Origin of the sequence: Streptomyces sp. NPDC008121 (assembly GCF_042957155.1) — a bacterium.
Lineage (GTDB): Bacteria > Actinomycetota > Actinomycetes > Streptomycetales > Streptomycetaceae > Streptomyces.
Map to the genome: position 1 here is coordinate 1 of NZ_JBIBHT010000015.1, position 57,671 is coordinate 57,671.

Annotated in this window: 28 protein-coding genes and 2 pseudogenes (1 of these 30 running past the window's edge); 14 read left to right on the forward strand and 16 right to left on the reverse strand. The window is 69.0% G+C overall.

Annotated elements, in window-relative coordinates:
- The first annotated feature begins 2,554 nt into the window (after positions 1-2,554).
- Both ACFZBD_RS32265 and ACFZBD_RS32270 read left to right on the forward strand, forming a co-directional pair.
- The gene (locus ACFZBD_RS32265) at positions 2,555-3,130 is read left to right on the forward strand and encodes an IS607 family transposase (protein WP_391146648.1); all 576 of its coding nucleotides are present in this window, start codon (positions 2,555-2,557) and stop codon (positions 3,128-3,130) included.
- Positions 3,123-4,757, forward strand: coding sequence for an IS200/IS605 family accessory protein TnpB-related protein (locus tag ACFZBD_RS32270; RefSeq protein WP_391146651.1), 1,635 nt, complete (start codon positions 3,123-3,125; stop codon positions 4,755-4,757). The genes ACFZBD_RS32265 and ACFZBD_RS32270 overlap by 8 nt, the downstream gene beginning before the upstream one ends.
- Positions 4,758-5,637: 880 nt before the next feature.
- On the opposite strand, the gene ACFZBD_RS32275 is transcribed toward ACFZBD_RS32270, so the two are convergent.
- Positions 5,638-5,955: a hypothetical protein gene (locus tag ACFZBD_RS32275; RefSeq protein ID WP_391146725.1), complete on the reverse strand. Its 318-nt coding sequence runs from the start codon at positions 5,953-5,955 to the stop codon at positions 5,638-5,640.
- A 283-nt stretch (positions 5,956-6,238) separates the two neighbouring features.
- Positions 6,239-6,466, reverse strand: a pseudogene (locus tag ACFZBD_RS32280) (STAS domain-containing protein); the annotation flags it as partial.
- A gap of 1,343 nt (positions 6,467-7,809) precedes the next feature.
- Here ACFZBD_RS32280 and ACFZBD_RS32285 point away from each other — a divergent pair.
- Together ACFZBD_RS32285 and ACFZBD_RS32290 are read left to right on the forward strand one after the other, a co-directional pair.
- Positions 7,810-8,376 (forward strand): Uma2 family endonuclease, encoded by a 567-nt coding sequence (locus ACFZBD_RS32285; protein WP_391146653.1) that lies wholly within the window; start codon positions 7,810-7,812, stop codon positions 8,374-8,376.
- A gap of 870 nt (positions 8,377-9,246) precedes the next feature.
- Positions 9,247-10,014: a hypothetical protein gene (locus ACFZBD_RS32290; RefSeq protein ID WP_391146655.1), complete on the forward strand. Its 768-nt coding sequence runs from the start codon at positions 9,247-9,249 to the stop codon at positions 10,012-10,014.
- Between the two features lie 973 nt (positions 10,015-10,987).
- Here the strand turns inward: ACFZBD_RS32290 and ACFZBD_RS32295 are convergent.
- Positions 10,988-11,422: an SSI family serine proteinase inhibitor gene (locus ACFZBD_RS32295; RefSeq protein WP_391146657.1), complete on the reverse strand. Its 435-nt coding sequence runs from the start codon at positions 11,420-11,422 to the stop codon at positions 10,988-10,990.
- A 1,007-nt stretch (positions 11,423-12,429) separates the two neighbouring features.
- Complete coding sequence (locus tag ACFZBD_RS32300) at positions 12,430-13,584, reverse strand: D-alanyl-D-alanine carboxypeptidase family protein (RefSeq protein ID WP_391146659.1); 1,155 nt, start codon at positions 13,582-13,584, stop codon at positions 12,430-12,432.
- A gap of 676 nt (positions 13,585-14,260) precedes the next feature.
- Between ACFZBD_RS32300 and ACFZBD_RS32305 the strand changes: the two genes are divergently transcribed.
- A complete protein-coding gene (locus ACFZBD_RS32305; RefSeq protein WP_391146662.1) occupies positions 14,261-15,094 on the forward strand; it encodes a sterol desaturase family protein in 834 nt (277 codons plus the stop codon).
- 625 nt (positions 15,095-15,719) lie between these two features.
- Here the strand turns inward: ACFZBD_RS32305 and ACFZBD_RS32310 are convergent.
- Positions 15,720-20,738 carry an RHS repeat-associated core domain-containing protein gene (locus ACFZBD_RS32310; protein WP_391146665.1) on the reverse strand — a complete coding sequence of 1,673 codons (5,019 nt, stop codon included), beginning with the start codon at positions 20,736-20,738 and terminating at the stop codon, positions 15,720-15,722.
- Between the two features lie 1,025 nt (positions 20,739-21,763).
- Between ACFZBD_RS32310 and ACFZBD_RS32315 the strand changes: the two genes are divergently transcribed.
- The 3 genes and pseudogenes from ACFZBD_RS32315 to ACFZBD_RS32325 form a co-directional block, all read left to right on the forward strand.
- Positions 21,764-22,201: an ATP-binding protein gene (locus tag ACFZBD_RS32315; RefSeq protein WP_391146667.1), complete on the forward strand. Its 438-nt coding sequence runs from the start codon at positions 21,764-21,766 to the stop codon at positions 22,199-22,201.
- Between the two features lie 617 nt (positions 22,202-22,818).
- On the forward strand, positions 22,819-23,187 hold the full coding sequence (locus ACFZBD_RS32320; RefSeq protein WP_391146670.1) for a hypothetical protein: 369 nt from the start codon (positions 22,819-22,821) through the stop codon (positions 23,185-23,187).
- Between the two features lie 378 nt (positions 23,188-23,565).
- Positions 23,566-23,844 (forward strand): annotated as a pseudogene (locus ACFZBD_RS32325) (transposase); the annotation flags it as partial.
- Between the two features lie 111 nt (positions 23,845-23,955).
- On the opposite strand, the gene ACFZBD_RS32330 reads toward ACFZBD_RS32325, so the two are convergent.
- The 8 genes from ACFZBD_RS32330 to ACFZBD_RS32365 form a co-directional block, all read right to left on the reverse strand.
- Positions 23,956-24,417 carry an NUDIX domain-containing protein gene (locus ACFZBD_RS32330; protein WP_391146673.1) on the reverse strand — a complete coding sequence of 154 codons (462 nt, stop codon included), beginning with the start codon at positions 24,415-24,417 and terminating at the stop codon, positions 23,956-23,958.
- An 8-nt stretch (positions 24,418-24,425) separates the two neighbouring features.
- Entirely contained in the window at positions 24,426-25,064 is a 639-nt protein-coding gene (tmk, locus tag ACFZBD_RS32335) for a dTMP kinase (protein ID WP_391146676.1), read from the reverse strand.
- The gene (locus ACFZBD_RS32340) at positions 25,061-26,551 is read right to left on the reverse strand and encodes a radical SAM protein (protein WP_391146679.1); all 1,491 of its coding nucleotides are present in this window, start codon (positions 26,549-26,551) and stop codon (positions 25,061-25,063) included. The genes tmk and ACFZBD_RS32340 overlap by 4 nt, the downstream gene beginning before the upstream one ends.
- Positions 26,520-28,640, reverse strand: coding sequence for a hypothetical protein (locus tag ACFZBD_RS32345; RefSeq protein ID WP_391146682.1), 2,121 nt, complete (start codon positions 28,638-28,640; stop codon positions 26,520-26,522). The genes ACFZBD_RS32340 and ACFZBD_RS32345 overlap by 32 nt, the downstream gene beginning before the upstream one ends.
- On the reverse strand, positions 28,637-29,065 hold the full coding sequence (locus ACFZBD_RS32350; RefSeq protein ID WP_391146684.1) for a DUF6302 family protein: 429 nt from the start codon (positions 29,063-29,065) through the stop codon (positions 28,637-28,639). The genes ACFZBD_RS32345 and ACFZBD_RS32350 overlap by 4 nt, the downstream gene beginning before the upstream one ends.
- Positions 29,062-29,751: a hypothetical protein gene (locus ACFZBD_RS32355; protein WP_391146687.1), complete on the reverse strand. Its 690-nt coding sequence runs from the start codon at positions 29,749-29,751 to the stop codon at positions 29,062-29,064. Before ACFZBD_RS32355 ends, ACFZBD_RS32350 begins: the two co-directional genes overlap by 4 nt.
- Positions 29,752-30,025: 274 nt before the next feature.
- Entirely contained in the window at positions 30,026-30,466 is a 441-nt protein-coding gene (locus ACFZBD_RS32360; RefSeq protein WP_391146689.1) for a hypothetical protein, read from the reverse strand.
- Complete coding sequence (locus tag ACFZBD_RS32365; RefSeq protein ID WP_391146692.1) at positions 30,463-31,302, reverse strand: ATP-binding protein; 840 nt, start codon at positions 31,300-31,302, stop codon at positions 30,463-30,465. Before ACFZBD_RS32365 ends, ACFZBD_RS32360 begins: the two co-directional genes overlap by 4 nt.
- A gap of 885 nt (positions 31,303-32,187) precedes the next feature.
- Between ACFZBD_RS32365 and ACFZBD_RS32370 the strand changes: the two genes are divergently transcribed.
- From ACFZBD_RS32370 to ACFZBD_RS32380, 3 genes are all read left to right on the forward strand, one after another.
- The gene (locus ACFZBD_RS32370; RefSeq protein WP_391146695.1) at positions 32,188-32,766 is read left to right on the forward strand and encodes a hypothetical protein; all 579 of its coding nucleotides are present in this window, start codon (positions 32,188-32,190) and stop codon (positions 32,764-32,766) included.
- Between the two features lie 5 nt (positions 32,767-32,771).
- The gene (locus ACFZBD_RS32375; RefSeq protein WP_391146698.1) at positions 32,772-33,329 is read left to right on the forward strand and encodes an N-acetyltransferase; all 558 of its coding nucleotides are present in this window, start codon (positions 32,772-32,774) and stop codon (positions 33,327-33,329) included.
- Positions 33,330-35,335: 2,006 nt separating this feature from the next.
- Entirely contained in the window at positions 35,336-40,351 is a 5,016-nt protein-coding gene (locus tag ACFZBD_RS32380) for an RHS repeat-associated core domain-containing protein (protein WP_391146701.1), read from the forward strand.
- 1,321 nt (positions 40,352-41,672) lie between these two features.
- Here ACFZBD_RS32380 and ACFZBD_RS32385 read toward each other — a convergent pair.
- On the reverse strand, positions 41,673-46,733 hold the full coding sequence (locus ACFZBD_RS32385) for an RHS repeat-associated core domain-containing protein (protein WP_391146704.1): 5,061 nt from the start codon (positions 46,731-46,733) through the stop codon (positions 41,673-41,675).
- 664 nt (positions 46,734-47,397) lie between these two features.
- Between ACFZBD_RS32385 and ACFZBD_RS32390 the strand changes: the two genes are divergently transcribed.
- Positions 47,398-48,315 (forward strand): glutaminase, encoded by a 918-nt coding sequence (locus ACFZBD_RS32390; RefSeq protein WP_391146707.1) that lies wholly within the window; start codon positions 47,398-47,400, stop codon positions 48,313-48,315.
- Between the two features lie 343 nt (positions 48,316-48,658).
- On the opposite strand, the gene ACFZBD_RS32395 is transcribed toward ACFZBD_RS32390, so the two are convergent.
- Positions 48,659-53,764, reverse strand: coding sequence for an RHS repeat-associated core domain-containing protein (locus tag ACFZBD_RS32395; RefSeq protein ID WP_391146709.1), 5,106 nt, complete (start codon positions 53,762-53,764; stop codon positions 48,659-48,661).
- Positions 53,765-55,053: 1,289 nt separating this feature from the next.
- Here ACFZBD_RS32395 and ACFZBD_RS32400 point away from each other — a divergent pair.
- Positions 55,054-55,452, forward strand: a complete 399-nt coding sequence (locus ACFZBD_RS32400) for a zinc ribbon domain-containing protein (protein WP_391146720.1) — start codon at positions 55,054-55,056, stop codon at positions 55,450-55,452.
- Here ACFZBD_RS32400 and ACFZBD_RS32405 read toward each other — a convergent pair.
- Entirely contained in the window at positions 55,388-55,924 is a 537-nt protein-coding gene (locus ACFZBD_RS32405) for a GNAT family N-acetyltransferase (RefSeq protein ID WP_391146712.1), read from the reverse strand. The two genes, ACFZBD_RS32400 and ACFZBD_RS32405, sit on opposite strands and share 65 nt — an antisense overlap.
- Positions 55,925-56,345: 421 nt before the next feature.
- On the opposite strand from ACFZBD_RS32405, the gene ACFZBD_RS32410 reads away from it, so the two are divergent.
- Positions 56,346-57,671, forward strand: partial view of an amino acid permease gene (locus tag ACFZBD_RS32410; RefSeq protein ID WP_391146715.1) — the 5' portion only. Its footprint extends 72 nt past the window's final position; the window shows 1,326 of its 1,398 coding nt (coding positions 1-1,326); its start codon is at positions 56,346-56,348; its stop codon lies off the right edge, out of view.

Below are 57,671 nucleotides of genomic sequence, written 5' to 3' on the forward strand. Positions count from 1 at the left end.
TCTGCTGTACCTCCGCAGGACGCGGGTTCGATTCCCGCCGCCTCCACGTGTGGGCCCGCCCCGGTTTTCTGGCGATTTCCGGGAGCGGGCCCACGACTGTTTCCCCCTCAGCCCAGCCCGGCCGCCGCCGCAACGGACATGGGGTCAGGACCGTCTCGGCCAGACGCACCGGGATCCGGGCTCCGGCCGCCGTGAAGGTCCGGCTCAGCCGCTCAGCCGCTCAGCTGCGGATGCCGGATGGGGGTGTTCCTCACGATGCTCACCAGCAACGCTGCAGACGCCAGGGGGGGAAGTGAAGCCGTAGACCCCCGCAGCACCTCCCCGAACTGCCCCCCCGAAGCGGGCACGTCAGCGAAGAGCCGGCCCGTAGAGGAAAAGTCTCCCTGAGAGTCTGGCCGCCCGGCGCACGCGGCCACGGTGGGCGCCCCCAGTGTTCTGCGGGCCGGGCTGGCCCGCAAACGCCAGCACGGCATAGAGGAAAGCTCCGGAAAGGAGGAGTCACCCGGACCGTTCACGTCCGGGCCCGGGAAATCCGGGCAGCTGCGCGCTGTGGCCCCCTGCTTCATGTGCTCGCAGTTCAGCGGCGGCTGCCGGGAAAGCAGGCATGTCCCCTCCCGCTCTGCACAGGCGGGGAGGGGACATGCGGGGGAGGACTGGCAGCTCGGGGGGATGAGCCGCTTGCCGGTCCTCCGTGGGAGTGCAGGGACACGCGCCTCCCAACACGCTGAAATCTACACGGCGGCCACAGGGATGATGATCATCCAGTCGGCCTCCTGCCCGGTGGACAGCGGCACACAATCGGATGACGTCCTGCCGGCCCTCACGGGCAGAGCGGAAGGGGCACGCCTCGCGGAAGCCTGCGCACGCTCTGCGCACCGGCTTCCGGGGCTTCTTCGTGGCCGGCACGGCTCTGCCGGACCCCCCGGGCCCAGGGCGGCGCACGGCATGTCTTCTTCCTGACCAGTCCGGGGCGACGGCCGGCAGGCAGCGGATGCGGCCAGGGCGGAGGCGTCACAGGCGGTGTTCGCCTGCCGGTTCCGCGGGACCTTCATGCACGCGGACGGCGCGGCGCACCGCGCTGCCGGACGCAAGGCGGGACAGTCAGCATGAGGCCATGGCCCCGCACCCGTCATGGGCCTGCCCGTGCCGCATGCACTGACGCACAGGATATGAAACGGTGGCCTTATGGCACGACTCCTCTATAAAGGACCGGCACTCCTGCGGGCGGGCGGAATCGAGGCAGACATTGTGGTCTTCCTGTTCGGTGATGAGTCCGCTCCGCTTTCCGGGTGGCGCGGCACTGCAGCCCCCGCCGGGGATGACTTTCCGCTCTTCAGCATCGCGGGACAGGAGTGCAGTCTCCGCATCCCGGGGGCCGGAGATCTGCGTTTTTCAGCAGGCGAAATTGTAGGCAACCGCCGGATCGTCATTACCGGGACTACGCCATATCCCCAGCCTCAGGAAGCAGACGGATGACAGGTGCGGCAGCTCTGCGGATGCAGAGGCGCTGACCGTCTTCAGCCAGTCCCGCTGCATCCGGCAGCAGGTGCCAGTGCTCTGCTGATGCTCCCCGGGAGTGCGCACAGCTCTGGGCACAGCCGCCTCACCGGCATCCGGGGCGGGGGCCCGGTACAGGGCTGCAGCCTGGCCAAGCACGCTTCGGTGCGTCCCGTGTCCGGCCGCTGGCGGCAGCCGGCGGCTCAGCAGCAGCGGGGCCGCCAGCCCCGCAGGGCCCCCGGTCCGTCATTGCCCTGCCCCCCGTACAGGCCAGGGTTCTGCCCCCTGCTGCCCCCGGCTCCGCTCCTGGTTCCTGCCGGGGGACGCTTTCAGCGGAGCGCCCGGAGTGCTTCCCGCCTCAGGTGATCCAGATATGCGTCTTGCAAGTGACTGAAGCTGCTGAAGAGGCGGCTGGCCGCCGGACAGTCGGCGGCAGCCTGGCATGCAGTGCACGCAGCGGTGTGGGCGTTGCACTGATGCGCTGCATGCATGTAGCGCTCATGCAGGTCTCTATCCATGCACGGGCCTGGGGCAAAGAGAAGACGGCTCTTTGCCGTGCCGGGCGGGACACGCACCGGCCCGGAACAGGCTTGGGCAGAGTGAGCCGGGGAACCCTGCGGGCTTCACCCGCAGCTGCTTTTGCCGCCATGCCCGGTGAGGGCAGTCCCGTGCACAGACCCGCATCCGGCGGGCGGCCCTGGCGGCCGGGATTCCGGCTGGCAGCAGGGAATCCTGCACCGTTTTATATGTACATGCATACAGGAGCCTCCGGGCTTGCACACTGGAATCCCGGGATCACATCAGCCAGTTGCCGGTCTGTCACGTCACAGCGTTCACTCTCAGCCAGAAGAGGACGGCCAGCGTAATCTCCAGCAGCTCACGGGTGCGCGGCACGTATCCGCCATTCCTCATTCCCAGAGAGCGGTGCCGGCCCGGCGGACGGGATGCAGGTGACGGCGGCAGCCCGGGCCGGGCCCGTACAGGGGTCTTCACCTGCTGGCCCTTGAGGTCGAGTAAGTGAGCGTAACCATGTATGAGTGGGTGTCGTTGTCAGAGTGTGAATCTGACGGAATGGGCGAAGACGCAGGGCGTACATCCGCAGACCGCGTATCGCTGGTTCCGTGAGGGGACGTTGCCGGTCCCGGCTCAGCGGGTCGGGCCGCGCACGATCCTGGTGAACATCGAGACCAGCGCCGCTCCGGGAGCGGTGGGCGGCCTGGGGCTGTATGCCCGCGTCTCCTCGCACGATCAGAAGGGCGATCTGAAGCGGCAGTTGGCCCGGTTGTCTGCGTGGGCGGCCAAGGCGGGCGGCAAGGTCGTCCGGGTCGAGTGTGAGATCGGCTCGGGTATGAACGGCGGCCGCAGCAAGGTCCGTCGCCTGCTGGCTGATCCGGACGTGATCTGCGTGGTCGTGGAGCACAAGGACCGGCTCGGCCGCATGAACGTCGAACTCGTCGAGGCTGCCCTGTCCGCACACGGCCGCCGTCTGGTCGTCCTGGATGACGGCGAGGTCGAAGACGACCTGGTGCGTGACATGGTGGAGGTGCTGACGTGGTTCTGCGCCCGCCTGTATGGCCGCCGGTCGGCGAAGAACCGTGCCTGCAAGGCGTTGGAGGCCGCCGAGCATGGCTGACTCCGCACTCCGCGAGATCGCGCCGTCGTTCGTGGCCCTCGGCCCGGCCGGTGTGGCGGTCCGGGACCGGCTCAAGTACCTGCCGGCCGAGGACGAGGAGGCTCTTCGTCTGGTCGGCGCGCACATGGGTTCGCTCGCGTCGAAGGACCTCGTGGCCCGCTGCCGTGATGGTCTGGAGCACTCCACTGATACGTGGGCTGCGCGGAAACGCTCGCTGACGCCGGAGTCGTCGGCGCGCTGGGCCGGCGCTGTCACCAAAGCCACTCACGATCAGTGGGCGCTCTCGCGTCGCGGCCAGCTCGCGCACATCCAGAATCTCGAAGCCGGGATCAAAACGATCGCGCACCGTCTGTCCCAGCCGATCGGCGCGAAGGGCACGAAGAAGGCCCCCGGCGGCTACCGTTCCGAGGGCGAGTGGTTCCACAAGACCCGCCGCCTGCGCGTGCTCGAAGACCGGCTGGAGCGCGAACGCGCTGACCGTGGACGCGGCCGCGTGCGCGTGGTGCGGGGCGGCAAGCGGCTCGCCCGGGGCAGGCACAACCTGGCTGCCGCCCAGCTCACCGCCGAGCAGTGGCAGGAACGCTGGGAGGCAGAGCGCTGGTTCCTGGCCGCCGATGGCGAGAGCGGGAAGCGCTTCGGCAACGAAACGATCCGCATCACCCCGGACGGGGAGGTGTCGATCAAGCTGCCCGCCCCGCTGGCTCATCTGGCCAACGCCCGGCACGGCCGGTACGTCCTCGCGTGCAAGGTCTCCTTCCCGCACCGCGGCCCTGAGTGGGCCGACCGCATCGAAGCTAACCGGGCCGTCGCGTATCGCATCCACTTCGATGCGGACCGTGGCCGCTGGTACATCACCGTGTCCTGGCAGTACGCCCCGACGAAGACCATCCCGATCAAGTCCGCCCTGGCCGACGGGGTGATCGGTGTCGACACCAACGCCGGCCACTTCGCCGCCTGGCGCCTCGACGCCCACGGCAACCCGACCGGCCGGCCACGCCGCTTCTCCTGCGACCTGTCGGGCAACGCCGACCACCGCGACGCCCAGCTCCGCCACGCTCTGACGCGCCTGCTGAACTGGGCCAAGACCTGTGGCGTGAAGGCCATCGCCGTCGAGGACCTGGACTTCACCGCCGAGAAGACCCGCGAGAAGCACGGCCGCCGGCGCCGCTTCCGACAGATCATCTCCGGCATCCCCACCGGAAAACTCCGCGCCCGCCTGACCTCAATGGCCGACCAGACCGGTATCGCGATCATCGCCGTGGACCCGGCCTACACCAGCCGCTGGGGCGCCCAGCACTGGCAGAAGCCCCTCACCTCCAAGCACCGAAAGACCACCCGTCACGATGCCGCGAGCATCGCGATCGGACGACGCGCCCAAGGGCACCCGATCCGGCGACGGACGGCACCGCCCCCGCACGACCGGAGTGATCGTGCGGGGCATCGGACCGTCCAGGCCCGACCAGGCACCCCGAGGCGTGAGGGAACCCGCCCTCGTATTCCCGGACCACGGATACGATCCGTGCAGCCAGATACAGAGCGAAAGCGGGAGACCAGGACATCCAAAACCGTTCGGGATGTCCGCAGTGCACAGGCTTGGGTCCAAGACTCACTCCTGCTCACTGATTAGGAACGGTGCAGGACACCGCATGTGGAACCGTGTCCTTCCCCGCATTCAGGCGTTATGCCTGGTGACGCGTGCACAGTCCCTTACCGGGGACAGCCGCCGGCGGTCCCCGGTACCACGCCCGGCTCCCGGGGGCCGCACATACCCGCCCCGCCATACCCCCGTACACGGGTCCGGCAGCCAGATCCCAGCAGCCAGGGCGCGCCGGGGGGAACTTCAGCCGGCCCTGCTCCTGACCTGTATGGCGCCGCAGCCGCGGCCTTGGCCCCGGGAGCTGGCTGACGAGGCAGCCGGCTGGCCTGCCGGTGCGTGCAGCGGGCAGACCGGCCGGAGCGGATACCCAGCTCGACGGCGGTGCTCGCCCTGGCCAGCAGCGGCGAGGGCGTCCAGTGTCTTCTCATCCGCTCATCCAGCCGGCCGGGCCCCGGCCGGCTGCTGGCCATCCCTGATCCTGCAGAGGTATCCCCGGCTGCGGCGGGGAGAAGACACATCCCCTGCCTGGCGCGAAGTTCTCTGTGCTCAAGTACGCCAGAACACCGGAAGCCCGAAGCGCTCTGCCTGCGGGCCAGCCGGGCAGGCGGTCTTCACCGGCAGGGCACCCGCGAGGCGGACGTGCCCGCTGCCCTGACGGGGCGGCATTAGCCAAAGCTGCGCACCTCCGGGGCCTTTGGAGGTGCGCAGAGTGTGACACAGAGCGCAGGGCTGTTGCAGATCCGGCTGTTCCCGCGGAGGCTGTCGGGCCTGGGCAAGAACAGCCGGAGCTGGCCTGGCGCTTTACTGCTGCACTTCCTGCCGCAGCGCGGCCGCAGCCCTCGGGGCTGCGGCCGCGCTGCGGCAGGAAGGAGCCGCGCGAAGTGTCAGGCGCGTGCTGCTGAACCGCTGACTAGCGGCATTCGTGAAGCATGTTGTGGTCCATGGCCACAGCGTCACGGGGGATGTACGCGCTCTTGCCGGTGACCTTGAAGAACGCCTGCGTGTTCGTCGGGTTGCTCCAGCACTCGAAGTCGACCCTCTCGCCGCCACGGTACTGATACACGACCTCACCGAAGGACGCCGTCTTGTACGCGGCAGTTGTGTAGGAGATGGTCCCCCCGACGTTCTGAGGGGACACCTCCTGCGCGCTGGCGGGGACCGCGGCGGCCAGCGAGCCGACGACGGCCGCCCCGGCGAGCAGGGTGGTGGCTTTGGCGCGGAAGTTCATGGCTTCTACCTTTGGGGAGTAGGGAGGTGCAGATCGTGCTGAATTCCCAAGCGGGGCTGTCCAGGCCCGGGGAGTCCGTGTACAGCAAACGTACGTGCCCCGTGACCGTGTGCCCGTCCTGCGATCGGATGATCACCCGGAGGGCGGCCGTGTAGCACAGCACCCGCTCCGCCCCCGGCGGAACGCACCGATACGTGACGTGCCTGCAGGAGCACATCTGGTCCGCGCAGCCCCCCTCTGGGGCCCCGCCCTCTGCCTGCTCAGGTTCGGCCGGCAGCCGGCGCTGAGTCCCGGCCAGGTGCAGAAGCCGTTGCACCTGGCGGCCCGGGGAGCGTACGGCGGGAGTGCGGCCGCTGCGCTCGGCGTGCCTGGGACCTGCCAGAAGATCCCGCAGCCCCGCACAGTCCATGAACGCGACAGCGGACATGTCAACCACCACTGCCGGGCTGCGTTGCAAGAGCGGAGATGATCTGCTCGCGCAGTGCCGGGCCGGTCTCGATGTCAAGTTCACCGCAGGGCCGTGACCGCAGCACGGTCCTGGACGCAGTTCATCCCTTGGTCTCCGCAGGGAATTCCGGCCTTTCAGGCCGGGCCCGCCCGGAGCTGTGAAGCGGCGGGGTCTTTACAGCTTCGGGGCGGGGCTGAGCCTGCAGGCCGCCCTGGCCGGATTCACTGCCGGGCGTTCAGGCCAGCATATTCCGGCGCCAGGAGAGACCAGGCCGGTGCCCGGGGACAGCCCCCCTGCCGGTGTCCACCGCCGGGCGCAGCTCAGGCCGGCCGGTGGGCATGGTGCGCTCCGCCGGCGCCCGGCCCTGCGCAGCCGGCGAGCCCTCAGGGCTGCCGGGCGTGACAGCCCCTGCCTGGGCAGCTTCCGTGCGGGGCCGCAGCAGCTCACCGGTCATGACTCCTGCAGAGGCCGCTTGGAGCGGTCCCCGCGGGCTGTCAGCCGCACCGGCCTGGTCCGTCGGCCACCGCCCTTGACGGCCGGGGGCAGGGGCTGTTCCCGGCACGGCGCCTGGCGCGCTGGGACCAGAACAGCAGGCTGCCCGCGCCCGCAGGCCCCCGTCGGCGTGCCGTATTTCAGGCGCCTGCTGAGCGCGGCGGCCTTGGCAGCACCCGTCCTGGCGCCCGGCGCGGGAGAGGTGCGTGCTGCTGTCCAGCCTGCGCGTGTGGCGGGGGCTGGCGGGGGCCCGGTGAGCGGTCTGCCCGGCGGCGCCGGGCGGGCGAGGGCACAGGAGGCACCGATTCCAGGTGAGCGTCTGCCGTAGGGCGGACCAGTTTGGCCGTGGCTGCCGCTGCAGACCTGGGAACCAAGCCCCGGGCTGGCGGTGCGCTGTGCCCTGCAGGCAGGACGGAAAGTGACGGCAGGTCACCTCAGGGCCCGGGTCTGTCTCCCGGCAGGTTTAGCCTGCCGTGCATGCAGCTGCAAGACCTGCATTGCCCGGCTGTCTTTAACGTAATGCCCGTTGACGGCGCCTGGTTGTGCGGTGCTGTCACGGCTGAGCCCCCTACCCCACGCCCAGCGGCTCAGCCACCGTCCTCTGCGCCGTCTGAGAAGACGGCGCAGAGGACGCCGCAGTGGATTTCCGTGAGAGTGCACCCCTGCCGCCGCCGCTGGCCGGCAGCGGCAGGGGTGCGGCCGTCTGCGGACCCTGCCGCACAGTGCGGCCGGCTCTGTCCCGTGCTGCGTATCCAGCCGGACACGCAGCAGCAGACAGGGCTGTGCGCCTGAGGCACATCACCTTCATGCACCGGCTGTACGTCCCGCAGCGCCCCCCCCGTGCCGGCACCGCCCCTGCAAAGAGATATCGCCTTTCTCGGTACGCTGGTGACGCAGGAAGGGAGCGGTGCCGGATGACGAGTGCCCCCGCCGACTACGGCAGCGGTGTGGACCCCGAGCGGGCCTTGAAATATGCCTTGCAGCACATCCGCGGCGATCGTACGGAAATCATTGAGGGGGTCATCGAACCGGTGTCGCCGACGTGGGACCATGAAGCCGCTGCTGAAGCGATCCGGGACCTGATCCGGTCCCGGGCCCGTGAACTGGGCTGTGTGACCGGGTCCGGCAACCTCGACCTGCCGGGTTCATCGAACTGGTACGTACCGGACCTTGCCGTCGTGCCGAGGGCTGCGGCCAGAGGCGCCGGAGCGCTGCTGCCCGACCAGACCCTGCTGGTGGTCGAGGTGACCTCCGAGTCGAACGCGGAGACCGACCGCGTCGTCAAGCGACGCCGCTATGCGGAGTACGGTGCGCCTCTGTATCTGCTGATTGACCGCCAGGAGCGCTCGGTGACTCTGTTCTCCGAGCCGGGACGGCTGGGCTACACAAGGGCCGACGGGCCGCACCCCTACGGCGCAGTGGTACGGCTTCCTGAACCGTTCGGCCTGGACCTGGACACAGGCGTGCTTGACGGCGGGTGAGCCTTCCCTCCGGCTCCACGGCCGGGCCTGCCCGTGGGGCCGGCGGCGGCCGATGAGCCAGGGCACGGCAGGCGCCGTGCCAGCCGCACCCGGGAAGGCATGAGCGCCGCTGTACTTCCGCGGCAGGGCCTGTTCCGGGTGCGGGGACGGCAGCCACCAGCGCTGGGGGAGCGGCGCAGGGCGCGGCGTGCGGCCGGCAGGCGCGCCCCCTGGCGCTCAGCCCGGCGGGATGGACAGTGCCTGCCCGGACACGCTGCCCCTTCCCCGCTGACCAGTAGTCCGGCTCTGCCTGGCGGGCCGGCCCCGCGGTGGTCTTTGCGGCGGCCTGGCCGGAGTTCAGGACACCCGGGCTCCTGAAGGAGCATGCCGCCGGGGGCCTGGCGTACCAGGCGGTGTGTGAGGCAGCCGGAGCGAAGCAGGCTGGCGCGGCGGCGTTCCGCTCCGGGTTCTCCCTCCGCGGGGCTGCCCTGCCGCGGGGGTGGCGTTCTGGCTGGCCCGGCCAGCGGGCATCAGCGGCAGCACAGCTGCCAGAACGCGTGGCCAGCAGGGCTCCTGCACCGGGCCCGCCGCCCGCTTGGATCACCGGACCCCTGGCAGTGACACCTCAGCTGTATTGCCGCGCATCGGCTTGCAGTCAGGCTGGCCGGCTTCCGTCCCGGCACCCCCCCCGGCCGACCGGTCCGGGCTCCATGGCCGGCCCGGGGACGGCAAGGCAGGGCCGCACGGTGGCGGTCCGCAGGACGATCGGCCCTGCCTTGTGTGGCCGGGGATATCCCTTGCTGGTGGATAGGGCGGACTCGGCGGCCGGGTTAGCTTTTTGCCGGGCCGCGCTGCTGCCGGCTTTCCTTCCGACCTTATCTGAGGTGCCATATGCCCGGTTCCAAGAAGCTGATCACCACTGTGCTCGTCTCTGCGGCGTTTACGCCGCTTCTCTCAGCCGGGTCAGCTTTCGCTGCGGAGGGCGGCCCCGCGCCGCTCGCCGCTTCCTCTTCCCGCGGGCACGACGCCGGGCCCCCTGTGCCGGGCGCCGCAACGGCACCGCAGGGCCAGCCGCCGGAAGCTCTGCCAGGTGTGCCGCCCGGCTGGCATGAGCAGCCAGGGACCGGGGGGACCGGCGCCGCACCCGTGCCTCCGCCGACGGGGACGTTAGCTGCGGAGGAAGACCAGAGCCTTTCCCTGGAAGACGCCCTTGCCAAGGCAAAAGAGGCGATTTCCGGAAATCCGCAGCTGAGGGACTGTACTGAGCTGGCCCTGGTCTCTCTTTACGGAAAAGAAACGGGTGACGTGAACAGCCTGGAGACATGGCAGTTCTCCTTCGCCGCTCCTGGAACGGATGATGCTCCTGTGCACAAAAGTGCCGTAGCCTTCGTCGATTCATCTGCAGGCCAGGTCACTCTGGTCCAGGCCACTTCTCCTCTGCAGGACCGCCTCCCGTCCCCTCTGCCTGCCATGACCCCGGGCGAAGCCGTAAAGCTGGCCCAGGCCCAGGGCCTGGCCAGCTCCTTCTGGCGGATCGACCTGCAGAACAGTGACCCGGTCATGGACGGACACCCGTTCTTCGCCATCTATCCCCGTGCCGGTGCCAGTCAGAGCGTGTACGTAGATACAGTGACAGGCAGCGTTGTCCACAACCCGTAGCAGCCCGGCCGGCTGGCCTTACGGACCAGAGCAGAACGTGTCACTGGCCGCCTTCGTCACGGACTGCGGTCTGGGCCAGGTGGTCTTTCAGCCCGTTCACCCAGCATCAGGGAGGCGCCGTCGAGGCCGACAGCTTTCGGTTCCGCGAGGAGAGGCACTGACCGGGCTCCGTACTCCGGAAGGCCAGCCACACCTGAAACGGCGGTGGCGTTCTCCAGAAGCAGGACCGGCGAGCCGTACCACTTGCCCGTTCCGGAGCCCGTCAACGTGATCAGGGCCGGTGATGTGTCCTACCGCTGTGCCGTAATCATCTGACGTCCGGGGTGCTTTACGGACGCGGGTGAGAACGTCGGCACGCATCTCGCGCAGCTGACCGGCGAGCCCGAAGTGCACGCCGAAGGGCGCGTGCACCGCTGTCCCGGACTGGCGGTGCGCCAGGCTGTACGAGCCGAAGTCCTCGCACCAGGCACAGGCGTCCTCGACACAGCCGAACCGGCCGGCGAAGCCGTGTCGGTACGCCAGCGTCTTGTACTGGCTTTCCGGGTACGGGTTGCCGTTCGAGGTCTCCGGGCGTGAGTGTGACCGGGTGCCGCCGAGTCTTCCGCTGTTTTGCGGAGAACCCGGGCTTTCAGGGGAGGAACCGCATCCTTGGCCCGCAGGCGCGGAGCGCGCTGCCCCGGGCCCGGGGCAGCTCAGTACCGGTCACCGCGCCGTGGCCGGTGCGGCCTGGCCTGAAACGGTTTGGCTCCGGCTTGCGGTCACAGTGCACTCGTCCCTGACCGGAACCGCCGGTGTAGCAGCCGGCAGTCCTGCCGCTGCCCGCGTTCTACCGCCGGCTGCTGCCTGCAGGGCACCCGGGCTGTGATCCGCCGCCCGGGTGCGGCGCCGCGGCGTGCGCAGAGCGGCATGGTCTCTGGTACCAGCGGTGGCTCTGGCGCGCCCGGGGGGTCCAGGCTGCGGTGCACCGGATGAGTCAGAAGCCCAGCAGGCTGGTCTGCGCTGCTGCGCTTTCCATCGCGCAGGCGTTGGCGAAGGTGTGCTTCCAGGAAACGCGGGCTCCCTGCCAGACTCCGTCGACCGTAACGGACACCGGCGCCCAGAATCCTGCACACGCGTACCCGGGGCCGGCCGGCAGGAGCGCGCCGGGCTGTCCGTCTGTGCTGTGCAGATCTGCGCAGGCCGCTGCGGCGGCGGGGTGGGTGCCGGCGGCTTCGGGGGCGCAGCTGAGTGTGACAGCGCGGGCTGCGGTGCCGTCCTCTGCACCTGGATGAGACACCGTCAGGACAAGTGCGGAGGGCGGGTACAGGCCGGCGGGGGCTGCGGCAGCTGTCTGCGGGTGGGTGAGGAGTGCGGCAGCGGCCAGGCCGGCGGCCGTGGCGGCGCCGGCGAAACGCAGGGGCATGCGCATGGAACGCTCCTTCATGAGGGGGGTGAGGCCGTGCTGGCGGGAGAAGCTTGTCGCGGGCGCCGGGCAAAGACCAGCGAGCGGAACATGATTCAGACGTGCCCCGCTGGTGAGCACCACGTGAAGCTGATGTGTGCAGGTCAGATCCAGCGCAGGATGTCCTGAAGATCTCCATACAGTGGGAAGGGGAGTGAATTGGATCAGTCTTCAGGGTGGGAAAACGGCAGGTCGGGCCCGGCTGTGTACTTCAAAGAATGACTGAAAAGGGAGGCCGCGCAGTGGTTTTAGGCTGCAACGGGAACGTTTGAGGGTCCGCCCGCATCCGTCTGGCAGGCCCCCGGCGGTGGTCCCCTCCGCTGTCCGCGCACCCGCACCGGTGGCCAGCTGCGCATCCAGCGCTGCCGTCGGGATCAGGCCGGCAGCCGAGGCCGGTCCGCGCCCAGGTGTACAGCCCGGGTGCGGGCCGTGCACCTCGGAGCCGACGGCACCCCCGGCGCTTCCAGATCACCGACGGGCTTCCGGGAGCCTCAGGCCGGATAGACCTGCGGCTGCGCCGGAGGCGAGGCGATGGCACCACGGCCCGCGGACCCGGCATGGCGAAAGCCCCCGGCCTGATCAGCCGCGGCTTCACCGCCGGGGCGGGCACGGCATACGTCAGCGGCATTGCCTGTCTGCCCCGGGCGGCGGGCAGTTCTGCTGCTGTCGGGCCGTCATTGACCTCGCCTCACGCTGCCTGGCCGGCCGCCGGGGGAAGCGGGAACTGTGACTCCGGACCCATGTACGCCGCCGGTCCCCGCCCCCCGGGACGCTGGCGGATCCCCAGGTGCGCACCCGCTCTTCCAGCGGGTATGGAACCGTCTGCTTCCAGCGCCGCCCAGGCGAAGACCCTGCAGGCAGCGCCAGGGCATGTATCCATGCGCGCCGTGGGCCGGCCGGGTGAAGGAGGACACGGCTGGCGGGGCAAGGTCCGCGCAGACACGGCGGCTGCTCCCGGCAGGGGCCGTGCATGATCACGGACGGGACTGCGAACGGCTGCGCCGGAGCCGCACCCCTGCTGCCAGCAGCAGCACTGCGGCGGCTGCACCCAGTGCGATGCCGGTACCGGAGTAGGAAGCGGTCACAGGCGCGTGCCCCGGTCCGTCCGCGCCTGCGCGGTGCTGCACGGCCTGGGGGCTGGCTCCTGCGGGCTTCGGCGGCACCAGCTCGCCCACCGGCTTGACCTTCCCTGCGGCCGCGAAGCCCCAGTCCAGCAGCCGCGCCGCCTCTTTGTAGACGGCGTAGCGTTCCCCGGATGACGGGTTCATCACTGTCACCAGCAGCATTTTGCCGTTGCGCTCGGCGGCGCCGGTGAATGTTGAACCGGCGTGCGTCGTGCTTCCGTTCTTCACACCGGTGATCCCCTTGTACGGGGTGATGCCGGCGTCACCTGTCAGCAGCCGGTTGGTGTTGGCGATTTCGAAGGTCGGCCGCTTTCCGCCGCCGGGCACGGGCTTTCCCGGGAACTGCGCGCGCGCTGTCGCGCAGTACTCCCGGAAGTCCTTGTTCTGCAGGCCGCTGCGTGCGATGAGGGTGAGGTCATACGCGGAGGAGACCTGGCCTTCAGCGTCATACCCGTCCGGTGAGATGACACGGGTGTCGAACGCCTGGAGCTGGGCGGCGCGTGCATTCATGTCCCGGACGGTCTTGGCGATACCGCCGTTCATCTCCGCCAGGACGTGGACGGCGTCGTTGCCGGAGCGCAGGAAAACCCCCAGCCACAGGTCATGGACGGTGTAGGTCTGCTGCCCCATCACCCCCACCAGGCTCGACCCTTCACCGATCTGTGCCAGGTCCGCCGGCCTGACCAGCCGCGACTGGGTCCGGGGCAGACGGGGCAGGACGGTGTCCGCGAAGAGCATCTTGAGCGTGGAGGCCGGAGGAAGGCGCCAGTGCGCGTTGTGCGACGCAAGGACGTCGCCGGTGCCGGCGTCGGCGACGATCCAGGAACGGCCCGTCACCTCACGGGGAAGCGCCGGTATACCGGGGGCAGGGTTCACCTGTGTGCCCGCCCGGCCGAGCGCCGCGCCGCCAATGGTGGACATAGCGCCAGGAGGTCCGGGCTGCGTGTCCGCCTTCCTGGCCGCGTGCGCCCTCACCGCGGTGCCCGCGGTCAGGGCGGGCAGCATTGCGGCAGCGACCGCCCAAGCGGCCATTTTTATAGCAGTCACGGATGAAAACGTATAAGAAGCCCATATCGTTGGTTACAGCACCGACCTTCCTGCCCGGGTGCCCCCAGACCGCTACCGGACCGCGGCGCCTGTCAGGGCCCCCGCAGGGCGGCAGCCGGCGCGCCGGGCCCCGGCACGACCTATAACGCCCTGCCCTGAGGCAGAAGGGCCCCCGGCACACAGCCCTGCCGCACTGCAGGGATCTGACGGCCCGCCGGCACGGTCCGGGCCGGGAAAACGCGTGCCCCGCCCTGTCCGCCCGTCCCGCAGCCGGGCAGCGGCGGACCGGCCGAGGCCGCACCGGGCTATTTGACCCTCCGGGGGATGCCGCCTCACTCTGTTCGCCATGATCCAGACCATCCTGCGCGAGGCCTTACCCCACACACACGCCGTCCTGCGCGGACGCGGCCCTGGCGGTCCGGCCAGAGCAGCCGCCCTGGGCCTGCGGGCGGACCCCTCCCTGCTGCCGGGGCTCCGCCGCAGCTGTACACCGCACGACGGCCGGGCATCCCGGCACCCGTACGGCCCGCAGAACATGCCGCAGCGCATCACCCGCCGGCGGCCCCGGGGCCCTGTGCGCATGCCTGGCCTGCCGCCCCATGCCTGCTCCCGCCGCAAAGGAGAGGTGAGCTGAGTGATACCCGCTGTGCTCTATGCCGCGCCGGTCTTTGTCCTGCTGGTGGCGGTGGAAGCCCTCTCCTACCGGTTCCGGCCTGATGACACCGAGCGCGGCTATGAACTGCGCGACACCGTCACCAGCATGTCCATGGGGCTCGGCAGCCAGATTGCCGGTGTTCCGTTCAAGGCCTGCGCCGTCCTGGCCTACGCAGCCCTGTACACAGCCGCGCCGTGGCAGCTGGACCCGTCCTGGGTGTGGACCTGGGTACTGCTCTTCTTCGCCGACGATCTTGCCTACTATGCGTTCCACCGTGCTCACCACCGCGTCCGTGTGCTGTGGGCGAGCCACGTGGTGCACCACTCCAGCGTCCGCTACAACTTCTCCACCGCGCTGCGGCAGACCTGGACGCCGGCGACTTCCCTGCCGTTCTGGATGCCGCTTGCCCTGCTCGGCATCCCGCCCTGGATGATTTTCCTCCAGCAGTCTGTGAGCCTGGTCTACCAGTTCTTCCTGCACACGGAGCGTGTCGGCAGGCTGTGGCGCCCGGTGGAGGCAGTTTTCAATACGCCGTCTCACCACCGCGTCCACCACGCGTCCAACACTGTCTACCTGGACCGGAATTTCGGCGGGATCCTCATCGTATGGGACCGGGCCTTCGGGACATTCAGGGCTGAGGGCGACCGGGCCGTGTACGGCCTGACAAAGAACATCGCCACCTGCAACCCCCTGACGGTGGCCTTTCACGAATACCGGGCGGCCTGGCGTGACGTGCGGACGGCGCGGAGCTGGCGGGACCAGGCCGGCTTCCTCTTCGGCCCTCCTGGCTGGGCACCGGGCAATAAGCCCTGAACCCGTGACGCCGCACCGCCCCACGGGAGGGGCCGGACGGCCAGGGGCAGCCTGGTCTCCCATTCTCATGGCGGACCGGGATGCCGGGACGTTCAGGGCCGGGAGGGGCGGGCCGTGTACGGCCTGACGAAGAACAACAACGTCGGCACCCGTAACCCGCTCAGGGCCGGCTTCCCGTGAATACCGCCCCCCTGGCGCGAGGCGCGGACGGCGCCGGGCTGGCGGGGCCGGGCCGGCCCGGCCGCCTGGCCGGGCACCGGGCGCAGCAAGCTCCACGCCAGCTCCGCCGCGGGCCCGGCGGTGTCTGCGGGCGGCGGGCCTGCGGGCCAGCTGGCTGGCGGTGCACGTGCTGGCAGCTGCCCGCCGGCCCCGGGGGCGGAGGCGCTTTCCCTGCGTGTGCTCACAGCCCGCTGAGCCTGTTGCCGGCTGTCTTTTCAGGGGCTGGGCGGCTGCGGCGCAGGAGGGGTGTGTTCTGTGCCCGGCCTGTCTGGGCGGGAGCGCTGTGACGCCCTGTCAGGCAGGGCGGGCAGGGCCCGCGGGAGTGCCGCCGAGGCACCGCGCCCAGACGGACCGGAGCCCGGCGCCCCGCTGCTGTCACGTGACCGCTTCTGCAGCGGGACTCCGGTCACTCCGTAATGAGCGTATTTGCAGCGGTCTCGGTGGGCGGGGTTCTTTCTGATTTCTTGAAAAACGTGCGGTTCAGGAAGTTTATCCGTTCCTGGCTCGCAGCTTTGAGATTCTCCTTTACCGCGGCGTTAGTGCTCTGCCTGGCTGCGGCGTGCAGGTGTGCGGCTGCTCCGGCCTGGTCCTTGATGAGTCCATGTACATCTTGCGGGGCTCTGGCCAGGACAGTCCCGGCGTCGACTTTCTCCTCTTTAGCTCCCCCGGAGATCTTCCGCCATACGCTAGCCGTGGATTTGGCGAGAGCTTCCTCTGTCGGCCGGGCGCTCTGGCGCAGTGCCCAGGTGGCGTAGTTTTCGCCTTCGTTAATGGCTTTGTACGCCCCGGCCTTGGGGATGGCCAGGATTCCCTTTCCGATGCTTGCGACTGCTGCGACGGTGCCGGCTGTCAGGCCTGTCCAGGCGATGATGTCGCGCTGCTGGCGTGTGAGGAACGGGGTGGTGTGCATGGCGTCGGCGAAATTCACCAGGCCCATGGTTGTTGCGGAGAGATCGAGAAGCGTGATGACCATGGTGGCGATCATGACCGGCAGGGTGGCCGGGGTGAGGGCCGTGATGACGATGCCGGCGATGGCTGACAGGATGGAGAACCCTGCCATGGTTGCTCCGCGGAGGGTGTTCACGTCCCATTCTGCGGATTCGCCTGTGGGGTCGGTCTTCATGACCGGGTTGGCGTCGGCGTACTGGTAGCGGTTGTGCAGAGCCGTAGCGTCCCGGGTGATGAACCGGGCCTGGGAGGGGTCATAGATGCGGCTTTTGAGGTACTGGGTGCCGGTTTCCTGGTTGGTGTATTCGCCGGCGTAGGTGAAGGGGTTGCGGGCGGGGCCTGAAGGGCCGGCCGGGGCGGGCTGGCCGGTGCTGGTGAGGTGCTGGCCGTAGTCGCTGTAGTGCCAGGCGGCGCTGATTTCTCCGGTATCGGTGCGGGTGAGTGCGGTGGTGCTGCCGTGCCGGTCGGTGAGGAGATAGCCGCTGCCGGTGGGGGCTGCCTTGTCCGCGCCGGGGCCGGTGAGGGTCCGGGCCTGGCGGGTGCCGGCCATGAGGTAGGAGGCGGTGGTGCCGGCGGTGTCCGTTCCGCCGCTGGTGGTGGAGTGGGTGTCGTTGAGGAGGGAGCCGTCCGGGCTGTAGTAGAAGCGGGTGAGCGCTGTGCTGCCGCCGGCGGTTTCCTCGCTGGCGGAGCGGGTGCCGTCGGCCCAGTAGGTGTAGCGGGTGGTCTTCCCGTCGGGGGCGGTGACGCTCAGCGGCTGGTTTTTGAGGTTGTAGGTGTACTGGCGTCCCTGGGCGTCGGTGAGGAGGTTGCCCTCGTCGTCGAATGCCTGGTCCTGGGTTTTCCCGCCGGCGGTGACGGCGGTGAGACGGCCGGCGGTGTCGATGTCGTGCCGGGCGAGGGCGGGTGCTCCGGCGTCCGGCCCGGTGCCGGGGGTGGTCTCGGTGCGGGTGACGTCGCCGGAGACGTTGAGTGTGTAGGCGGTGGTGGCAAGGACCGCGCCGTCGGCACCGGTGACCTGGGACTGGGTGAGGCGGTTGTAGGCGTCGTAGGTGTAGCGGGTGGTGGTCTTCTCCCGCGGGCCGGGTGTGCCCTCCGCTGTCACCGGGGGGCGGTCATCGGTGCGCTCGGTGACATTGCCGTGGGAGTCGTAGGTGTAGGCGGCTTCCGTGAGCGTCTGGCCGTCCCGGGTGGTCTTTTCGTGCCGGACCTGGCTGGCGCTTGTGTACTCCACCTCGGTGACCACGCCGTTGCCCCGGTCGATGCGCGTGGTGCGGCCCAGGCTGTCGTATGTGAAGGAAACCTCCGCTGCTGCCTGCTGGCTGTCCTGGCCGTGCTGCACCGCCCGGGCGAGGGTGCCGTCGCTGTTGTGGGTGTAGGCGGTGGTGAGCCCGGCGGTGTCGGTGACGGTCCTGAGCTGTCCGTGGGGGCCGAAGGTCCGGCGGATGCTCTTCCCGCCGGGGTAGGTCACGGAGGTGACGTTGCCGTCGGCGTCGTAGGTGTAGCTGATCTTTGTTGCGGCCTCGTCGTCGGGGCTGTACACGGCTGTGACCGCGCCGGAGTGGGGGTCGTAGGTGTAGGCGGTGCGCTCGGTGGCAGTGCCGTCAGCGGAGGTGACCGCGGTTTCCAGCAGACGGCCGGTGGTGTCCTGGTAGGTGTATGCGGTCCTGGTCCCGGCAGGGGAGACCGATTCCTTCACCTGGCCGTCGGCGGTGTAGGTGAAGGAGGTCTTCTTGCCGTCCTGCCGTCGTTCCTCCGTGATGCGGCCGGCCGCATCACGGATCCGGGCAGCGCCCGCACGGCCTTCCCCGCTGCCCGGGGTAAGGGTTTTGACCACGGGCACACCGGCCAGGTCGCGGGGGGTGCTGGCGGTGACGGCCTGGCCGGGAAAGGCCTCGCTCTGCGGCGTGAGGGTGGTGGCGTCGGCCTGCCCGGCTGCGCCGTAGACAGGCACGGAGGCCACGTCCTGGGAGACGGACTGCGCGACCCGGCCCAGCGAGTCATAGGCCTGGCGGGTACCGGTCTGCTGGGTGCCGTCGGTGAAAGCGGAGTCCGTGGCCACAGGCCGTCCGGCGTGGTCGAGGGTTTCGGTGCGCGACGACACGGCCTTTGCCGGGTCGGTTTCGCCGGCAGGCAGGGTGAGAGTAGTCACCGTGGCAGTGCTGCCGGTGGCGGCGTCAGCGTAGACGGCCAGCCGGGTCACGCCGCTGGGCTCCACCGTCCTGACCGGCCGGCCAAGGTCATCGTGGACCGTGACGGTTGTCCGGCCCAGCGCGTCGGTGACCTTCGCGGTGCGGCCCCCGTCCTCGAAGGTCACCGACTGCAGGGTGCGGGCCCGCGGATCACCCGTGTAGGCCCCGTCGCGTACGTTGTCGGTCTTCTTGCTCACCCGGCCCAGCAGGTCGCGCTCTTCGACAGTGATATGCGTGCCGCCGCCGTGGCCGGGAGCAGTCACGGTCGTAGTGACGGGGGTGTATGCCGTGGTGGTGACAAGCCCGTCCGGTGCCCGTTCCTCCACCGGCCGCGCAATGCCGTCGTACTTCGTTTCCACCGTGCGGCCCCCGGCGTCGGTAGCACGCACGACCTGCCCGGTGACCAGGTCCGCGGTCTGGGAGCTGGTCCCGGCGGTGTTCTTCACCGTGTCCGTGCGGGTGTGCGCAGCCGTATCGACCGCCGTCTCATACGTTTCGGTGATCTCCTGCGGGACCTCGACGCCGTCCGGCTTCGCCTCTTCACTGGCCCAGGTGACGCTCTTCTGCGTCACTTCGCCGTGCTCGTTGACGCTGAAAGACGTCACCGTGCGGGCAGAAGGCTGCTGGTTTCCGCTGTTTTTCACCGACTGCCTGGTGGAGGTGATGCTCCTGCGGTCCTGCGACAGAGTGTTCTCGGTGACGGCCTGCGCCCCGTCCGGGCCGGTGACGGTCTGCCGCAGCACCAGCCCGTACCCGCCAGAGGGGCTGCCCGGGCCGCCGGAGTCCAGGGCTGGGGCGTCGTATTCAGTCACGGTGGTGGCCCCGGCGGCATCGGTGCGTTCCACTTCCCGCCCGTGGTCGTCAAAGCGCGTGGTCTCGGCTGTGGTCCGGCTCTTCCCCGATCCGGGATCGTGGAACGTCACCGCCGCCCGCACGGGCCTGGCGTAGTTGGGAGGCAGGGCAGAGGCAGCCGGGGGAACAGCTCCGCCCTCGCTTTCGCCGGCGTATTCGAGCTTCTGGCTGCGGACCGGCCTCAGCTCCCCGCCCAGCTTGATGTGGGCGGTGCGTTCCTTGAGAAGGTGCAGGCTGTTGTAGGTGGAGCGGACAGCGGAGTTCTGGTCAGCCAGCTCGGTGGTGTACCGGTAGCCGGGATCGGCGGAATCAAACAGCTCGTCCGCGCTGGCATACCGGCCGCGTCCGGTGAAGTCATGCCCTGCATGCTCCCCGTCAGGAGCGAGAGTAAAGGTGCGCTCGGCGGTCAGCTGCCGGCTGTCGGGATCGGTCACTTTCACCGAGGAGGTGACAGGAAATCCGTGCGGCTCGGCATATTCCATACGGGCCACTGCACCGGCAGGGGCTTCAACGCGGGTGAGAAGCCGGCCCGGCAGAGCAGGAGGGGCGTAGTCGTACTGCAGCGCAGTGCGCTGGCCTTCAGGGTCGGTGACCGAGACCAGGCGCCCCCCCTCCAGGCCCAGCTTCGTCTGCGGCCGCGTGCGGTCGCTGCGCTCAGGTGAGGTGACCGTGATCTCCTCACGCCCCTGCTGGTCCTGCCCCCAGGCAAACTCGGCACTCTGCCCGTAGGCATCCACCACCCGCGAAAGCCGCCGCTGCTCTGCGTACCGCTCCCACACATAGGCCGTCTCGTGCCCGAACCGGCCGGTCTCGGCGATGAGGTCCCCGTCAGCGGAAAAATACTGCCGCCGCCCGTCGCTGAAGGCGAGCACATACCGGTAGGAACGCTCCGCCTCCCCCAGCCCCTCACGCTCAGGCAGGACACCCGGCTGGGTACGGAAAGCCGCGTCCTTCTGCGGATACCGCTTCAGTCCCGTGCCCCCCGCGTCCCCCGAAGCAATCCCGAACGTGCCCGACCCCGCCGTATACAGCGTGCCGCTGTCGGAAGGGTCCACGTAAGGAACACTGAGGCCCATGCCCGCGCCGAACCCGAAGCGGTCCAGTCCCCGCCCGGCCGCCTGCTGGTCATAGACCAGTGCCAGCGACACAGCCGCACCCCCGCGCCCAGGCAGGCTCACCACAGGCAGAGAAGCGTGCAGAGCGCCGGTGCGCTCATCGATCTGCCCGCCAAGACCGCCCCCCAGGGCCACCGTCCCCGAAACCCCGGCACCGCCCTCTGCGGCCGACGCCGTAGCCGCGCCCAGCACAGGCACGGCGGTGACCGCCAGAACCACGGCCATGGCCAGCGCCCCCCGGCGCAGCCACGCCACCGGACGCGCCAGGATACGGAAGGCAGACAAGGCAGATACTGAACCGCGCATGGCAACCTGCTTCATGTTCCGGAACTGAAGTCAACACGCCCATCGAAATCCATACGCGCCCGGGAAACCATCGGCCAACAGGCACCTCGAACAGGACAGCGTGCCCCCTCCAATCAGCCCGGCAGAAGACGCCAGCGCCCCCATTGACGGACCCGGCCAGCCGCCGTCCGCCAGCTACGTCCAGAGCGCGGCACCAGCTCCTCCCGCGAAAGACTCCCCACAGCTGCTCCCCAGAAAGGCCCTGACCCCGGATTCCGCGCAGGACCCGGATCTTCACGGTCCACGAGCACAGAACCCCCGCGGTCCCAGCACCGCCCGCGTTCCCGGCCCGGGCCGGGAGCGACGGCCAGACCGGACGCCACTGCTCCCGAAAACGCATAACAGAACACTCCAGAACCGGGACCTGACTGCCGGGCGGGCAGCGCTGCCGGCCGCACCGGCATACGGCCCGGCTGCGTACTGCATGCTCCAGCGCCCGCCGCCTCCCCCCATGAGGCGGTGCGGATGCCCGAACGCCTGGGCAAGCCAGTTCTTCACACCCGCCCGCTGCACCGAAGCGGCCGGGGCATACCTCTCGGTGATCACCCTCCGCAGACTCATCCCACAGGCCCGGACCCCGGCCGGCCACCGCCTGCCCTCGCACGCTTCAAAGCGGCTTCCCCGCGGCCAGCCGCGAACCCCACGCCCGCAGCCACCCCGCATGCCCGCCTCAGTGAGCACCTGCCAGGGCAGGCAGCCGCTGCCCGGCAGCTCGCGGCTGCGCTCGCCCCCCATGCCCCGGGCGGATGTGATCCGGAGCAGGTTTTCCGGGCACCGGCGGCCTTCCCCGGCCTTCGGCGGGCCCTGTCAGCGGGTGCTGCGGTCCCTGCGGCTGACGCCGCCGGCACCGGCCGGCCCCCTGCCCGGCGGCCCGCACCCCCCAGCCGGGGGACAAACCAGCCCATCCGGCATATAGCGGGACCGGGTGACAAGGCCGGCGCCTCCCGCAAGGTCCACTGGAATAACCGAAAGCTTTCCCCGCCAAGCGGAAGCGAAAAGCCATGACCAGCGCCCTTGCCCCCAGCCCCACCCAGCACCTCTCCCTGGGTGACTCCCCGGCCCCGGCGCGGCAGGCCCGTCATGCTGTGCAGGCCGACCTGGAAGCACGCGGTCTGGGATGCGCTGACCCCGCCATCGAGGAATGCGCCGGCATGACCATGCTGATCGTCAGCGAACTGGTCACCAACGCCACCCGCCACTCCCACGGCCCCCAGGAAATGCGGATCCGCTGGGACGGCCAGCAGCTGACCCTCGAAGTCGACGACGACACCCCCGCCGCCCCCCGCATCCGGCCCCCCTCCGAGCGCGGCGAGACCGGCGGCTTCGGCATGGACCTCATCGACCAGCTCAGCGACTCCTGGGGAACCCGCCCCCGCCCCGACCACTGCACCGGCAAGACCGTCTACGTCTGCATCATCTTCCCCCCGCTCCCCGCCTGACACCCGCACCACCAGAGCGCCGTCGGCTCAAGGACGCAAAGGCAGCCTCCAGCGCCGCCCGCCCCGGCGGGCAGCGCTGCGCAGGGCACGCCAGCTGCTGGACCGGATGGTCGCTCGATCCCACAACCTGCGTGCGCACCGCGGCGGCGTGTCCCGGTGCCCCGCATCTGGCTCGCCGGTCATCCCGGCTGGTACCGCTGGCCCTCCTGCCCGGGGCGCCGACGTCCTGCCCCTCGTGCAGAGGAGTACCTGTATAAGGTCGGCAGCCGACGCGGCCGCATCGATGACCGCTCTCGAGCTCGCCGCCGGGGTCAACCGCCGAGCGCTCGCCCGGCAGTCGCCGGCGGCTGGGCCGCCGTCGAGTCCCTCCTCGTCCACGCCGACGACCCGAACGGCGATGGGGAGCGCTCCGCCAAGGCCGCCGCCGACCGGATGGCCACGCCATCATCGCCTGCTCCTGGCCCCGTGCCGAGCTCACCACCCTGGCCCACCGCCACAACCCGAGCGAGCCACGAACAGGGAGCCTCCCGCCTGCTCGCCAACGCTCTGCCACCAGAGCTGAGGCCCTGGCGCTGACCAAGCCCACCGCCTACAGCGATCAGGCCGTCACTCAGCGTATGGCCGCTTTCCCTGCCAACCCCCAATCCCAGCTCAACGATGTCACCAAGACGTTCCGCATCACCACCGCCGTCCCACTCCTCGGCGCCGGCCTCGACCGCATCGTCCACGCCTCCTGCACCGAGAACCCCGCCCCCCTCAACCTGGCCGCCCGCGCCGAAGCCGCCCTCCAGCTCCTCCACGGCGAGACCGTCCTGACCACGGCCGGCCTGCTCGAACCCGTCAGGCAGACGGGGAGAGCTGCAGACAGACGGCACGAACAGGCACCGGGGGCGGGCTGCCAGACGCCGGGCCAGCGAACCTTTTCATCCGGGGATTCCCCGAAGCGTGGACACCGTTTGCTATGCGGCAGCGGTCAGCGTCACTGATCGTTGTCCGAACGCCATCGGGCTGACGCAGTCAAGCCCGGGCTGGCTGAGTCTGGTACTGCGGCGGCTGACCCGCCGGAACACCGCGAGGCGGGCCTCACGCTTTCGCGGATCACCCCGCTGCTGAGCCGGAGAGCGCGAACCAGCTGAGCGGACGAGTGGGCAGGCAGGTCACGGCTCCCCAGCGCGCACGCGTGAACAAGGTCGCGCGCGGCATTCATCTTCCTGGAGGACATCAGACCGGTGAAGCGGGAGGTCGCCAGGCAGGTGCAGCTCTTCGGCAACGAGATGTGCTGCATGGTCGTCGGCCTGGTCGAGGAGATCCAGGATGGTCAGTCCGAGCCGGGTGTCGAAGACGGTGGTGCCGATCAGTGCTGGCTCCTGGCCGAGTGGCCCGCCGGCCAGAGCGAACCCGTTCAGTTCTGGCTCTCCGACCTGCCCGCCGGCACCCCGCTGACCACCCTGGTCCGCCTGGCAAAGCTCCGCTGGCGCATCGAACACGACTGCCGGGAGATGAAACAGGCCCTGGGTCTCGCCCACTTCGAGGGCCGCACCTTCAACGGATGGCACCACCACGTCACCCTCGTCTCCGTCGCCCACGCCTTCTGCACCCTGCAACGACTGGCCCAAGCCCCAAAAGACACGGCGCCGGCCTGAGCCTCTACCGAGCCGTCCGCGAGCTGCAGACCCTCCTCGCGACATGGACCGGCGTCTGTCCCACCTGCCACCGCGGCATACCCACACCAGCCCCGACCTGACCAAGCCCTACTAGGCCGGCTCCGGCCAATTGTGGAAGGTGAGGCCTCCACGGTCATGCAGTGCGCCGTGAAGCCCGGCGGCGGGGTACGGGATGAGTTTCTCGGGCAGGTCGTGGTCGGCGAACCACTCCAGCGCGAGGCATTTCTCCGGCTCCTTGTTGACGGGCTCGCCTGTGAAATCGGTGAGTTCGTAGAACAGGCCGATCCGGTCGGGCGTGCCGTCGCCCTGATGGTGGATGACGGTGTGGGCGGTCGTCAGTGCGTCGGCGGAAGCGGTCAGGCCGGTCTCCTCGTACAGCTCGCGGACGGCGGCCTGCGCTGGGGCCTCGCCCGGGTCGAGCTTGCCGGAGGGGGCGTGCCACTGGCCGTAGCCGTAGGGGCCGCCGCGCTGGGACAGGAGGATCTTGGCGCCTTGGCGGACGACCACGTGGACGTCGACGATCGGGCGCTGGACGGACGGGGTGGCGTTCATGGCTCTTCTCATCGGAGGTGGTGGTCGGTGGCGTTGACGGTAGCGGGGTGTGCTGGGACGTGGGTGAGGATCCGGTCAGCGACCCCCGCGGGGGTGAGGGTGCCGACATCGACGGTGAGTACCGGGAACCCGAGACGTTCGAGGACCGGAACGGCCTCGATGTAGAAGCGAAGCTCGCGGCGCGTGTCGTCCGGGCTGCGCTCGAAGCGGTGGCGCGTGCCGCGTCCTTCGAGGCGGGAGTGGATGGTTTCGGGGTCGGACGTCAGGATGACCGCGAGGTCCGGTACGTCGATGCCTTCGTTGAGGGTCAGGATCCAGTCGATTTCGACGCAGTCGGCTCGCTGAAGTACGAGGGTCGACGGCAGGTAGCGGTCGAGGACGACGGTGTGACCGGCGGCGAGCGCGGGCCGGATCTCTGTGTCGAGCTGGTAGTGGCGATCGGCGGAGACGGCCAGGGCGAGCGCGCGGCCGCGCATACTGCCTTCTCCGCCTAACGCTCGGACGGTCTGGCCGAAGATGTTCGCAGAGGGCTGGGTGGCGGCGTACACGGTGTGCCCGGCGGCTTGCAGGGCGGCGGCGAGTGCGGCGTGGGTAGTGGACTTTCCGATGCCACCCGGGCCGTCGAGGGTGATCAGGCGGCCGGTCATGCGGTTACCTGCTGCTGGCTGCGCTCGAACTGCTCGCGCGAGAGGGCGGCGAGCCGGCTGTTCAGCTCAGCCAAGCTGAGCTCGCCGAACTGGAGACCAGTGGTGAAGTTGAACTCGTCCCGGCCACGCATCGCCTCGTCGGCGCCGTGGTCCGTGAGGTCGACATCGGTGTAGTTCTGCATCTGCTCGGGGTCGTAGCCGGCTTTGATGAGGTCGCCCCAGACGGGGGAGCCGGGGTAGGGCCGGAAGGTGAAGACACTGGCCCGGAAGGTGCCCGGCAGGGAGTCGGAGAGGTCCCAGAGGCCGCGGACGTGGCGAACGGTCTGGTCGGCCTCTTCACGCGTCTCGGTGGGATACCCGAGGATGAAGTACCCCTTGACGTTGATTCCCTGCCGCAGCAGCCGCTTCGTGACGTCCGCTGTCATTTCGGGGGTAATGCGCTTGTCCATGGCGGCGAGGATCCGCGGGGCGCCGGACTCGATGCCGAGGGCCACCTCACGCAGGCCGTTCGCGCGAAGTGCGGCGAGAACGCTGTCGGGCTCGCGATCGAGGATGTTGATGCGGCCGGTGGCGTCCCAGACGTACTTCTCCCCAATGCCTGCCTCGGCGAAGGCCTGGATCGCGGGGTGGATGACGCGGCGGACGCCGAGGAACAGGTCGTCCACGGCACGGAACGCCGTCGTGCCGTGCTTCGCGTGGAGCTGTTCCATTTCCTCGATGATGTTCTGCGGGTGGCGGGTGCGGATCGTGACGTCCTCGTTCATCGACTGAGCCGCTCCGCAGAACTTGCACTCATACGGGCAGCCGCGGGAGCACACGAGGTTTGCTTCGAGGCGACCGTCGTCGGCCCGGTAGGGGTCTTGGGGCAGGAATCGGCGGTCGACGAACGGGAGGGCGTTGATGTCCGGGGCCATCCAGTCGCTGCCGTGGCCTTGGACGAGGCTCATCGCGCTGCCGGTTTGGCCCCGGTCGCGCCACATGACCTGGGGGAGGGTCTTGCGACGGTGAACGTCGCCGAGGATCGCGGCCACGCGGGTCTCTCCCTCTCCGAGGATGAGGGCACCGATGTTGTGGAACCTGGTGTCGCGCAGCACCATGCCGGGTGCGGCCTTGGCGTGGTGGCCGCCGGCCATGATGAGGATGTCCGGGTCGAGTTCGGCGGCGATGCCGGCGGAGAGGCTGTAGGTCGGCGCCAGAAGGTTGAAGCCGACCCAGCGGGGCCGCAGGGCGTTGATGACCTCAGCGGTGTGCTGGATGCCGAGGCCGAGCGCTTCGGCATCCAGCACACCGACGTTGAAGCCTTCCTGGCGGGCGTATGTGGCGATGTAGCCCATGCCGAGGACGGGCAGGGTGTAGTCGTTGACCCGCGGTCGCTTGGTGTAGTCGCGCAGGGGAGCGTTGACGAACAGGGCGTCGAGTACCCGGTTCGGGTCGGCGCCGGCGATCAGGCCGTGGTCATAGATTGGCGTGCTCAGCGGTTCGGGCATGGGCCCCCCAGGTGAGTGTTGTCAGGGTGAGGGTGTGCAGGTCAGCGGGCTTGGCGCCTGCGATGTTGCGCCAGTGCTTCTCGAAGGCTTCTTCGGTCTGTGGCCATTCGTACGCAGGGGCAATCCGCGCAGCCCAGGTACGGACGGCGAGATCGGAGTGCGGGTAGACGGAGAAGTCGCCCGTGAAGTCGGCCGCGGCCGCGGCCGCCGTCCATGGGCCGACGCCGGGGATCGTGATCAGCGCGGCCGCGAGCCCGGCGGGCGGCAGGACTGCCCACTCGTCCTGGCGGTCCGGGAACAGCGCAGCAGCGGCCTGCATAGCCGGGTAGTGGAACCGCGCACCTACTGCGCCGAACTGCTCCTTGTCGAGCGCGAGAACCTGGTCCGGGTGCGGAGCGAGATGCCGGGTGTAGCCGCTGGCGGTGATGGCGGTCCCGTAGGACTCACACCAGCGTCGGTACACCTTGCGGGCCTGCTGGGCGCGGATGACCCGCCGCATGATGGCGAGGGTGATGGCATCCCAGAGGCTCGCATTGGTCAGCCGCACGACTGTCCCGATGTCCGCCAGGCCGACGCGCAGCTCGCTCGGCACAGTGGCGGGAAGGGTCGTGTGATCAGCTCCGTCAAGTGACGGCTTGGCGTCCTCGGGCCCGTCCACGCAGGACAGCGTCAGACCTGCCGGGCCGAACACGGCCATCCATGTGCTGTCGGCGGCTTTCACTGCGCGCGCGCATGTGCCGTCCGGGGAGCCGATCCAGGCCGGGTGATCGGTCGTCAGGGTGATGCTCATCGTGGTGCTCCTCGCTGGTTGGTGCTTGCCCGGCCCAGCTTGCCGTGTGGCGTTCGGGTGAATCGTCCAGATCGACAAGGCCCGGTCATGTGATGAGAGGGAGGGGCGCATGTCCTCGAACTCGCGCAGGGTGATGGGGCGGGAATGACTGGGGGCGTCACCTGGCTCAGCGGGAGGCGGCCACGTGTCCACGGACGGCATGAGGTCTGCGGCGGCGTTCGAGCGGGCCTTGAGCCGCGGACCGCGAACGAAGAGGGTGGCTGGCCGGGGAACATCAGGGCCCTGGTGCACCATCGTGTGGCTAAGGGTGAAGGAGGAGCCGCGGTGCTCAAGCACAACGATCGCGGGCGGTAGTGCCCTACTGTCGAGAGGCCCTTTCCAGCAGTCCAGGCGGCGCCGTACGACGTGCAGATACCCGCCGCGCAGGATGCGGCTGGTGAAGTTATAGCCGTGGTCGTGAGGCACTTCTTGGTTGATCCGGCGAGGGTTCATGTTCCAGCGGGCCTCGAAGTCAATTCCCCAGGCCACGGAAAGACGGTCGAGGAGCAGCGTCACGCGGCTCGACGCCATGCGGTCGGCGTCGGCAGGGGTGAGCAGGCCAAGGTCGGCAGCGAGCCGGTTCACCAGCGCTGTGCCGCGATGGTGGGCGTCGAAGAGGTCGGTTCCCAGGGCCGGCGTGTTGTCGAGCCACTGCCGCCCGTCGCGGGGGCCTCGGCCGGGTCGGGCTCCTCGGCCAGCGCGGAGGAGAAGTTCGCGCGCCCGGTGGGCAGCCAGGATGAACTCGGCGTACGGGATGGGGTCGCCGTCAGCAGCGAGGTCTTCTCGGCAGACAACTAGCTGGAAGCTGTCTGTGGAATCCAGGAAGCACAGCGTTCCAACGTGGACGGTCATCGCAGTTCCGGGTCCCAGGGTCCGGATGTACTGCGGCAGGTCAGCCTCGACGTCGGCTTGATGCCGGTACATCCGCAGACGGAGAACGCCATGGAGGGTCAAGATCACGGAGGTCGACTTCACCGTGACTGGGCGGACGAAGCCGATCTTCCGCAGGCGTAGATAAAGGTGAAGCCCGCCGTCGCGGCCCGCATCGACCCGGAGATACGTATGCCCGTTGGAGGTGAAGGAACTGTTGGTGCTACCCATGTCCAGCCAGCACAGAACGCGCGCGAGAAGGGGTGCGTACCACCCGGCGACATCGTCTGGGCCGACAGTAGGGATGGCCGCCGGGTCGGTGCTCTGGTCCAGCAATGCCAACACGAAGGCGGGAAGCTGTTCGCCGTTCGCTGCGGTGCTGCGGGTCATCGACACTCACCTCCTGCCGCAGCCCCCCGACGAGGCTCGCCGTGCTCGAACAGGAAGGGGTGCCCGGTGCGTACTCGGTGGATCACGGCGTCGCTGAAGCCGTAGAACAGCCAGTACGCAAGGCCCATGCCAACGGGCGTCTCAGCACCCCACCTGACGTTGTGGGCAACTTCCTCGTCGAAGGACCACTTCACCCTTGGGTCGGGAAAGCCCGGCCGGTTCTGAAGCACCCCTCTGACCGCTACGGCGCAGCCCGCACAACCTGTCGGGAAGAACCCGCCGCGTCGGCGCCCACCGGCCGGCACGATGCCGCCCATGTGCACCGAGATCCCTGAATCGGCAAGGCTGGGGTGGAGGTTGAATCGGATCTCTGCGTAGTTGTATGCCTCACCCGGCGGCAGCACCTGCGTGCATTTCCTGCTCATGCCGGTTCCGACCGCTCGCAGGCAGTGGTTTGGGTGAGATCCCGCTCGGGCGGGGCGAGCTGAGCGCAGCGGGCCTCCTCCGCCAGGTCCACAGGCTGGCAACCGTGCAGCTCGATGAGCACGCGGTCGGCCAGCACCAGGCGGCGATCCTCGCTCGCATAACTCACGTTCACCTGCTCCGGGCGCTGCTTCGGCCAGGAACGGGTGAGGCCATACCGGGTCCCGCGCACGCCCCAGGGCACCGGCCATTGGACGCGCGCCGCTACGTGGCCATTCCGCAGGTGCGGGCACCGGGCGATCGCCTCGATCGCACACCGGGGGTGGACCGGCGGCTCGCTGGCCAGTTCCAGGTCCTGGATCGCTCCGAGACCGGCCGTGCCGTTCGCGCCGAGCACGAAGAGGGTGCCTCGCTCTTCGTCTTCTGCGGGCTGGTCGCACACCTGGCACAGGGTGTACAGCGCGGCTCGGCGCTGTCGCAGGGGATGCACCGCCTTGAATTCCGGCTCTCCCTTGCCGCGCCCGAGGGTCCACAGCCGCCAGAGCACCTTCCAGGGGTCCCGAGCCCGCAAGTCCAACGACGCGTCCGCGAAGCCGATCACGCGCGGCGTCATCTCCCGTTCGACCGACCACCCAGTGACGGCAGGCACGGGCACGCCCTTGTGCGTCAGCAGGGTTTCGGTGGCCATTAGTTGCTCCTACAAGCTGAGGCCCTCCGCCGAGTGGTTCAGGATTCACACGGGGGACTGTGTCACCGGGTCTCCCCGACGGAGGGCGGTTCAAAGGGGTGCTGGGCCGGCCGCCGCCAAGGAAAACGGCGGCCGGGGCACATCGCAAACTCGTCTCGGCACGTGCACGATGTGCCGCCCCCGTCGACCGGACATGGCTCCGGACAGCCGAGGGGCCCTGTTGGGGCGTTCTCCTCGCCGAGCCTCCGTGACAAGCGGCGGCGAGGAGAACGGTCTATATGTCGAGCAGGTCGAGCAGTGCTTCGGCTATGACCGCGCGACGCCGCAGCGTGGCGTACGGGTCGCAGGGGCGTGAGACCGCAACTGCTTCGGCGCGCTGAACAGTGGCGTCGGCGTCGGCGTCGGCGTCGGCGTCGAGAAGAAGGCCGCGGTAACGGATCTCGTGGGTGCGGCGGTTGAGGACTGCGGAAAGGGCGTCTGCCCGCGCGCGAATCTTGGGGGCGGGTGCGGTCGGCTGCGTGTCGAACGCCTCCTGCACCAGGGCAAGGTCGGCGTCGACGGTCTTATCTGCGTCGATGTCGTCAAGGCCGGCGGCCAGTCGACGCAGTAAGCGCTCGTCGGCGGAGGCCCACTTCAGCTGGTCAATCTGCCTCGCCGACTGAGGGGCATGAGGCCGGGTGCCCGCGGGAGCAGTCTCGGGTGCGGCGAGTTTCACGCGGCGCCCCCGATACGCTCCACGTGCTGCACGGGAAGGGCGGCACGCGCCACGCGGCCCGTCGGGGTGCGGGACCACTGAAGCTCGGCACCCGTCACGCAGTGGAAGACGTTCGCGAGAACCTGGTCAGCGCGAGTGGATTCCGGCTGCTTGTCCTCTATCTCGACGTGTAGCGCACCGTTCTGGCCGATGGCGAGTCCCAGCTGCGTCGACCGGCTGAGTGTGGCTGCCATCCCGATGACACGAGCAGCCTCCTCGACGTTGCCCTTCCAGCCGCGGGCCGTGGCCAGGTACCGGACGAACGTCCGCGCCGTTCCGGAGACGGTGGGCGCGCCCGCGGGGAGACTGTGGCGCTCGAAGGTCAGCACCTGCTGCGCGGGGTGTACTGGAGTCGTCACCTTGTAGTCGATCTCGCACCAGACGACTTCACCGACTTTGTCCGTGCCCCACCGACTGGCCAGCTCCTCGACAATGAGAAGCCCGCGGCCGTGCTCCTGGTCCGGGCCGGGCGCACAGCGGGCGGGCGACCGGGTCGCGGCGCAGGCCTCCACCTCGATCCGAATCGTCTCTGTGTGGAGACTCATGCGGACCGCGATCTGGCGGGCGGAGGTGTGCAGGACCGCGTTCGTCACGAGCTCGGAGACAACGACCTGCACATCGGATGCGAGGTCGCTAAGACCCCACTCGCGAAGCATCTCGGCTGCTGCCGTGCGCATCCGGCGGGGCCATGCCCTTTCGGCGTCTGTCAGCTCCGCACCACGCGTCGGGCGGGTTAGCGTCGGGAGTTCAACGGCTCTCAGCCGCTCGGATTCCTCTGTGCGGGTCGGCGTGTTCACGACGTCCTCGCCTTCTTCGGGCAGCGCATCTGCTGCCTGCCGGCTTCCGCCCCCTCCCCAACTCGGGGAGAGGCACGCCACACAGGTAACCGCTCAACTACCGACAGTGGACAGGCAATTCTGTCGGTTCCTCGCAGCCGTGAGACCGGAAATTTTTACCCAAGGGCGTGCCCGTTTCGGCAGCCGCCGCTACGTTGGCGACATGACGGGGAACCCGCTCCTTGCAGCCCGGATGGAGAACGCGAGTCTGGGCCAGAGCGAACTGGCAGACCGGCTGAACAGGCGCATCGGCGTCCTGACTGGCAACCCCGGCAAGCTCACCGACCGGCACGTGCGGAATTGGTTAACCGGAAAAACTCGGTGGCCACAGGCAAGACAGCGCCTCGTTCTCGAAGCGGAATTCCGCGCAACGGCGGAGGAGCTGGGCTTCATCCCTCCCGCTGGACGGCGGCGCGCACCATCGGAGGACCCCATGCGGCGGAGGACCTTCACACACGCCACGGCTTCCGTGACAGCCGCAGCTTTCCTGCCCGCCATCCCGTCTAACGGCTCTGCACGCGTCGGCATGAGCGACGCCGACCGCCTGGAGCGCAACTTCGCCGAGCTGGTCGATGACGATAAGGCGGGCCGCACCGGGATCCGCATGGAGACGCGCGCATTGGCCCACGCTCAGCATGCTCTCGATCTGCAAGCCGTGGGTGAGGCGAGCGCACGCGTCCGCCGACGTCTCTACTACCTGGCCGCGGCATTCACGGGGACCGCACTCTGGGCAGCCGTCGAGGCCCAGGAGGCTCAGCGGGCGCAAGGGCACCTCAACAAGGCGATGACCCTGGCGGGCCTGCCGGCAGCAGCGAAATGCAGCTCCGCCTATGGGGGCACGCAGGCATGCTCGCCTACCAGCAGAAGCACATGCACGACGCCTTGGCCGCAGCGGAGGCTGGAAGGCGCTCCCACGCGTCACGTAACGACGCGCTCTTCCGCTCGCTGGCCGGAGCCCGGCTCGCCGGCATCCTCGCTGCGGTTGGCGAGGACACAACGGCCCTGCGTGCCTTGGCCAATGCCGAGAAGGCGTACGAGCGAGCCGACATGAACTACGGGCACCCCACCTGGATGTCCTTCTTCGACCGCGCCGAGCTCAACGGGCTCGCGGCACTCGTGATGAGCCGCCTCGGGAAGCACGCCGAGGCCGAAGCCCGCCTGCACCATACGCTCGCTCTTCTCCGCCCGGACTTCTCGCGGAACCGGTGGTACTACAGCATGAATCTCGCCCTGGCCCAGCTCGCCCAGGGCGAGGCGGACGAGGCGGTCGCGACGGCCCTACCGCTCGTTCCTGCTGCGGGCGAAGCACCGTTGGCCGGGCGTAACCGGAAACTCCTGGCCCAGTTCGACCGGGGCCTACGCGGGATGGCTGCGGGCTCGCGAGTTGTGATCGACTGGCAGCAACACATCGCCGAAGGAGACTAGAGACTGTGACCGTCGACTTGAAGCACTTCGTGGCCGGGGACCTTCCAGAGATCCGGCAATCGATTCTCGACATCCATGTCGAGGTCCGACACGGCGACTTCGGGCTCGGCGACAGCCCATTCCACAGTGTCGAGCGCTTCGACGAAAGACTGTCCGCCTACGCCTCCCGGCCGGGGTGGACCGCAGTTCTCGGCTACGAGGACGGTCGGCCTGTCGGCTTCTGCTTCGGTACGACTCTCGCCGCCGACACGAAGTGGTGGGACAGCATGCGCACGCCGATGGCCGAGGACATGACCAAGGAAGACGGGCGGCGCACCGTCGCTCTCAACGAGATCGTGGTCCGCGGGCCCTGGCGGGGGCGGGCCATCGCCTGGCAGCTCCACGAGGCGTGGCTCCGTCACCGTACGGAGGAGCGCGTGACCCTCCTGGTGAATCCGGCGGCTGGGGACGGCGCCGTGCAGGCCGTATACGAGGCGTGGGGTTACCGGAAGATCGGTGACCAGCAGCCCTTCTCTGATTCGCCGGTGTTCTCCGTGATGCTCCGCTCCGTCCAGCAGGACTAGGTCCGCTCCGGTGCCCCATGCCGCGTACGCGGCATGGGGCACCGGAGCATCAGGTTCGCTCGATGGCCGCTGGGGTGGGCGGCGCCTTGGCCGGTTCCGGCCGGCTGTGCTGCGGGCTGTACGCGTTCCTCCTCGTGACTCGGCTCCGTCTTGGCGGGCGGGGCGACGAAGAGGTCTGTCCATGCGGTCGCCCTCGCCTGACCGTCAACGTCCGTCACCCTGAGCCGAACGGGATCAGCGTTTGAGAAGAGTCCAGCTCGGTCGTGCAAGACGGCGGGCCTCTTCGAGGTGTCCGTTTCGGTGGCGCGATGTGCCGCGGGCCTCCGGCCGGTCTCGTCGCTCATAGGTTCCCCTTCGGCTAGATGGCGGCTCTTCCGGGCTGAATATCCGTCAAGGGCGGCCCCCTATGTGAGCTTTCTCATCTGCTTGTTGCGCGCATCCAGCGCGCGTGCGGTCGTACTGGAGCGGAACTGAGGCAGGATCCGATACCTCCCCACAACCACTCACGTTCCCCAGAGGGCTCCGCGCGCCAGGCTGCACCCTGCACATTTCAGCGCGCCCCCTCGCTGGCATGTGCAAGGTGCACGCGCCTGTCACGCAACGCCCGGCCAGGACCTCACAGCCGGCCCCGTCCCCGCCGCCGAGACCGCGGCCGCCCTCCAGCGCTCCACTCCTGCTTACCGGGGCCGGCGGCATTGCCAGCTTGCTTTCCGCCGAGGTGGCGAGCCGACTGGTGACCTCCTCCAGGACCTGATCCCTGCGCGACACCCAGCCGGGACGCCGCGAGCTCCCTCGAGGCCCCGGTGGACACCGGCTCCTGCAGCTCAGGCGTCACCGCGATCACATAAGCCGGGTAGAAGCTGCTGCTCAGGTGGACGGGTACACCGCCCCTGCTGAGGACTCGCCGCCGTACCTGCACGGGCGTGCCGGGCGGAACGCGTCCGCGCCCACGGTGCCCACCTCGAGGATGCGCGAGGACTCACCCGCGTCGAGAGCGCTACCTTTAGACGCGTGCAGGGCGGCCCGGGTACCGATGCTGTTGCTGACCGGTGAGGCCACAACGGTGCCGGTGCCCGGCTTGGTGAGGGTGAGCCCCACCATCTTGAGAACCCGGTATGCGGTTCACGGTCGTGTGCGCTACGTCGAACTGCTCGCCGGCTTGCTTGTAGCTCGGCACCGTTGTGGCCGGGACGAAGCGTTTCGTCCATAATCAGCCGGCGGAAGTGCCCCTCCTCGCGCGGCCGGCCGGCCCCGGCGCACACCGCCTGTCGGTGCAGGACGCGTCCGGTCGCATGCGACCGGACGCGTCCTGCACGGGCGGGTATCTGCGGAGCAGGACAGCGCAGCGCGGATGGCGGCAGAGCGCCGGCGCAGCCGGGCCCAGAGCCGTAGCTCTTTTACAGGCGGCCTTGTCCGGAGGCCGGGGACGGGAAGGACTGGCCGGATGAGCGCGAGAACCGGCCTGGTGCCTTCGGCCCCCGGCCCTGCGCCCGCACCGCCGCACCGGCCGCCGGCCGTTTTCTTCAGAGCGCCTTCCGGCCAGCACCTGGCTGCACAGCAGGCTCAGCCGGCCCCCACGTCCAGAGAGCCTCCCGCCGGCCCCGCCGCAGTCGGGCAATCGGCCCAGGCGTGCGCCGGCCTCAACCTGTTCCCGCGGCCGATTCCGCACGTGACGCAGGCCCCGTTAAGTGTGCTGCAGCACCTCAACTCTGTCTCTGGTCTGGACCGCTATGGATTCTCAGCCTGGTACGACTTCAGGCCCCCTGTCAGGCTACGCCGTAAGAAGAGGCGGATGGCTGCGACGGACTGCCCTGGTGACCGCGGTGCTGATGGCGGTGACAGCGGTGCCGGTGGTGACGGCGGGGGCGGCGCCGCCGGCCAGCGCTGCGGGGGTGACGGGCACGGTCGCGATGGGCGGCGGGGCGTCCGGAGCCGTCAACGAGCAGTCAGGTGTGTTCACGATGGCGCTGCCGCTGGTGTCACTGCCGGGGCGGGGCGGGGCCGGGGTGGAGCTGGCGCTTGCCTATGACCAGGCGGCTGCGGGGGCCGGGGCGGACCGGTCGGGTCTGGGCAAGGGCTTCGGGCTGGGAAAGGCGTTTGTGGACCCGGCTGACGGCGGTACCCTGCACACGGCCGGGGCGGGGAGCTTCCCCCTCGCGCCCGCAGACACATCGGGCACGGGGCTGAAGCGGTACAAGCTGAAAAACCTTGCCCTGCGTGAGGACGCCGGGACCCTTGCCGGGCGGGCCGGGCTCGAGGACATGCCACGGGACTATAAATGGGTGCTGTCCCACGACAACGGGCAAAAAGAATACTTCTCCGCAGAGGGCGATCTGATCGCGGAGGAAGACCCGTTCGGCAACCAGACCGCCTACGTGTGGCAGCAGCACGGCGGGCAGCACCGGCTGAGCAAAGCGGTCGACGCCTGGGGCCAGGCCGTCACCTTCGACTACAGCACCGAAGACCGGGTCACCGTCACCTCCCCCGAGCGCAGCGACCGCAAGCACCCGCAGGTCACCCTGCACCTGCAGGACGGGCACCTGGCCTCCGTTGCCTACCCCGAGGACCAGGAAACGAAGCTCTCCTACGACTACACCCCCCCGGGCATGCCAGGCCGGCTCCTGACCGGAGCACAGACCCCCGCCGGCGCCGTCACCCGCATCAGTTACGCCCAGCCCCACGGCTTCCCCGTCACCTCCTCCGTCAAGGTCACCGACACAGACGGCAGGAACCTGGCCGCCGAGCGGACCTTCACCCTGGACACAGCCGGCGAGACCACCGGGCATGACTACACCGGCCGCGGCCAGTACACCTCCGCTGACGAGCTGTTCGACAGCGCTGACCCGCACTACCGGTACACCACAGAACTCTCCGACGGACGCTCCACCGTCCGCTCCGTCTACAACAGTCTCCACCTGCTCAAGGAACGCACCGCCGCACTCCGTGTCAACGGCGAGCTGAAGCCGGTACGGACACAGAAGCTGGAGTATGAAGGCGAGCGGGACAGCGGGCAGACACCGCCCCCTGCCGCCGACCTGCCGGCGAACTACGGAAAACCCGTCAAGGCGACCGTCACCGTCCACGACCCCGTCACCGGCGCCGCACGGACCACCACAGAGACTGCACGGTTCGACACGCACGGCCGCGAGACGGAGCATACGGATGTCACCGGCGCGACGACCGTGACCGAGTACGACCCCACCGCCCTCGACCTGCCCGGGAGCACCGCACCGGACAGCCAGGGCGCTGGCCGGCCCGCCGGCTACGGCCTGCCGCTGCGCATCACCACCACCGGAACCGACGGCGCACAGACCGTTACCGAGAACACCCTGACCGAAGACCGCAAAAGCATTGCCTCCACCAGGCAGTCAGTGAAGAACACCGGCGAAGAGCAGCCCGCAGCGCGCACAGTCACCAGCTACCGGGTCAACGGGCACGGTGAGATCACAGAAAAGACCGTGACCTGGGCTGAGGGAGCCAAGCCGGAAGGTGTCGAAGGCCCCGCCAGCATCAGCGAGAGCTACAGCACGGTCATTGACACAGATGCACACACCCGCACCGACACAGTGAAAACCCCGGCCGGCAGCACCACGCACACATCCGACCTGGTCACCGGGCAGGTAACCAGGGCCACCGACACCGAAGGCCGCACAGCAACCACCGCATTCGACGAGGCCGGCCGGCCAATATCCCACACCGTCCCGGGCGGGCCCGACGGCAGGGGCCTGGTCACCACCACCTCCTACACCCACGCTTCCACCACGGTGAGCACACCCGGCCAGCACGGCAAACGGCACCTGACCGTGGAAGAACGGGACCTGCTGGGAAGAGTGGTGAAACAGACCGACAACATCAAAAACGGCGAACTCACCGACGACCCCGCTGCACGCACCCTGCAGACAGTCACCTACCAGGACGAGGGCCGCACCGCAAAAGTCACCGACGGCGCGGGCCGGACCACCCTCACCACCAGCGACGATTTCGGACGGCCCGTCAGGACAGTCGCACCGAACGGGATGACACAGCTCACCGTCTACACCGATGCCGCCACAGCAGGAACCTCCGCAAAAACCACCTTCCTGCTCCCCGCGGGGGAGACCGACCCCGCCCGGGCAGTCAGTACCACGACCGAAACCTCCGACAGCGCCGGCCGCCCCGTCCTTGCCGCCACCGCCTTCAGCGACGGCACTCAGCGCCCCCCCTCCAGCCGGAGCTACGACAGCCTCGGCCGCATCAGCCGCACCGTGGCCCAGGACCTCGCCGCCGCCCCCGCATACGGCAGAGCAGGAATCACAGAATCCACCACCCTCACCCCCCAGGCCACGCACACCTTCCCCGGCACCGACGTGACAGCCCGCACACCGCAGGACCTCACCGGCGCTCCGGTGGTCAAAACCCTCACCCCCGGCGAGAACGAGCAGGACGGCCGGCCAGGCACAACACTGCTCCGCGACGAAGTCGGCCGGGTGACCGAGGAACGCCGCCCGGACGGCAAGAAGACCACCTTCACCTACACCGCCGGCGGCCAGGTCCAGCAGACAGTGTCACCAGGCGGGACCACGACCGCCTACCTCTACGACACCGCAGGCCGGGTCAGCGAGGTCGCCACCACGCCCGCCCACGGCGGGACAGCCGAGAAAACCCGCTACACCTACGACCCGCACACCAGCGCGGTCACGGCCGTGTATGACCCGGACGACGAAGACGGCACCAAAATCACCTACACCTACGACGCGGACGGAAACGTCACACAGGTGGCCTACCCCGACGGCAAGCAGGTCAGCCAGACATTCAGCAGCCACGGCCAGCTCACCGAAATGACCGACACCGCCGGCCTGACCACCTCCTACACCTACAACACTGACGGCACACTCGCCCAGGCAGTACAGCGCGCCGGCAGCGGCCAGCAGGCAGAAGTGAAAGCCTCCGTCGCCTACACCTACGACGGCCTGGGACGCATCACCAGCACCGACCGCGGCAACGGCGTCGTCACCCGCATCACCTTCACCGCGGACGGCCAGATCAAATCAGAAGAATCCCGCAAAGACACCCAGCTCATCACCTCCGCCTCCTACACCTACGACCAGCACGGCAACCTCGCAGAGCGCACCGACACCCGCCCCGCAGCCCAGCCCGGCGGAACAGCAGGCCCCCGGACAACAACCACCACCCGCTACACATACGACGCCTACAACCGGCTGCTGTCATCCGCAGTCTCCGCCAGCGACGGCCAGCAGATGACCTCAAGCCGCTACACACTGAACGTCTCAGCGGACGTCACCAGAACCGAGACCACCCAGCACCAGGGCCAGCAGACTGAAGCAACGACCGTCACCGACCACGGCATTGACAGCACAGGCCGCCTGCACACCGTCACCGCCAACGGCCAGCAGCACCGCCAGACCTTCGACGACGAGGGAAACCTCCTCACCGACTACCAGGGCAACACCTACACGTACAGCACACGCAACCAGCCCGTCAGCCTCACCGCCCCCGACGGCACAGCCACCCGCTACACCTACTGGGCCGACGGCACCCGCGCCACCAGCACCCGCACCAGCCCCGACGGCACCGCCGCACTCACCACAGCCTTCCACTACCTGCCCGGCGGCACTCTCCTCAACGACACCCACACCCAGGCCGGCCAGACCACCACCGCCTCCTACCTCATCGCCGGCACCCGCCAGGCCCGCACACTCACCGGCACCACCACACAGGAACAGACCCAGTCCGGCACCGGCTACCTCATCCAGGACCGCCACGGCAACACCACCGTCCTCACCAGCAGCCACGGCACGCCCAGCCAGGCCTGGAACTACACCGACTACGGACAGGCCGCAGACCACACCGGCGCCCCGGCCGCCACAGCCGGCCCGCACCCGTCAGGAGCGGCACGCAACCCGTTCACCTACGCCGGTGAATACACCAACCCCGACGGCACCCAGTACCTGAAAGCACGCACCCTCGACCCCGCCCAGAAACGCTTCACCACCGCCGACCGGACCCCCCAGCACAACCGCTACCAGGCCTTCAGCGCCAACCCCATCACCAACACCGACCCCAGCGGGAACGTCAGCGAGAGAGACACCGTCCTCACCTACGTCACCGCAGCAGCAGCCTTCCTCCTCGGAGTAGCCTCCATCGCCCTGTCCGTCATCAACGGAACCGGCTCACTGCCGCTCGGAATAGCCCTCGTCGGTTTCGCCGTCGACACGGCATCATCCGCCCTGCTGATAGCCGCCGAGGAAACCGGAGCAGCATTCGACCACCCGCTGAACATAGCGGGCTACGTCCTCGCCGGAGTAGGAGCATTCCTCGGCGCAGGATCGGCTGTTCTCAGCGAGAAAATGGTGATGATGATGGCTGCCGCCCCCCGGAGGGCCGAAAAGACCAGCGCCTACGCCGACTACCTTTACAAGATAGGCCAGAACCGCATCGTAAAGCTGGCTGAGGAGGAACTCGACAGCTTTTCAGACGGCGCCGGACAAGTAGATGCTGCGGCACTGTTCGCCGATACCGTGGACAGTTTTAACGCCTATAATCAGACCCTTGCCCACTCAGCCCGAGGAAAGCTTGCCCCAATCGCCGACATAACCATTCCGGCCGACATGGAAAAAATGCTGGTGACGCCCGTCGTGGACTTCATCCCAGATAACCAGTATCACAGAGACTTCATCGCGTCGCTCAGGGCCTGGCGCACCGCTCGCCAGGTCCTCGAAGGCCCCCAGAAATGGGCTAGTGCTACCGCTGTAGAGCAGGGTGCGCAAGCCATGATGAAGAAGCACATGCGCCTTGTGGCCCAGCACACCCCTCATCACCCGGAAATTGCAGGTGCCAACGGCGTGAACATGCACTCGCCCTTCTACTTGCGCACTGCCCGCGGTGTCGTCTGGAGTCCGGACATGTGGCCTGATCACCAGAAGGCCTGGGCAGCGGCAATGAACCTTGATGATGCAGTCTCACTTCCCGGGACCGCTCCCCTGCCGGCAGACGCTGCAGCAGCCCTGCTGCAGGTGAACTGAGCATCCCCGGCAACTCAATCCTCCCTTCCTCCGTTGCCTGCTGCTGTGTATCCCGGACATGAGGAGGGGGCAACCGCCTCATGCTGTGCTAGCTAATGACTCCATGGTGAGTGATGAGGAAAAGGCGTCATATGAGACGTCAGCGGGGAATCGGGAAGACGAACGCAAGTGAATGGCTGCTGACGTGCTGCCAAGGCAGACAGGCGGCGCCCGGAGGGTGACCGCTGGTGCAAGCTGCAGCCGTCGGCAGGGCCCTGGCCGCCTTGGGGCACCTGCAGGAACGACCCGCTTGCGCCGGCCGCGGCCGGGTCCGGGACCAGCGCCGGCTCCGCACACGCCTACGTCCGCGCTGTGGCGGAACACCTGGCGGGCGGGCCTGACCGAGGCCACCCCGGGCGGCGAATGCACGCTGCGTCCTGCTGGACGGCACACCCGCGGAAATGCGGCCGCGCCGGCGGCCGACGGGCAGACTTCCCGGGCAAGCACCGCAGACACGGGGTGAAACCTGCAGGCATCACCGTTCTGGCGGCACTCTGGTGCGGATCTCACCCCCTCTGCCGGGCCGCACGCACGGCCTCACAGCTGCCCGCCAGTACCTCATCATCGCCACCTGTTCACGGCCCCGGCCTGCTGGGCTGGCGGCCGCACCGCGGTACCCACCGCAGAAGGCCCCGGCAAGGACTTCACGGTCAGAAGAGCGTCAGCCGAGCCCCCTCCCGCTTGCGTGGTGGCCTGCGGAAATAGCGGTCGCCCGGCTCAAAGGCCTGGCAGGTCCTCTCCGCAGCGCCCGGATCAGCCCCGGCAGACTCACGCCCATCGCCAGGGCCCTCCTCCCCCCTGGGGAGGTACGGCTGAAGGCTCACTGCACGCCGCAGTGAGCCTTCAGCCCGAGGTGTACCGCTGCGAAGCGAAACACACGCCGAGGCCCCGTCCCCAGCAGTCCCGTGCCGTCGAAGAGGACCAGCGCGGCCTGCCGGACCGCTGCTCCCGTCTTCCAGGCCAGGCGGCCGGCACGGATGGGGGCCCGGGATCCCGCGGCTGGTGGTGCTGAAGCGGGCCGGGGCCTGCCGGGCTGCAGTCCTCGCCGAGGGCGGGCGGGCGGCCACCGGCCCGGCCGGCTTGCGCTTGCCATCGGTCAGCAGCCCGCGAAGAAGACCTGGTCCCGCCGGCGCTGGTCGTTGCGGGCAGACGGTCCGGCCACTCCGCAGCAAACCCCTCCCGCTCACGACGCAACTGAAGTCATCTCGTCAGGAGTCACACACCCTCACCGCCATTCCGAACGCAATGGACGCGCACCCCTGCACCGGCCTGATCAGCACTACTAAGTATTCGCAGTCGCGAGCGAGGTCAGAAGATTGTCCACAATTTCCTGCTCGGATAGTGGCATTTCCAGCTTCAGGCCGAGGCGCGAGACGAGGTCATCAAGAGCAACTTTGGCCTCCTGAAGGCCGCTTCCCGACACGTATCTGGCGACTTCGCCGGGAATGCGCTTGATTTCATTCATCTGCGCTGTGTGCAGGGCTTCAATGGCGGAGAGCTCGTCAATTTCCATACCGGCGGTATTTGCTGCTCTGTCCCGGTATGCGACCCATGCCCGCATGGCATTTGTCCGGCCCGTAACTATTTCGCTTTCCCTGCCTTGTGCGTACGATCTGCGCACCTCGGGCTTTGACTGCTTTACAATTTGTGAGCCTGGCGTTGCCCCTGGCGTAACCTCGTTCATTACTGCTCTTCCGCGGAAAGAAAGCATGGTGTCGTAGAGCTGTTTGTTCGCCTCCCTAGCCGTGTTGAGGGAGTCTGCCAGGGCGGTTCTGTCGGCATCGGAAATTCTCAGTACAAGGGGGGGAGACGCTGGCGCGCCTGCAGGGGCGGATGCTGGCCGGGCTGCAGGCAAGGGGGGTGGTGCCGGGGCCGGCGCTGTTCCTGCCGGTGTGCTGCTTGCCGGAGCTGGTGTGTGTGGAACTGGTGCGTCTGCGTGCCGTGCTGCTGCGGCTGCTGACCGGGCGGATTTGACGCTGCCGATGCTGAGGCTGAGGCCGAGGAAGCCGACGGCTGCGGCGGTCCATGACAGAGCGTTGACGACCTCGTCGCGGTTGTTGATTCTGGTGTGGCGCAGGGCGAGTGCGGCGGCGTCGAGGGCGTAGGAGACGACGTCGCTGGCGAGGCCGGCGACGGCCAGGGCGAAGGCGCCGCCGCCGGCGGTGGCGGCGGTGGTGATCGCGGCGGCGGCGAGGGTGACGCCCCAGATGAGCCAGTTGGCCCAGTCGGGGAATTCGGTGGTGCCCTGGGGGTCGATGTTGGTGACGGGGTTGGCGCCGAATGCCTGGTAGCGGTTGTGCTGGGGGGCGCGGTCGGAGGCGGTGAACCGTTTGGTGGCGGGGTCGTAGATGCGTGTTTTCAGGTACTGGGTGCCGTCGCGGCCGGTGTATTCCCCTGCGTAGGTGAAGGGCTGGCGTGCTGCCCCTGCGGGGCTGCCGGGCAGGTGGCTGTCGTGCGGGTTCCAGGGTGTGCCGGTGTGGCTGGCGTGCTGGCCGTAGTCGGTGTACTGCCAGGCCTGGCTCACGTCACCGCTGTGGCTGGTGAGGGCGGTGGTGTTTCCGTGCCGGTCGGCGATGAGGTATCCGGCGCCGGTCGGGGCTGCCTGCTCTGCACCCTGGCCGGTGAGGGTGCGGGCGTGGCGGGTGCCGGCGAGGAGGTAGGAGGCGGTGACTGCTTCTGCGGTGCCTTCCTGCTGGCCGGCTGTGGGGCTGGTGTGGGTGTCGTTGAGGAGGGCGCCGTCGGGGGAGTAGTGGAAGACGGTGACCCGTTCCTGTTCCCCGCTGCTGCCGGTGCCGTCGGCCGGGGGGCGGGGGGTTTCGGTCTGGGTGGCGCGGGTGCCGTCGGCCCAGTAGGTGTAGCGGGTGACGCTGCCGTCGGGGGCGGTCATGCTCAGGGGCTGGTTGTGCAGGTTGTAGGTCCACACGGTGCCCTGGTGACTGGTGGTCAGGTTGCCCTCGGTGTCGAAGTCCTGCTGGTGCTGCCTGCCGTCGGCGGTGAGGGTGGTCAGCCGGCCGGATGTGTCGATGCCGTGTTCTGTGACGGCGGGGCCCGGGCCTGCGGTGCGGGGTGTGGTTTCGGTTTTCACGACGTCGCCGGAGACGTTGAGGGTGTAGCGGGTGGCGGTCTGCTGCTGGCCGGCGGCGTTGAGTACTTCGGAGGAGATGAGCCGGTTGTAGGCGTCGTAGCCGTAGCGGGTGGTGGTGGTCACTGCCGGGCCGGGGGTGCCGTCCGCGCGGGCTTCAGGGCGGGTGTCGGTGCGCTGGGTGAGGTTGTTGTGGGCGTCGTATGTGTAGGCGGCCTCGGTCAGCAGTGAGCCGTCTTTGCTGGTCTTCTCGTGCTTGATCTGGCTGGTGGCGGTGAACTGGGTGTCGGTGACGACGCCGTTGCCGCGCTCGGTCTTCGTGATGCGGCCGAGTCCGTCGTAGGTGTAGGCGACGGATGCCTTGACGGGGCTGCCGGTGTCGTTGCGTTCGTGCTGGACGGCTTTGCTCAGGGTGCCGTCGGGGTTGCAGGTGTAGAAGGTGGTCAGGCCGGCGGCGTCGGTGACCTGCTGCAGCTGGCCGTTGTCACCGAACTTCTGCCGGACGGCGGTGCCGTCGGGGTAGGTGACGTCGGTGACGTTGCCGTCGGCGTCGTAGGTGTAGGTGATCCTGGTGGCGCCGGGGTCGTCCGGGTCGAAGACGGAGGTGGCGGCGCCGGTGTGGGGGTCGTAGGTGTAGCCGGTCTTCTCGGTGGTCCTGCCGTCGGGGGAGGTGACGGTGATGCCGAGGACCTGGCCGGTCTTGCCGTCGTAGGTGTATGAGGTGCGGATGCCGCTGGGGGAGACGGCGTCCTTCACCTGCCCGCCGGGGGTGTAGGTGAAGGTGGTCTTCTTCCCGTCGGGGCGGCGCTCCTCGGTGATCCGGCCTGCCTCGTCACGGAGCAGGAATGTGCCGGAGCGGCCTTCAGCATCCTGCCCGGGGGTCAGTTTTTTGACTACCGGGCTTCCGGTGAGGTCCTGGGAGACGGCGGTGGTGATCTTCTCGCCGGGGAATGTGCCGGTGTTCCGGGGCGTCAGGGTGGTGGATTCGGTAATCCCGGCCGTGCCGTAGGAGGGGGTGACCGCGACGTCGCGGGAGACGGCTTCCTTGACCCGGCCCAGGCCGTCGTAGGACCGGGTCGTGCCGGACTGCTCCGTACCGTCGGCGGCCGATGTGCCGGCAGCGACGGTGCGTCCGGCGCTGTCGCGGGTTTCGGTGGCGGTCATCACGGCCTGGGCAGGGTCGCTCTGCCCGGCGGGGAGTGTGAGGGTGGTGACGGTGGAGGTGTCCGCTGTGGCGGCATCGGCGTAAAGGGCGAGCTGGGTCATGCCGTTGGGTGCGACGGTCTTTACGGGCCGGCCGAGGTCGTCGCTGGTGGTGACGGTGGTCCGCCCGGCGCGGTCGGTGACCCTCGTGGTGCGGCCTTCGTCTTCGAACTGCACGCTCTGCAGGGTGCGTGCGGCCGGATCACCGGTGAGTTCACCGCCCCGGACGTTGTCGCTCACTTTCACGGTGCGGCCCAGCAGGTCGCGTTCTTCGACGGTGACGTGCGGCCGCCCGTCCTTGCCCGGGGTGCTGACGCTCACCGTGGTAGGGGTGTAGGAGGCGGTGGTGACAAGTCCCAGGCCGTTCGGGCCGCCGGGAGCCTTCTGCGTGATGACCCGTCCGGCGTCGTCATAGGAGGCTTCGGCTGTCCGGCCCTCGGTGTCGGTGGCCTTCACCACCTGCCCGGTGACCAGGTCGGTGGTCTGGCTGCTGACCCCTGCCGCGCTCTTCACCGTGCTGGTGAGGGTATGTGCGGCGGTATCAGCGGCCGTGCCGTAGGTTTCTGAGACCTGGTCCGGGCCTTCTGTCCCCTCCGGCTCCGCCCCCTCCGCCCAGGTGACCGTCTTCTGGGTGACCTCGCCGTGCCCGTTGACCGTGAAGCGGGTAACGGTTCGTGCTGCGGGCTGGTCTGCACCGTTGTTCTTCACCGACTGCTTCACCGCGGTGATGCTTCTGCGGTCTTCGGACAGCGTGTGCTCGGTGATGCTCTGGGCGCCGCCGGAGCCGGTGACAGTGATCCGCAGCGGCAGGCCGTAGCCCGCAGGCCGGCCGGTGCCGGTGCCGGTGCCGGTGTCAACGGCGGTGGGATCGTACTCGGTGACTGTCGTCGCCCCGGTGACGTCGGTGCGTTCCACCTCGCGGCCGTGTCCGTCGAACCGGGCGGTCTCGGTGGTGGTGCGGCTCCTGCCGGTGGCCGGGTCGCGGACGGTGACCGTGGCCCTGACCGGTTTGGCGTAGTTCGCCGGCAGGCCCGAGGCCGGGGGAGGTGCCTGCCCGCCCTCACGTTCCCCCTCGTACTGGAGCTCCTGGGTCCGTACCGGCTTCAGCTCCCCCTGGACAATGAGGGAGGCAGTGCGTTCCTTCAGCAGGTGCAGGCTGTTGTAGACGGAGCGGACGGTGGAGCGGCCGTCGGACAGTTCCGTCACATACCGGTAGTCCGCATCCGCGGAGTCGAACAGGTCATCCGTGCTTGTGAACTGGCCGCGGCCGGTGAAGTCATGCCCCGCATACTCGCCCTCCGCGCCCAGGGTGAAGGTCCGCTCCGCGGTCAGGTTCTTCCCCTCCCGGTCGGTGACCTTCAGCGAAGAGGTGACGGGAAAACCGTGCGGCTGCGCATAGCTGATGCGTGTCACCGCCCCCGTGGGCCCCTCAACGGAGGTCAGGAGCCGGCCGGGCAGCCCGTCGGGGGTGTAGTCCCAGGCCAGCTTTGCTTCCTGGTCTTCCGGATAGGACACGGCGGTAAGCCGACCGCCGTCCAGAGTGAGCACAATCTGGGGCTGACGGCCGTCGCTGCGGACGGGTGAAGTGACGGTGACCTGGTTCTCGGTGCCGTAGTCAAAGGTGACTGCCTGCCCCCACGCGTCCACCGCCCTGTGCAGGCGGTGCTGGCCCTCACGCTCTTCCCACACATAGGCCGTCTGGTTTGCGAAAGCGTCCTCTTCGGCGATCAGGCTGCCGCTGGGGGAGAAGAAGTTCTTCCGGCCGTCCTCGTAGGTAAGGACCCACCGGTACTCCCGCGCCGCACCCTCCAGGCCCTCACGGTCCGGCAGGGTGCCGGGAGCCTCGCGGAACGCGAGGTCCTTCAGCAGGTACCGCTTCAGCCCGGTGCCCGTGGTGTCACCCGGCTGAAGGGGAAAACTGCCGCCGGAGGCAGTGTGCAGGGTCCCCCCGCCCTCCGGGTCAACAAACGCCTTGCCGAGGCCGAAGCCCTCACCCAGCCCGTGCCGGTCCATCCCCGCACCTGCCGCCGTCTGGTCATACGCCAGCGCAAGCTCCACCCCCGTGCCTCCGCGGCCGGGCAGGGACACCAGCGGAAGGGACGTAGTGAACGCACCGGTCTGCTCATTGATCGCTCCGGTGGCCCCGCCCCCCATCGCCACCGCCCCCGACACCCCGCCCCCGCCGGCGGCGGAAGCGGAAGAGGCAGCAGCGCTGCCCGTAAGGACCGGCACAGAGGTGACCGCCATCACCACGGCCGTGGCCAGAGCCGTCCGCCGCAGCCATCCCGCACACCCGCCCCGCCGACGGCCAGGTCCACCAGCGGAAACAGAAAGCGGAACACCGGTCATCGAAGCTCCTGAAGAAGGCAGGAAGGGGTCCCGTCTACTAAAACGCCTCCCAGGGGAAGGCCGGCATCCCGCTACAGGAGGGCATCCCCGCCCGGCACCCCCCGGCCAGCCGGCCGATGCACCGGTAGCCCTCCAGGGGCCCCCAGAAAGCCGGCCTGTCCCGCACCCCCGGCCACCCGGACGGACACCGGCCCGCAAGAAGCCCTGAAAACAGCGCTCATGCGCCCAGACGGCCGGCCCGCCGCCTCACCCGGCCGCGGCCCAGCTTCTGTCACGCGCTCCACCGGCAGACTCCCCTTCTGACCAGCCCCAGAGCCCCCGGCCTCCGCTCCTCCGCCGGCAGCGGCCCGCCCTGGCTGGCATAGTGTGGGCCGTGCCACCGTTCTTCCAGCCCGTCATCGACCGCATCGCCGCCGACATCGCCACCGCCCCGGGCCGCGGCCGCCCCGCCGACTACATCCCGGCACTCGCCGAGGCCGACCCCCAGCGGTTCGGCATGGCCGTCGCAGAGCTCGACGGCACGGTATACGGAGTGGGGGACTGGCAGCAGCCCTTCTCCGCCCAGTCCATCACCAAAGTCTTCACTCTCGCCCTGGTGCTGTCACTGGAGGGAGAAACACTGTGGGAACACGTCGGCCGCGAACCCTCCGGCAACCCCTTCAACTCACTCGTGCAGCTTGAATACGAACACGGCATCCCGCGCAACCCCTTCATCAACGCCGGCGCCCTCGTAGTCACCGACCGCCTCCACCGCCTGACAGGCAACGCCTCCGGCGCCCTGCAGGAATTCCTGCGCGCCGAAAGCAGCAACCCGCTCCTGGACTTCGACGAACGGGTCACGGCCTCCGAAACCGCCCACGGCGACCGCAACGCCGCCCTCGCCCACTTCATAGCGTCCTACGGCAACATCACCACCCCCGTACCCGAGCTCCTGCACCAGTACTTCCGCCAGTGCGCGGCGGAGGCATCCTGCGCAGACCTGGCACGCGCCGCCGGATTCCTCGCCCGGCACGGCATACGCGCCGACGGATCAGTGCTGCTGAGCCGCAGCAAGGCCAAACAGGTCAATGCCGTGATGCTCACGTGCGGGACCTACGACGCCGCCGGTGACTTCGCCTACCGGGTCGGACTGCCCGGCAAAAGCGGCGTAGGCGGCGGCATCATCGCCGTCGTACCAGGCCGCTGCTCGCTGTGTGTGTGGAGCCCGGGCCTCGACGAACGGGGCAACTCGGTAGCCGGCGTGGCGGCTCTGGACCGCTTCACCACCCTCACCGGCCTGTCAGTGTTCTGAACCCTGCCCCGCCTGCCCCGCCTGCCCCGCCTGCCGCGCCAGGCCTGACAGGAATCCCCGGCAGAGGCAGACCCGTCCTGAGACGGCATGCGGAGAGCCGGAAGCCCCCCGGGGCCCGTGACCGGCGGTCAGCTGAAACGCTTCTGGCTCTCCTCCGTGCCGTGACGGATCACGGTGAGAGCGCGCCGCAGCAGGGAGCCCTGTCCAGGCATTCCTGCCGATCATGACATGGCCCTGCCCGGCAGCCTGAAGTCTGCGACAGCATCAGGTCTCTGCCGGGGCAGGGCCATGCGGCTGGAACTTTGACCCGTCAATAGTACGGGACTTCGCCACCCGGCCTCTCTCAGATATTACTTCTCAGAATTTTCGCGATTTCCTCGATATTGGCATCGAGCTTGCCTAGAGACTCATTCAGCCTCCCGGCTAGATTCTCATCTATTTTTTCTAGGTTCCGATGGGGATACGTTTCGGCCTGCAGTGCGCCGGATTCACGCGCTGCCGTTCTTGTCTTTTTGATCAGTCCTCTCAGGGTGTCGGCAGTCTCCTGCTGTTCAGCTGTGCTGCCGGTCCATTCCTTCACCTTTTTCCAGGCTTTGCGGGCCTTCCGCGCATCAAGGACCAGATTCGATTCCAGGCTCTTCATTTCGTAGGCGCCGGCCGACGAATGGCCGCGTATGTATGCGGAATTGGTGAACTTACTGGTTTTTTCTTTGGCTTTAACGATGGCCTGGTCGAGAGGTACAGCTGCGGGGGGCGGGGTATTTGCGGCGAGCTTCACTGACCTGGCGGTGGCCAGCTTCTTCGTGATGCCTTTGGCGGCGGCGCCGATGCCGGTGGCGATGCCGATGGCGCCGAGGGTGAGGGAGGCGATGTTGAGGGGGTCGTCGATCTGGGTGCGTCCGGTGGCCATGGCTGCGGTGTCCAGGGCGGTGGAGACGAAGTCGAGGGCTGCGCCGGCGAGGGCGAAGGCGAGGGGGGCGCCGGCGCCTGCGGTGGCGACGGTGATGACGGTGGTGATGACGGCGGCGGCGAGGGTGAGGCCCATGATGAGGTAGCCGCCCCAGTCGGGGATTTCGGTGGTGCCTTCGGGGTCGATGTTGGTGACGGGGTTGGCGCCGAAGGCCTGGTAGCGGTTGTGCTGGGGGGCGGGGTCGGGGGTGGTGAACCGGCCGGTGGCGGTGTCGTAGAGGCGTGCCTTGAGGTACTGGGTGCCGCCGGCGCCCGTGTATTCGCCGGCGTAGGTGAAGGGCTGGCGGGCCGCACCTGCGGGGGCTGTGCCGGCCGGGGCGCCGGGATCCCGGGGCAGGCCGTCGGGGCGGGCGGGCTGGCCGTAGTCGGTGTACTGCCAGGCCTGGGATACCTGGCCGTCGCCGGCGGTGAGGGCGGTGGTGTTTCCGTGGCGGTCGGCGATGAGGTATCCGGCGCCGGTGGCGGCTGCGGCCTCTGCGCCCTGGCCGGTGAGGGTGCGGGCGTGGCGGGTGCCGGCCATCAGGTAAGACGCCGTCACAGCCGCCCCAGGGGCAGCGTCTTCGCCTGTACCGGCATCCGAGCCGTCCGTGCCGGTGGTGGTGTGGGTGTCGTTGAGGATGGCGCCGTCGGGGCTGTAGTAGAAGCGGGTGGTCTGCTCCTGCCGGGCGCTGGTGCTGCCCGGTCCGCTGCCGCCGGCGGGCCCGTCGCTGTCCGGGGCGGTGGTTTCGGCGGCGGTGGCGCGGGTGCCGTCGGCCCAGTAGGTGTAGCGGGTAACGGTGCCGTCGGAGGCGGTGGAGGTAACGGGCCGGCCGTGCAGGCCGTAGGTCCACACGGTGCCGTCCTGGCTGGTGGTCAGGTTCCCGTCGGTGTCGAAGACCTGGGCGCGTTCCTGCCCGTTGACGGTAAGGGTGTTCAGCCGTCCGGAAGTGTCGATGCCGTGCCCGGTGACCGCTGTCTTCGCAGCCTGGTCCCCGGTGTGGGGGGTGGTTTCCGTCTTCACGACATCTCCGGAGACGTTCAGCTCATACCGGGTGCTGCTGAGCTTCTGGCCGTCCGCACCGAGGACTTCTGATCCGGTGAGCCGGTTGTAGGCGTCGTAGGTGTAGCGGGTGGTGGTGCTCACCGGCTCGCCCGGAGCACCGTCCGTATCTGTCCCGGGGCGGGTGTCGGTGCGCTGGGTGAGGCTGCCGTGGGAGTCGTACAGGTATGACGCTTCGGTGATCACCTCCCCGCCCCGGGTGGTCTTCTCCCGGCTGATCTGGTGCGCACCGGTGAAGCCGGTCTCGGTGGTGACACCGTTGCCGCGGTCCGTCTTCGTGATACGCCCCAGCGCGTCATAGGTGTAGGCCACCTTCGCCCTGACGGGGCTGTTCCGGTCGTCGCGTTCGTGCTGGACGGCTTCTTGGAGGGCGCCGTCACTGTTGTAGGTGTAGAAGGTCGTCAGCCCGGCGGTGTCGGTGGCCTTTTCCAGCTGTCCTTGGTCACTGAACTCCTGCCGCACGGTTTTGCCGTCGGGGTAGGCGACCTGGGTGGTGTTGCCGTCGGCGTCGTAGGTGTAGCCGATGAGGGTGCCGGCCTTGTCGTCCGGGTTGAACACGGCGGTGACGGCCCGGGTGTGCGGGTCGTAGCTGTAGCCGGTCTTCTCGGTGGTCTTCCCGTCCGCCGAGGTGATGGTGGCCTCCAGCAGCTGGCCGGAGTCCTCGTCGTAGGTGTAGGCGGTCTTTATGCCGGACGGGGAGACCGATTCCTTCACCTGTCCGCCGGGGGTGTAGGAGAACGTGGTCTTCTTCCCGTCGGGGCGGTGTTCCTCGGTGACCCGGCCCGCGGCGTCGCGGACCAGGGCGGTGCCCTGGCGTCCTTCAGCGTCCTGCCCGGGAGTGAGGGTCTTGACCACAGGCGCGCCCGTCAGGTCCTGCGGCATGGTGGCGGTGACCTTCCCGCCCGGGAAGCTGCCGGTGTCCCTGGGGGTGAGGGCCGCGGATTCCTGGGTGCCGCCCGGGCCGTATGCGGGGGTGACACCGACATCCTGTGACACGGCCTCAGCCACCCGGCCCAGACCGTCGTAGGACTGCCGGCTGCCGGACTGCACTGTGCCGTCAGCAAACGACGCCCCGGTCTCCACAGGCCGTTTCGCATTATCGGAGGTCTCCGTGCTCACGGCCGCCGCCTTCGCCGGATCGCTCTCCCCAGCGGGCAGGGTCAGCGTGGTCACAGCAGAGGTCTCGGCGGTGGCGGCATCCTGATAGACAGTCAGCCGGGATATACCGTTCGGCGCCACCGTCTTGACAGGCCGTCCCAGATCGTCGCTGGTGGTGACGGTAGTGCGTCCGGCCTGGTCGGTGACCTCCGCAGTCCGCCCCCCGTCCTTGAACGTGACACTCTGCAGAGTCCGCGCCGCCGGATCGTCCGTCAGTGCACCGTCCCGGACGTTGTCCGTCTGCTTCACGGCCCGTCCCAGCAGGTCCCGGTGCTCCACAGTGATATGCGGCTTCCCGTCCTGGCCCGGCGTGCTCACCGTCGTCGTGGCGGGGGTGTAGGAGACCGTGGTGAGCAGGCCGTCGCCTTCCGGCCCGCCCGGCACCTTCCGCAGCACCTCACGGCCGGCTTCATCGTAGGCCGTCTCCACCGTGCGGCCTTCGGTATCCGTGGACCCGGTGACCTGCCCGGTGACCAGGTCAGTGACCTGACTGCTCACTCCGGCCACCGACTTCACCACGACCGTCCGCGTGCGCGCGGCCGGGTCAGCAGTGCTCTCGTAGGTTTCGCTGACCTCATCCGGGCCCTGGACACTGTCCGGCTTCGCCCCCTGCGCCCACGTGAGGGATTTCCCCGTCACCTCGCCCTGCTTGTTGACCTGGTAGCTGGTCACCGTGCGGGCCGACAGCTCCTTTTCGCCCTTGTTCTTCACCAGCTTCTTCACCGCGGCAATACTCTTCCGGTCCCCGGTAAGAGTGTTCTCCGTCACGGCCTCAGCACCGTCAGCACCGGTGACCGTGACCCGCAGCGGCAGCCCGAAGCCGGCGGGCGTGTCGTCCTGCCCGCCGCCGTCTCCCCCCTCCTTCGCATCGAGGGCGGTGGGGTCGTACGCGGTGACCGTCTTCGCGCCCGTCACATCGGTGCGCTCCACTTCACGCCCGTGCTCATCAAACCGGGCCGTCTCCGTCGTCGTACGGCTCTTCCCGGTCGAAGGATCATGAACGGTAACGGTCGCCCGGACCGGTTTGCCGTAATTCGCCGGCAGGCCGGAAGCCGGCGGCGGCACCGCACCGTTCTCCCGCTCCCCTTCATAGGCGAGCTCCTGTGTCCGCACCGGCTGCGGTTCACCGTTCGCATCCAGCGACACGGTGCGTTCCTTCAGCAGGTGCAGGCTGTTGTAAACCGAGCGCACCGTAGAGCGCCCGTCAGACAGCTCCGTCACATACCGGTAGTCCTCATCCGCACTGTCGAACAGATCATCCGCGCTCTCATACTGGCCGCGGCCGGTGAAGTCATGCCCCGCCTGCTCACCCTCGGCGCCCAGACGGAAAGTACGCTCCGGGGCGAGGCTCTTCCCCTCCCGGTCGGTCACCTTCAGCGAAGCAACGACAGGGAAACCGTGCGGCCGGTCATAGCTGATCCGGGTAACTGCACCCGTCGGCGCCTCCACCCCGGTCAGCAGCCGCCCCGGCATCCCGTCAGGGGCGTAGTCCCACGCCAGCCTTGTCACCTGCTCCTCCGGAGAGACGACCGACATCAGCCGGCCGCTGTCCAGATGCAGCACCACCTCCGGCCGCCGGCCGTCGCTGCGCACAGGGGAGGTGACCGTGACCTGGCCTTCGGTGCCGTAGTCCAGCGTGACCGCCTGGCCGTAAGCGTCGACAGCCTTCACCAGGCGGTGCTGGCCGTCGCGTATCTCCCACACATACGCAGCCTCGTTGCCGAAAGCGTCCACCTCAGCGATCAGGTCACCCTCCGCAGAGAAGTAACTCTTCCGCCCGTCGTCATAGGCCAGGACCCACCGGTAGTCCCGCGCCGCACCCTCCAGCCCGTCACGGGCCGGCAAGGTGCCCGGCTGGTCGCGGAGCGCCAGGTCCTGCAGGAGATAGCGCCTGAGCCCGGTACCCGTCTTGTCGCCCGGGGCAAACTGATAGCTGCCGCCGGACGCGGTATGCAGCGTCCCCCCGCTTTCCGGGTCGATGAACGCCTTCCCCAGCCCGATGCCCTGTCCCAGACCGTGCCGGTCCGCCCCCGCACCCGCCGCACCCTGGCTGTAAGCCAGCCCCAGCTCCACCCCTGCACCCGCGCGGCCCGGCAGCGACACCAGCGGCAGCACCGTAGTAAACGCACCCGTCTGCTCACTGATACTGCCCGAAGCCCCGCCGCCCAGCGCCACCGAACCCGACACTCCTGCACCGCCGGCCACCCCCGCCGCCACAGCAGCACCCGCAGTCACCGCCGGCACCGCAGTCACCGCCATCACCACCGCAGTCGCCAGCGCCACACGGTGCAGCCATCCACAACGCCGCGGAACTTCCGTCGGCACACCAGTCGGGACAGACAGGGCTCGGGACATTTCGGGCTCCAGATGAGAGAGGCGCAGGTATCTCCCACCCAACCGTGTCCCGAGCTCTGAAGGGATCCTGCGTCGGGGGTGAATACGGCCGGCACGGAATGGCTGCCTGGCCGGCACACCAGCAGCCGATCAGCCGTCCGCTCTCTCCCGGCCCCGGCACTCTCCTTGCACCACCGCCGTCACCGCCAGCGACGGCGCCGGCTGGGCAGGACACCGGCTCGCGCCCAGCCCGCCGGCACACCGGCGCAGCCACCGGCCGCAGCCGCCAGCCCTTCACCTGTTCTCTCCCAGGAGACCCCGGCCACAGAGCCCGGAGAGGAACGGTCCTTTGACAGGGGCCGCAAAGCGGCGGAGTTCCCTCCGTATCTGTTCACACTCCGCACCCGCAACGCGGGGGTGACCGGGGGAATCCACCGGCGCTTGACCCCGTACCCATCACAGCCGTCCCGCGCGGCGGGCGGCGCCGGGCTGCGAAGACGGGCACCAGCGGCGCGCTCACCGCTCCGCTGTCCGGCCGGGCGCCCCCGGGTCTGTCCTTCTTCCCGGCGATCAGCGGACTCTTGCGACGAACCCCCGGGCCTTCGGCCGGTAACTACAGCAGGCCGGTCCGAAGCGGCGGATCAGAGCGGAGCCGGAGCCGGTCGCCTTCCCTCCGGACGCGGCGCAGCCGTACGGCCAGGGGAACCTGTCCTTCGCGCTGGACGCGCAGACGGTTTCCCTGGGACGCGGCCCGGCCGGATGAAGGACGTGCCGTTCCGCTGCCCGCCCGAGGTACTCAGGACGCCGGGCGAGTAAAAACGAGGCGAGCGCGGCCTGCTGCACCGCGTTGGCGTGTGGTTCCTCGTGGCGGCCCGGCGATTCCCGGGACCCCTGCGAGCGATGACCCTGCCGGGTTCACCGGCGTGGGCCCCGGCATCGTCAGCATCACCCACGCGTCCGCCGGGCCGGCGGACGCGGGCTGGACCGGCACCGCGCCCGGCAGCTCGGCCTGCGCCGCAAGTTGCAGGCCAGGGGAACCACGTCCGCCAAACGTCTCCTCAAAAAACGCGGACGCCGCGGGCAGCGGCACACCGCAAACGTCAGCCGCATCATCCCGAAGACCATCGTCACCACCGCTGAACGCACCGGCCATGGGACCGTCTTCGGAGAATTGACGGGCATCCGCGACCGGCTGCCCGGCTCCGCAAGGAGCAGCGGGCAAAGCTGTACTCCTGGGCATTCGCCCAGCTCGGCCAGTTCCCCGAGTCCAGGCACGCCGGGCCGGCGTGCCGCTCGTGTACGCCGGTCCGGCGTACACCGGTCAGCAGTGCTCCCGGTGCCGCCACATCGAGCGGAAGAACCGTGTCGGTCAGGCAGCGTTCGCGTGCAGGGCCCGCAGGTGCCTGGCCAGCGCGGACGCCAACGCGTCCCGCACCGTTGCCGCACGCGGCGAAACCGTGTGGACTGCGGGGCGGCCGTCACCCGTCCCGTCACTGCCTCCTGGCGAGGAGATGCCCCGGACGCGGCAGGTACCCGGCAGCCAGCCGGAGACTTGGCTGCATGCCCCGTTCTTCAGGGCCGGGGAGCTGGCACCGCTTGTTCCTGAAGCTCCGGGGATTGTCGGCAGAGACCGCTGAAACCCATCCAGCGGTGCGGATCGGCGGCTGCGGGGCGGAGGTACATGCCTGCGGAGGCGGGAGCGGCGTCAGCGAATCCGAACTCTGCATACAGGTGCCGGGCGTCCCCGTCCGCCAGGAGGGAGACGAATGCCCCGTGCGGGGCCCTGCGTTCCAGTTCAGCCAGCAGCTCCGCCATCATCATCCGGCCTACTCCTCTGCGCTGGTGTTCCGGGAGGACACAGACGTCCACGATCTGGAACACGCAGCCGCCGTCACCGGTGATGCGTGCCATGCCGACGGCTTGCCCGGCGTGGTGTGCCATCACCGTGTGCCACGAGTTCGCCAGGCCCGCGGCGGCAGCCTCGCCGGGGTAGGGAGGCAGTCCCGCACGGGTGCGCAGGTGCCGGTGCTCAGCAACGGTAGGCGTCTGCGCCCGCACGGTATAAGGGGAAGGTTCTTTTTCCACGGTATTCCTCTGCGTGGCCGGCATCTGACTTCTCTCCTGCAGCGGGTTCCAGGAGCGGGCCCGGCAGCCGCCCCGGCAGTGCGGCGGCGTCAGCGCGGGCAGGCCTGACAGGGGAAACCTAACGCGCCGGCTCCAGCCCGGTTCGTCCTCCCGCCGGCCCGTTAAGCGGATGACCCGCCACGGCCTGACGGGGGGACCGCGGCCGGTGTACGGGCATGCTGGCCCCCGTTCTCAGCGTATTTCCGGTGCGGGCGGCCGCGGTCACTGCACAGCAGCCAGGCGGCAGAGCCCGGGTAGAGTCCCGGTGCGCACCAGCCGCTGCGCCGTGTACGGGGCGTGCGAACGTGCCGTTCTGCCCGGGACCGCCGTCAGGGCGGCTGCAGAGCTCACCAGTGGCTGCACGGAAGTTCCGGACCCAGGCAGTTATCCCAAGAAGAGCAGTGAAATGACCATCCCTGTCAAAGAACGCACGTTTTCCGCGCCTGAGGCGCCCTCTGATGCTGACCGGAGCCGGCACGCCCGCCGCTTCGGGCTGCCCTCGGCTACCGCCCTGGTCATCGGCAATATTGTGGGCGCGGGAATTTTCCTGCTCCCCGCCGCGATCGCGCCCTTCGGCACCGTCAGCCTGATCGGTTTTGCCGCCGTAACGCTGGGTGTCGTGGCACTCGCTGCTGTTTTCGGCCGCCTTGCACGCAGGAATCCCAGCACCGGCGGCCCGTATGTCCATGCGCGTGATGCGTTCGGTGAATTTGCCGGATTTATATCTGCCTGGTCGTACTGGATCGCCACCTGGGTCTCGCTGGCAGCCGCGGCCGCCATTGCCGTCGGCTATGCAGGGGCTCTCCTGCCGTTCAGCGGTGCGGCGCCGGCGCTCGGTACCGCCCTGTTCATGCTCTGGCTGCCGGGCCTGTCCAACCTGGCAGGCACGCGCTATGTACGCGGCGTGCAGTCGGTGACTACCGTGCTGAAATTCGTCCCCTTGCTGCTGGTCGCCCTTGCCGGCATCTTCTTCTTTGACGCCGCAAACCTGGGCCCCTTCCAGCAGGTGCCCGGCACCGCGGCCGGTGCCGTATCGGCCTCTGCCGCAGTTCTCCTCTTCAGCTACCAGGGTGTTGAGGCCGCGTCGGTCAGCGCTGGCGAAGTCCGGGACCCGCAGCGCAATGTGGGCCGGGCCACTGTCGCCGGGACCATGCTGGCGGCGCTGCTCTACCTGCTGTGCATTGTCGCCGTCTTCGGCACTGTCCCCCATGAGAAGCTGATGTCATCCCAGGCGCCGTTCTCCGATTCGATCAACGCGGTGTTCGGCGGCACCTGGGGAGGAACAGCAGTCGCCTGCACGGCGCTTGTGTCCATCGCCGGGGCCATTGCCGGCTTTACGCTCCTGAGCGGACAGACCGCCTACGCTGCGGCCCAGGACGGCCTGTTTCCTGCCGTCCTGGCAGCCAGGCGGCGCGGGATTCCGGTGACCGGGGTCATTACCGCGGTCATCCTGGCGTCACTGCTGGTCTCCTACAACTATGTGACCGGTACGACCCGGCTGTTCGAAGTGCTCGTCCAGGCCACCGCATTCACCTCCGCCGTCCCCTATACCCTCGCTTCAGCGGCACAGATCTACTGGGTTCTCTCAGGCCGCCGGGCCGTCGCGCCGTGGGAGCTGGCCCGTAATCTTCTCTGCGCAGCTGCGGCGGGAGGCTTCTCCCTGTGGCTGATAGCAGGTGCCGGCTACCAGGCGGTCTACCAGGGCGCACTGCTGGTCTTCGCCGGAGTGCTC

Coding starts and splice junctions, on each gene's coding strand:
- ACFZBD_RS32270 (WP_391146651.1), top strand. CDS start 3,123: ATGGCTGACTCCGCACTCCGCGAGATCGCGCCGTCGTTCGTGGCCCTC.
- ACFZBD_RS32275 (WP_391146725.1), bottom strand. CDS start 5,955: ATGAACTTCCGCGCCAAAGCCACCACCCTGCTCGCCGGGGCGGCCGTC.
- ACFZBD_RS32285 (WP_391146653.1), top strand. CDS start 7,810: ATGACGAGTGCCCCCGCCGACTACGGCAGCGGTGTGGACCCCGAGCGG.
- ACFZBD_RS32290 (WP_391146655.1), top strand. CDS start 9,247: ATGCCCGGTTCCAAGAAGCTGATCACCACTGTGCTCGTCTCTGCGGCG.
- ACFZBD_RS32295 (WP_391146657.1), bottom strand. CDS start 11,422: ATGCGCATGCCCCTGCGTTTCGCCGGCGCCGCCACGGCCGCCGGCCTG.
- ACFZBD_RS32300 (WP_391146659.1), bottom strand. CDS start 13,584: ATGCTGCCCGCCCTGACCGCGGGCACCGCGGTGAGGGCGCACGCGGCC.
- ACFZBD_RS32310 (WP_391146665.1), bottom strand. CDS start 20,738: ATGAAGCAGGTTGCCATGCGCGGTTCAGTATCTGCCTTGTCTGCCTTC.
- ACFZBD_RS32315 (WP_391146667.1), top strand. CDS start 21,764: ATGACCAGCGCCCTTGCCCCCAGCCCCACCCAGCACCTCTCCCTGGGT.
- ACFZBD_RS32320 (WP_391146670.1), top strand. CDS start 22,819: ATGGCCGCTTTCCCTGCCAACCCCCAATCCCAGCTCAACGATGTCACC.
- ACFZBD_RS32330 (WP_391146673.1), bottom strand. CDS start 24,417: ATGAACGCCACCCCGTCCGTCCAGCGCCCGATCGTCGACGTCCACGTG.
- tmk (WP_391146676.1), bottom strand. CDS start 25,064: ATGACCGGCCGCCTGATCACCCTCGACGGCCCGGGTGGCATCGGAAAG.
- ACFZBD_RS32340 (WP_391146679.1), bottom strand. CDS start 26,551: ATGCCCGAACCGCTGAGCACGCCAATCTATGACCACGGCCTGATCGCC.
- ACFZBD_RS32345 (WP_391146682.1), bottom strand. CDS start 28,640: ATGACCCGCAGCACCGCAGCGAACGGCGAACAGCTTCCCGCCTTCGTG.
- ACFZBD_RS32350 (WP_391146684.1), bottom strand. CDS start 29,065: ATGAGCAGGAAATGCACGCAGGTGCTGCCGCCGGGTGAGGCATACAAC.
- ACFZBD_RS32355 (WP_391146687.1), bottom strand. CDS start 29,751: ATGGCCACCGAAACCCTGCTGACGCACAAGGGCGTGCCCGTGCCTGCC.
- ACFZBD_RS32370 (WP_391146695.1), top strand. CDS start 32,188: ATGCTCGCCTACCAGCAGAAGCACATGCACGACGCCTTGGCCGCAGCG.
- ACFZBD_RS32405 (WP_391146712.1), bottom strand. CDS start 55,924: ATGCCGGCCACGCAGAGGAATACCGTGGAAAAAGAACCTTCCCCTTAT.